Source organism: Mycobacterium sp. 4D054 (assembly GCF_052245755.1).
Lineage (GTDB): Bacteria > Actinomycetota > Actinomycetes > Mycobacteriales > Mycobacteriaceae > Mycobacterium.
The window spans coordinates 113,303-169,769 of record NZ_JBQQCF010000006.1 but is presented as its reverse complement, the minus strand read 5'-3'; the positions used below and the strand labels follow the sequence as shown (position 1 = coordinate 169,769).

Here is a 56,467-nt window from a genome sequence, read left to right as displayed (position 1 = left end):
CACAGGTAGTCATGGATGGTCAGCCGGTCGTGCTTCTCGGCTCCGTCGGCGGCACCGTCATGCTGGATGGAGCGGTAGTAGATGTCCTGGCCGGTGTAGTCGCTGACCGGACCCGGTGTCGCGGAGCGGTGACCGAGGCACAGGTAGCTCTCGTCGGTGCTGAACACCACGCCGTCGAGGTAGTCCACGACTTCGCCGTTCCAGCCGCCGGTCTCGACGATGCGGTCCATCGCCTCGAGCAGGGCCGGCAGTGAATGAAAACGCAGATGGCGCAACGTAACGAACGGCTTCACCGGCTCCAGTTCGATCGTCAATCGCACCGAATAACCCAGTGTCCCATAGGAGTTCGGGAACGCCCGGAACAGCTCGGGGTTCTCGTCGGGCGAGGCGCGCAGGATGTCGCCGGTGCCGGTCAGGACGTCCATCTCGAGCACGGACTCGTGCGGCAGACCGTTGCGGAACGACGCGGATTCGATGCCGAGCCCGGTGACCGCGCCGCCGAGCGTGATGGTCTTGAGCTGAGGCACCACCAGCGGGGAGAGCCCGTAGGGCAGCGTCGCGGCGACCAGGTCCTCATAGGTGCACATTCCGGCGACCTCGGCGGTGCCGGCGTCCGGATCCACCGCGACGACGCCTGTGAGTCCCGAAGTGTCCAGCCCCTTGCCGGTGTTGCGCGCCCGCGCGCGGAACAGGTTGGACGTGGGTTTGGCGAGGCGGACGGTGGCGTCGGCCGGAATGTCCCGGTAACTGGCCAACAACCGCTGCACGCCGTCGGCGTGAGCGGCCCGTGCGTCGGTCGAGGCAACAGGCACAGATATACGCTAGTCCGAGGTCGACACCTGTGCGACCGCACTCGACTTTCGTGACCCGCTCTTGACAAGGAGATTGCTCTGATGGGACAGGTCAGCGCGACCAGCACGGTCCTGATCGACGCCGATCCCGCGACGGTACTGGGAGCCGTCGCCGACTACCAGGCCATGCGGCCGAAGATCCTCTCCGCGCACTACAGCGGTTACCGGGTGCTCGAAGGCGGGCAGGGCGCGGGCACCGTCGCTGAGTGGAAACTGCAGGCCACCAAGTCGCGCTCCCGCGATGTCAAGGCCAGCGTTGACGTCGCGGGGCGCACCGTGATCGAAAAAGACGCGAACTCGTCGATGGTGACCAACTGGACCGTCGCCCCCGCGGGCCCGGGATCATCGGTGACCGTGAAGACGTCGTGGCAGGGCGCCGGTGGAGTCGGCGGTTTCTTCGAGAAGACGTTCGCCCCGATCGGGCTCCGCAAGATCCAGGCCGAGGTGCTCGGCAACCTCAAGCGCGAGGTGGAGGGGACCGTCGGTGTCGAAGGGGTCCAGGGCTAGGACTGGCCCAGGAACGCCACGACGCCGCGCACGACGGCGTCGGCGTAGCGCTGCCGTCCCTCCGGGGATTTCATCAGCCCGGAGTCGACCGGATTCTTCATGTTGCCCAGCTCGACCAGGATGGACGGGTACTGCGCAAGGTTGAGTCCGGCGATGTCGGACCGCGGGTTCAGGCCTTGCTGGCCGATGTAGGTGGCCGGCGGGATCCCGGACCCGGCCAGCTGATCACGCATCGCCCTGGCGAACTGCACCGACGGGCCGGCCTGCGCGGCATTGAGCGGCGGTGACGAATACAGCACGTGGAACCCGCGGCCGGTGGGCGGGCCGCCGTCGGCGTGGATCGACACCACCGCGTCGGGCGTCAGCGAGTTCGCCATCGCGGCGCGCTCGTCGACGCACGGGCCCAGCCCGGTGTCGTCGCCGCGGGACATCGCGGTGCGCACCCCGAGCGCGTGCAGGGCCTGGCGGACGCGCAGCGTGGTGTCCCAGGCGAAGGTGTGCTCGGGGAAGCCGTCCTCGGTGGAGGTGCCGCTGGCCTGGCAGTCCTTGGTGCCGCCGCGACCGGTCGGCACCTGCCTGCTGATCGAGGCGTCGTTGGAGCCGTTGTGGCCTGGGTCGAGGAAGACGATCTTGCCCGCAAGGTTGGTCGGCGCAGCTTGGGCGGGACCGGCGGGCAGGGCGGCGACGAGCATCGCGGCCACCGCGGCGGCCCCGACACGCAGGATTGCTGGCACGGGCACGGCGACACGGTAGCGCCCGTGCCGACTACGCTGGAAGCCCGAAGTGCCGCTTGTGGACGAGCGCAACCAAGTCGAGACCGATACTTGATCAATCTGCTTACCGAACACGTACGAAGAGGACCAGTCATGCAGCCCGGTGGCCAACCCGATATGTCAGCCCTTCTCGCTCAGGCTCAGCAGGTCCAGCAGCAGCTGATGGAGGCGCAGGCGGCGCTGGCCGCCGCCGAGGTGCAGGGACAGGCCGGCGGTGGGCTGGTACAGGTCACCATGCGCGGCAGCGGCGAGGTGGTGGCCGTGCGGATCGACCCCAAGGTCGTCGATCCGTCCGATGTGGAGACGTTGCAGGACCTTGTCCTCGGCGCCATCGCCGATGCCGCCAAGCAGGTGACCATGCTGGCCCATGACCGGCTGGGTCCGCTGGCAGGCGGCATGGGCGGTCTCGGTTTGCCGGGTATGTGACTTGTTCGAAGGACCTGTCCAGGATCTGATCGACGAGCTCGGCAAGCTGCCCGGGATCGGACCGAAGAGCGCCCAGCGGATCGCGTTCCATCTGCTCTCGGTCGAGCCGCCCGACATCGACCGGTTGACTGCTGTCCTGAACCGAGTCCGCGACGGCGTGACGTTCTGCGCGGTGTGCGGCAACGTCAGCGACGACGAGCGCTGCCGCATCTGCTCCGACCCGCGCCGGGACGCGTCGCTGGTGTGTGTCGTCGAAGAGCCCAAAGACGTCCAGGCCGTCGAGCGGACCCGGGAATTCCGTGGCCGCTACCACGTGCTCGGCGGAGCGCTGGACCCGTTGTCCGGTGTCGGACCCGACCAGCTGCGAATCCGCGAACTACTCAACCGGATCGGTGAGCGCGTCGACGGGGTGGAGGTCGCAGAGGTCATCATCGCGACCGACCCCAACACCGAGGGCGAGGCGACGGCGACGTACCTGGTGCGGATGCTGCGGGACATCCCCGGGCTGACGGTCACGCGGATCGCGTCGGGCCTGCCGATGGGCGGGGATCTGGAGTTCGCCGACGAGTTGACGCTGGGGCGCGCGCTGGCAGGCCGCCGGGCGATGGCGTAGTTCGCGGCTCGCCGTCGCTGCCAACCACTTTCGTCACAGGATTCGACGTTGTGCAGCGGAAGTGCGAGTGGGCGGCTGAGAAACGTGGATAGCTGTGGCTCGCGTGACCGGGGGGAGTGTCGGGGTCGGGTGGCCTAGTCCCATAACCACTTTCGTCACAGGATTCGACGTTGTGCAGCCGAAGTGCGAGTGGACGGCTGAGAAACGTGGATAGCTGTGGCTCGCGTGACCGGGGGGAGTGTCGGGATCGGCGGGACAGCGTGATACGTAAGGTGGTCGCCCGAATCTGTCGGTGGGTATTGGCACCATTCCTGACATGGGTGAAGTCATTCTGGGCGGGGAGGCCGTCCGAGCCGGTGTCGTGACCCGGCACGAGCTCGCACGCTGGTACACGCCGTTGTACCGCGGCGTATTCGTCCCTAAAGGAGTCGACGTCTCGTTGCGCGATCGTGCCATCGGCGCGTGGTTGGCGACTGGACGCAAAGGAGTGATTGCCGGGCTCGCGGCGGCCGCACTGCACGGAGCGCCGTGGATCGATGCCGATATCCCGATCGAAGTGACCGGGGTGAAGCGTCGCACCCAAGACGGACTGATCATCCGGACGGACATGCTCGCCGACGATGAGATCGTCCGGCGCTCCGGTCTTCCGGTCACCTCACGCACCAGGACGGCCTTCGACCTCGGACGTCTGCTCGACCGCAGCGAGGCGTTGGCGCGGCTGGACGCTTTGATGTGGAACCAAGCCTTCTCCATCGACGAGGTCGCCCGGCTCGCCGACCGGCGCCCCCGCGCACACGGCGTAGGCCAGCTGCGTGACCTGTTGCCGCTCGTCGACGGCGGAGCCGCCTCACCCAAGGAGAGCAGAATCCGACTGTGGTTGCTGGACTGCGGTTTTCCGCGCCCGCAGACGCAGATTCCCATCCTGGAGGACAGTCGGCCGGTTGCATTCCTGGACCTGGGTTGGCGACAGTTCAAGGTCGCGGTGGAATACGACGGTGACCACCACCGCAAGAACCGCGAGCAGTACGTCAAGGACATCGCGCGCCTGCGGATGCTCGAGGAGCGAGGCTGGCTCGTCATCCGGGTGATCGCCGAGGACCGGCCGGCGCACTGGCTCGCCAGAACCGAGGCCGCACTGCAGAAGAGGGGATGCCGGTTGGCCGCCACCGAGATGCAGAAGTTCATCAGGACGCTCGCGGCGTAGCCGTGGCCACCTGCCTCACTCGAGCGGGGAGCCGACGGTGGCCCTGCAGGATCACACCCGGCGCGGTGCCGCCAGCCGCTCGCGGCGCAACTGGTGGACCTCCGGCAGATCGAGCGGGGCAAGGGGCCCGACCACCTTGGCGAGAAGATAGTCGGCGAGTTCCGGATTCCGGGCCAGGCAGCACCCGTGCAGGTAGGTCGCGACGATACTGCCCTGTACTGCGCCGTCGATACCGCCCCCGGCCCGGTTGCCCGCCCCCTTCGTCACCTTCGCCAGCGGTCGGGCCTGCGGGCCCAGAACTGTTCCACCCCTGTGGTTCTCGAAACCGGTCAGCGGCTCGGTGAGCCCGTCGATCAGCGGTGTCGCTGCCACCTCGCCGATCGTGCGCTCGGGTTGCGGGGACGTCGTCACGTCCAGCACACCGACCCCGTCGACGCGTTCCCCGGCCGAGGTCTCGTACCAGTGGCCCAGCACCTGGATTGCCGCGCAGATCGCCAGCACGGGAGCGCCCCGTGAAATCGCCTGCTGCAGACCGGGATAACGGGCGAGGTGTTTGGTCGCCAGCCGTTGGGCGTAGTCTTCGGCGCCGCCGAGGGTGTAGAGGTCCAGCTCCGCGGGCACCGGATCGTCGAGCGTGATCTCGATGATCTCGGCGTCGATGCCCCGCAGCCGCAGACGTTGTCGCAGCACCACCGAGTTGCCGCCGTCGCCGTAGGTGCCCATGACGTCAGGCAGCACCAGCCCGATCCGCACCGCAGATTCGGTCATGGCAGACGCCTGTTCAGTTGCAGGAACGCGGTGTAGTTCGCCAGCACTTCCACGTGACCCGGCGGGCACGACGCGATCGCCGCCAGCGTGTCGTGCACCAGGGCGTGTTCGACGCCCGCGTACCCGAGCCGCACCGCGAGGTCGGTGCCGCGCTCGCCGGCGGCCACCACCGGCACCGACTCGAAATGCTCGAAGCGCACGTCCCACAGCCATGACAGGTCCTCGCCGTCGGGGACCTGGCCGTTGACCGCGATCACCACCCCGGCCGCGTCACGGTTCACCATCGCCAGCGCCTCCTGCCAGCCGGCGGGATTCTTGGCGAGCAGGATCCGGGCGGTGTGCGCGCCGACCTGCACGGTGCGGTAGCGACCCGCGACCTCGTCGACCGCGGACACCGCGGACACCGCGGCCACCGGATCCGCACCGAGGGTCACGGCGGCGGCGACGGCCTGGGTTGCGTTGCCGCGGTTCACGGTGCCCGGCAGGGTCAGCGCCATCGGCAGCGACAGCCCGTCGGGCCCGTGGATGTGCGTATCGTCGAACCACCAGTCGGGGTCCGGGCGCGTGAAGTCACATCCGGTCGAATGCCAATGCGCCCCGTCGCGGACGATGACCTCGCCCGAGCGGGGACAGCTGACCGAGTCGCTGGCCCAGCCACCGCCTGCGGCCACCCACACCACGTTCGGGCTGTCGTAGGCAGCCGAGGTCATCAGCACGTCGTCGCAGTTGGCCACGACCACCGTCGACGGATGCCGGGCCAGGCCGGCGCGCAGGGTGCGCTCGATGTGGTTGATCTCACCGACCCGGTCGAGCTGATCACGCGAGAGGTTGAGCAGTATGGTGACCGCGGCCGGCACTGCATCCAAGACGTGCGGGACGTGCATCTCGTCGACCTCGAGGGCGGCCAGCGCTGCGTCGGGCGCGGCGGCCAGTGCGGCGACCAGGCCGGCGTCCATGTTGGCGCCCTCGGCGTTGGTGGCCACCGGCCCGACCGTGCCCAACGCGGCGGCGGTCATCCGCGTGGTCGTCGACTTGCCGTTCGTGCCGGTGACGACGACCGTGCGCCGGCCCCGGCCCAGTTGGCCGAGGATCGACTTGTCCAGCGTCATCGCGACCAGCCCGCCGATCATCGCGCCGGCGCCGCGTCCGGTGACGCGGGACGCCCAGCGCGCGCCTGCTCCGGCGGCCAGCGCGACACGACCGCGTGGGGTGATGACCATTCCCGGCAGTTTAGAAGAGCGGCCGACACGCGGGGTGATGAGCGGGGCTTGTCAGAGCCGCGTGCCATTCTCGAAGGGTGAGTTCAACCGCCGGAAGTCGATGGGGCAGACCCGCCGACGAGGCGGGCGCCGGCTGGGCCGTGGTCGATGTCGAGACCTCGGGTTTCCGGCCGGGCCAGGCGCGGATCGTCAGTGTCGCGGCGCTCGCGCTCAGTGACGACGGCAACGTCGAGAAGAGCCTCTACAGCCTGCTCGATCCGGGGGTGGACCCCGGTCCCACGCATGTGCACGGGCTGACCGCCGAGATGCTGGCCGGGCAACCGACGTTCGGTGACGTCGTCGGTGACCTGTGCGAAGTGCTGCGCGGCCGCACGCTCGTCGCCCACAACGTCGGGTTCGACTACTCGTTTCTGGCCGCCGAAGCCGAGATGGTGCGCGCGGAGCTGCCGGTGGACACGGTCATGTGCACCGTCGAGCTGGCCCGGCGCCTCGACCTCGGCCTGGACAACCTCCGGCTGGAGACGCTGGCCGCGCACTGGGGCGTGACCCAGATGAAGCCGCACGACGCGCTCGACGACGCGATGGTGTTGGCGCAGATCCTCAAACCCGTGCTGGTGCGCGCGCAGGAGCGCCGTAAGTGGCTCCCGGTGCATCCGGTCACGCGCCGCACCTGGCCCAACGGCCGGGTCACCCACGACGAGTTCCGGCCGCTCAAGGCGCTGGCGGCGCGGATGCCGTGCCCGTTCGCCAACCCGGGACGTTTCGTGGCCGGCAGACCCCTGGTGCAGGGCATGCGGGTGGCGCTTGCGGCCGAGGTCGGTCACACCCACGAGGAGCTCGTCGAGCGCATGCTGCACGCCGGGCTCGGGTACACCGAGGCCGTCGACGGGCACACGTCGCTGGTGGTCTGTGACGACCCGGCCCCGGAGCAGGGCAAGGGGTACCAGGCCGGCGAACACGGCGTACCGCTGCTCGGCAGTGCGGAGTTCCTGCACCGCCTCGACTCGGTGATCGGCGGTTCGGCGATCGAGGAGTTCACCGAGCGGTCGCCGGCCGGCGACCAGTTCACCTTGTTCTGACGCAGCGCCTCGGCTTCAGCGATTCGGGGTGAGCCGGCGCAGCTGCGCGGTCGCCACCGACAGGACCGCCAGGTCCGGACTCTCCGTGCTCAGGAACTCGTGCAGGGTGCGGCGTGCGCGCCCGATGCGGGCACGGTTGTGGGACTCGAACTCCTCGATGACGTCCACGTTGTCGGTGTGAGGGCCGACCATACGGTGGACGTCGCGCGCCAGCTCGCGCAGCGCGCGGTACAGGTCCTCGCGTAACGCCAACCGCGCCAAAGCGTTCCACCGGTCGCCGCGCGGCAGCGCCGACACCGCCAGCAGCAGATGGTCGACCCCCAGATGAGCGGACAGCTCGAAGTAGATGTGCGCCAGCCGCGTCGCGTCCTCGTTGTGCATGCAGGCCATCTCGATGATGTCGAGAAGGCTGTAGGCGTAGAGCGACTCGCTGATCCTGCGGGCGATGTCGGTCGGCACCCCCTGCGCGGCGTACCGATCGTGGATCGCGGTGGCGGTCGCGAGCTCACTGCCGCGCAGCATCTCACTCAGCTTGCCGCGCAGCGTCGCCGCGGCCTGGAACCGGGCCACTTCGTCCTCGATCGACAGCGGCTGCGGCCGGTTGAAGAGGAACCATCGGGATGCCCGGTCCAGCAGCCGGCGTCCCTCGACGACGAGTTCGTCGGTCAGCGCCGGCGACAGGCGCGCGGCATGGATGCCGTACCACAGCGCGTCGAGCTCGAACACCTCGGAGGCGATGGCGTGGGCGCGCACGATGTCGGCTGTGGTGGCGCCGGTCTCCTCGGCAAGGCGGAACACGAAGGTCAGCCCCGAGGTCGCCAGCACGTGGTTGCTCACCGACGTCGCGATGATCTCCCGCCGCAGCGGATGCTCGGTGAGCTGCGGGCCCAGCCGCCGCCGCAACATCGCGGGAAAGTACCGGTGCAGCGCGGCGGTGAAGTACGGGTCGTCGAAGCTCTCGGACTCCAGCAGGTCGGCCTTGAGCGCGAGCTTTGTGTGCGCCATCAAGGTCGCCAGCGCAGGCCGGGTCAATCCTTCTCCGGATTTCGCCAGCTCGGCGAACTCGGCTGCGCCGGGCAGATGTTCGCGCTCGCGGTGCAGCCCACGCTCGCGCTCCAGCGCGGTGGTCATGCGCGCGTGCACCGAGACCATCTGGGCCGCGTTGAATCGGGCGTCGCGCAGCAGCCGGTTGTGCGCGCGGTTGTTGGCCAGCACGTGCGCGGCGACCTCGTCGGTCATGTCGGCGAGCAGCGCGTTGCGGGTCGCGTCCGGATACCGGCCGGCCAGCAGGATCTTCAGGTTGACCTCATGGTCGGAGCAGTCCACACCGGCCGCGTTGTCGATGGCGTCGGTGTTGATGGATCCGCCGTGACGGGCGAACTCGATCCGACCGCGCGGGGACACACCGAGATTGCCGCCCTCGACGATGATCCGGGCGCGCACCTCGCGGGCGTCCACGCGAAGGCCGTCGTTGACCTTGTCGCCGACGTCGCCGTGCTGCTCGTCGGAGGCCTTGATGTAGGTGCCGATACCGCCGTTGAACAGCAGGTCGACCGGCGCGCGCAGGATGGCGCCGATCAACTCGTTCGGTGTCAGCCGGGACACGGTGTCCGCGATCCCCAGAGCCAGGCGCATCTGCGCCGAGACCGGGATCGTCTTGGCGGTGCGCGGCCACACGCCCCCGCCGGCACTGATCAACGCACGGTCATAGTCGTCCCAGGACGACCGCGGCAGCGCGAAGAGACGCTGACGCTCGCGATGAGCGGGATCACCGGACGGATCGGGGTCGACGAAGATGTGACGGTGGTCGAATGCGGCGACCAGTCTGGTTCCGCGCCGCAGCAACATGCCGTTGCCGAACACGTCGCCGCTCATGTCTCCGACGCCCACCACACGGAATTCATCTGTGGTGGAATCGATCCCGAGCTCTTCCAGGTGGCTGTCGCCGCTGACCCAGGCGCCCCGGGCGGTGATCGCCATGGCCTTGTGGTCGTACCCTGCCGAGCCTCCCGAGGCGAACGCGTCGCCCAGCCAGTAGCCGCGGGTCAGCGCGACCCCGTTGGCCAGGTCGGAGAAGCTCGCCGTTCCCTTGTCGGCCGCCACGACGAGATACGGGTCCGCACCGTCGTGGCACACGATCCCTTCCGGTGGGGCAGCGCCGTCGGTTGCGGCGTTGTCGACGACGTCGAGCAGGCCCGACACGAATTGCTTGTAGGAGCGCATCCCGTCGGTCGGTGAAGGCGACGGCGACTTCACGACGAAAACGCCTTTGGCGCCGGCCGGCACGATCATCGCGTTCTTGACCGCCTGCGCCTTGACCAGTCCCAGGACCTCGGTGCGGTAGTCGTCGTGCCGGTCAGACCAGCGCAGCCCGCCCCGTGCGACGAGCCCGTAGCGCAGGTGCAGCCCCTCGAACTCCGGTGAGTAGACGAAGATCTCGGACAGCGGCCGCGGATGGGGCAGCTCGAGGATCTGCGGTGCATCGAACTTGTGCACGAGATACGGGGCGGACGGGCCCAGCGTCTCGGGGGCGAACGCGTTGGTCCGCAACGTCGAGTTCACGAGGTTGCGGTACGCGCGCAGGATGCGATCCGCATCGATATGCAGCAGCCGGTCGATCTCGGTGGTGAGCCGCTCATCGGCCGCCGCGATACCGGCAGCCCGTGCGGCGCTGCGGCCGGCGCCCGCGCCGAAGCGGGCCTCGAACAGCGCCACCAGAGCCATGGTGGCGCCGGGATTGTCGAGCAACACCTGCTGAATCCGGCTCTGGCCGTAGGGCAGCGGGAGCTGGCGCAGATAGCGGCTGTAGCTGCGCAGCACTGCGACCTGTTTCCAGTCCAGCCCGGCAGCGGGGATCAGCGCGTTGAACCGGTCGGCCTCGATGCGGCCGGACCAGATGGCGCGGAACGTCTCGCAGATCCGTGCGTCGGCCTGCGCCCAGTTACGCGCAAATCCTTGTGCCCCAGCGGTGTAGGGGTCGAGGAAGAGCTCATAAAGATGGCACGGGGACCCGTCCTCGCGCGACCAGGTGGTGGTGTGTTCGTTGATGACCTCGAGGTCCATGCTCTGCAACGCGGGCAGCATCCGCCGCAGCGGCACCGGCTGAGCCGACGCCAGCACGAACCGCAGTGGACTGTGGGACCCGGGCCGAACGGGATCGTCGCGGTGCACACCCACGACGATCTCGACACCTGCCAACGAGTTCAGCCCTTCGACGCTGAAGAACGAAACTGGGGATGACACCGCTTCCTCCTGACTCAGGCCACACGCCCGGGATCGGGCAGTGTGGCTTATGAGTCTGCAGCGGAAAGCGCTCGGTCAACCTGTGCACACCGTCAACAGACGGTGTGATCACATGACACTGTGTAAACGCGCGTCAGGATCGTGCGGCACGGTTGACCGCGGAGACCACCGCGCGCAGCGACGCGGTGGTGATCGAGGTGGCGATACCGACGCCCCACACGGTCTTGCCGCCGATCGCGGCCTCCACGTAGGCCGCGGCCTGCGCTTCCTCGCCCGCCGACATCGCGTGCTCGGAGTAGTCCAGCACGTTCACGTGAAAACCGATCGCGCCCAACGCATCGACGAATGCGGCGAGTGGGCCGTTGCCTGCGCCGACGATCTCGCGCTCCTCGCCGTCGACCTTGACCACCGCGGTGATGGTGTCGGTGCCGCCGTCGATCTCGGCCGCGTCGACCTTCTGCCGCATCCGCTCCAACGGGCGGATCGGCGCCAGGTACTCCTCGTAGAACGCGTCCCACATCTCCTTGGGCGAGACCTCTCCGCCCTCGCCGCCCGAGCCCTCTGCGATCAATTGGATCACCCTGGAGAACTCGATCTGCAGGCGGCGCGGCAGGACCAGGCCGTGGTCGGCCTTCATGATGTAGGCGACACCGCCCTTGCCGGACTGCGAGTTCACCCGGATGACGGCCTCGTACGTGCGGCCGACGTCCTTCGGGTCGATCGGCAGGTACGGCACCTGCCACAGCAGGTCATCGACGTCGGAGTCCTGTTCGTCGGCCGCGACTTTCATCGCGTCCAGACCCTTGTTGATGGCGTCCTGGTGGCTGCCGGAGAACGCGGTGTAGACCAGGTCGCCGCCGTAGGGGTGCCGCTCGTGGACGGGCAACTGGTTGCAGTACTCGACGGTGCGGCGGATCTCGTCGATGTTGGAGAAGTCGATCTGCGGATCCACGCCGCGGGAGAACAGGTTCATACCCAGCGTCACCAGGCACACGTTGCCGGTGCGCTCACCGTTGCCGAACAGGCAGCCCTCGATGCGGTCGGCGCCGGCCGCATAGCCCAATTCGGCTGCAGCGACCGCGGTTCCGCGGTCATTGTGCGGATGCAGGCTCAGGATGATCGAGTCACGCGGCGTCAGATGCCGGTGCATCCACTCGATCGAGTCGGCGTACACGTTCGGCGTGGCCATCTCGACGGTGGCGGGCAGGTTCACGATCAGCGGCGACTCCGGAGTGGGTGCGATCACCTCGGCGACGGCGTTGCACACCTCGACCGCGTACTCCAGCTCGGTGCCCGTGTAGGACTCGGGGGAGTACTCGAAGCGCCAGAGCGTGTCGGGGTACTTCTTGGCCTCCTCGACGCACATCCGGGCGCCGTCGGTAGCGATCTTGCGCACCGCGTCGCGGTCGGCGCGGAACACCACGCGGCGCTGCAGGATCGACGTCGAGTTGTAGAAGTGCACGATCGCGCGGGGCGCGCCCTGGCAGGCCTGGAAGGTGCGTTCGATCAGTTCGGGCCGGCACTGCGTCAGCACCTGGATGGTCACGTCATCGGGGATGGCGCCCTGCTCGATGATCTCGCGGACGAAGTCGTAGTCGGTCTGGCTCGCCGACGGGAAGCCGACCTCGATCTCCTTGTAACCCATCCGCACCAGCAGGTCGAACATGCGGCGCTTGCGCTGCGGGCTCATCGGGTCGATCAGGGCCTGGTTGCCGTCGCGCAGGTCCACCGCCGCCCACATCGGTGCGGTGTCGATGACCTTGTCGGGCCAGGTGCGGTCGGGCAGCCGGATGGGTTCGACCTCGTCGGCGAAGCTGCGGTAGCGGCTGACGGGCATCTGCGAGCCGCGCTGGGTGTTCCAGGCGGGCTGGCCGGGGTGAGGCGCACCCGACGGGGTGCTGATGGTGCGTACCGAGCTGAAGGCGTCGGCGCTCGGATTGTAGTTCTCAGTCATTTTCGGTGCTCCGGGTTGAGGGGGGACATCAGACCGGCGCATCGCGAAACACCCGCGACGGGAGGCCAGTCTGGATCAGACCCCGTCGCGGCGTCCGAGAAGGAGCACCCGCTGCACGCGAGCCACTGTACTCCGCGACCTCCGCGGGCCAAAACCCGCGCGGCTCACACCTGCGCGTCAGGGAACGCGATCACCGACAGGAAGCGGATCGGCACCTCGACGAGGTCGACGGGGCCGTGCGCACCCTCGCCGTCGATCTGCAGCGAGTCCCCGGGGTGCAGGCGGTACACCGAGCGGCTGTGGCTGTAGTCCATGACACCTTCGAGCATGTAGATGAACTCGGTGCCGGGATGCTGGAACAGCGGGTAGGTCTGGCTCTTCTCCGACAGCGTGACCTCGAGGCACTCCAGCCGTTTGTGCTCGCCGCGCAGCGACCCGAGCAGCTGGTACTCGTGGCCCTCGCGGGTGCCCTCGCGCACGATGCGCGCCCCGGTGCCTGCCTTGACGAACGCGGCCGGCCGCTCCACGTCGGCGCCCCGGAACAGGCTGGTCACCGGCACGTCGAAGCCTTTGGCGAGCAGTGCGAGGGTGGACAGGCTGCAGGAGGTCTGGGCGTTCTCGATCTTGCTCATCATGGCCTTGGAGATGCCCACCCGGGCCGCGGTCTCGGCGACGGTCAGCCCCTGCTGCAGCCGCAGCAGGCGCACGTTGCGCCCGATCGCGGCCTCGATCTCCAGCTCCTCCACCGGCGCGGCGGGATCGCGGTCCCGGGCCGTGCCGGAGGTGTTGCGCAGCAGCGGGCCGGGATCGGCCGGATCTTCGGGGAGGGCCACGATCTCTGTCTAGCGCATCTGCCCGGCGCCGACGTACGGGTAGGGGGTCTTGAGCAGATCGCCCTCGGCGAACCGGGACAGCCGGAAGTCCGACGCGGGGATGCGGGAGTCGCTGCTGTGGCCGTCGACGACGAGATCGGCGACCAGCCGGCCGACCGCAGGCGCGATCTTGAAGCCGTGCCCGCTGAACCCGGCCGCGATGACGAGCCCATCGAGCGGCCCGGTGGAGATGATCGGGTTCCAGTCCGGGGTGACGTCGTAGCAGCCGGCATAGCTACCCGAGATCGCGGCGTCGGGGAAGCCGGGAAAGCGCGTGCCGACCTTGTCGACGGTGATGTCGACGAAGTCGTCGGTAGCCCGGTTGAGGTGGTCGTCGGGGTCTGCCGGCTCGATCGCGTCATAGCCGGGCAGGTCGCTGTTGCCGAACAGGATCTCCCCGCCGACCTCCGGGCGCACGTACTGCAGTGACACCAGATCGGAGAAGACGGGCAGCCGCCTGACCGCCGTTTCCTCGATGCCGGGGTCGATCATCACGATCTGCTCCCGGATCACGCGGATCGGGACGTCGATGCCGTAGGGCGCCAGGAACGGCCGGGTCCACGCACCGGTGGCGACGACGACGGCGCCCGCCGAGATCTGCCTGCCGTCGGCGGTCCGGACACCGGTGACCCGCTCACCCTGGGTGAGCAGTTCGGTCACCGGGGTGTGCTGTCGCACCCGCACCCCGGCCGCGCGCGCCGACGTCGAAAACGCCTGCGCGGTCTGATAGGCGTCGCCGTAGCCGCCGCGGGCCTCCCAGCCAAACGCGGCAAACGGCGTCAGGTCCGCGAACGGCCACAGTTTCGCCACCTCGTCCTTGTCGATCTCCTCGGTCTCGACCCCAACGGCGCGTTGCGCGGCAAGGCTTTTGCGCATCGACTCCACGTTCTGGTCCGCGACCCCGACCACGTAGCCGGTCTGGCGGAAGCCGATGTCGCTGCCGAACATCTCCTCGGCTTTCTCGAACACCTCGAGCCCGTCGGCGGCCATCGCGGCCAGCGAGCTCACGCCGTAGTGGCACCGGATGATGCCGCTGGACTTGCCCGTCATCCCGGACGCGACGGTGTTGCGTTCGGCGACAACGACATCGGTGACACCGCGGCGGCTCAGCGCCCACGCGGCCGCGGTGCCCTCCAGGCCGCCACCGACGATGACGACGTCGGCTGTCTCGCTCACCAGGCTCCTCCGTTGCGACCGGGAATCCAATCGGTGCCGGCCAGCGGGATCCGGGCCATCGCCGCAGCCTCGATGCTGACCGCGACCAGATCGTCGGGCTCAAGGTGGCACACGTGGGACTTGCCGCAGGCCCGGGCGATGGTCTGGGCCTCCATGGTCAGTACCCGCAGATAGTTGGCCAGCCGGCGCCCGCCCTCGATCGGATCGAAGCGGGCCGCGAGCTCGGGGTCCTGGGTGCTGATGCCCGCCGGGTCCCTGCCGTCCTGGAAGTCGTCGAAGAAACCCGCTGCGCTGCCGAGCTTCTCGTACTCGGCGGCGTAGCGCGGATGGTTGTCGCCCAGCGCGATCAGCGCCGCGGTGCCGATCGCCACGGCGTCGGCGCCCAGCGCCAGCGCCTTGGCGACGTCCGCGCCGTTGCGGATGCCGCCGGAGACGATCAGCTGCACACCGTCGGGTCGGCGGTGCACCCCGAGTTCCTGCAGCGCCTGCACGGCCTGCGGGATCGCCGCCAGCGTCGGGATCCCGACGTGCTCGATGAACACCTCCTGGGTGGCGGCGGTGCCACCCTGCATACCGTCGACCACCACCACGTCGGCACCGGCGTGTACCGCGAGCTTGACGTCGTAGTACGTGCGGGTGGCGCCGACCTTGACATAGATCGGCTTCTCCCAGTCGGTGATCTCCCGTAGCTCGTTGACCTTGATGGTCAGGTCGTCGGGACCGGTCCAGTCCGGATGACGGCACGCCGAACGCTGGTCGATGCTCTGAGGCAGCGTGCGCATACCGGCGACGCGCTCGGAGATCTTCTGCCCGAGGAGCATCCCGCCGCCGCCCGGTTTGGCACCCTGGCCCAGCACGATCTCGATGGCGTCGGCCTTCCGCAGGTCGTCGGGGTTCATCCCGTACCGCGACGGCAGGTACTGGTACACGAGGTACTTGCTCTGGCCACGTTCCTCCGGGGTCATCCCGCCGTCACCGGTGGTGGTGGACGTACCGGCCTCGCTGGCGCCGCGACCGAGGGCCTCCTTGGCCGGACCCGACAGCGCGCCGAAGCTCATGCCCGCGATGGTGACCGGGATATCCAGGTGCAGAGGGTGTTTGGCGAACCGGTCGCCCAGCACCACATCGGTGGAGCAGCGTTCCCGGTAACCCTCCAGCGGGTACCGCGACATCGACGCGCCGAGGAACAGCAGGTCGTCGAAGTGAGGAAGCGGGCGCTTGGCGCCCCAGCCGCGGATGTCGTAGATGCCGGTGTCGGCGGCTCGTTGGATGGCCGCGATGGTGGCTCGGTCGAAGGTGGCCGATTCACGCAGGCCGAGCCGCGCGCGGTCGTCAGGACTGTGGCTCATCAGTAGGCACTCGCATTGTCGATATGGAAGTGGTACAGGGATCGGGCGGACCCGTACCGGGTGTAGGTGTGGGTGTCGTCACCCTCGAATCCTGCTGCTTTGAGCAATATTTCGAGCTCCTGATGATGCTCCTCACGCATCGGCTTGGACACGCAGTCGGCGCCGAGTGACGCGACGTCGCCGCGCACATAGATGCGGGCCTCGTAGATCGAATCGCCCAGCGCCTCGCCCGCGTCGCCGCGGACCACCAGCCGCCCGGCCTGGGCCATGAACGCGCTCATGTGCCCGACGCTGCCGCCGACGACGATGTCGATGCCCTTCATCGAGATGCCGCACCGCGCGGCCGCATTGCCCTCGACGACCAGCAGGCCGCCGTGCGCCGTGGCGCCGGCCGATTGCGACGCGTCGCCCTTGACCCACACCGATCCGCTCATCATGTTCTCGGCGACACCGGTTCCGGCGTTGCCGTTGATGATCACGTCGGCGTGCTGGTTCATGCCCGCGGCGTAGTAGCCGACGTGTCCGTCGATCGTGACGGTCACGGGTGCGTCGAGCCCGACCGCGACATTGTGGGCGCCGGCCGGGTTCTCGATGACGAAGTCACCGGCCAGATCCGGTGCGTGCAGCGCGGTGTTGACCTCGCGCAGCGTGGTGGTGCGCAGATCGAAGCGCGTCGTACCTATCTGCTCCACGCGTACACCACCTCGGGCTCGGGCTCCCAGATGCGAGCCTTGTCGACACCGGGAAGCGCTGCCAGCGCCCGGTATTCACTTGCCATCGCCACCCACTCGTCGGTCTCGGCGATCACCGCCGGCTTGCACGCGATCGCGTCGCGCACCACCGCGAACGAGTCCCGGTTGGACACCAGCAGCGTGTAGAAGCCGTCGAACGTCGCACAGAGTTCCTTCAGCGCGCCTTCGACGTCGCGTCCTTGTGCGAGCAGTTTGGCGATGAAGCGGGCACCGACCTCGGTGTCGTTCTCGCTGTCGAAGCAGACACCGGAGGCACGCAACTCCCGGCGGATCGTCGCGTGGTTGGCGAACGAGCCGTTGTGCACCAAGCACTGCGCCGGGCCGACCGCATACGGGTGGCACCCCGCGGGCGTCACCGCCGATTCGGTGGCCATCCGGGTGTGCCCGACACCCTGCCAGCCCTGCGCCGTCGCGAGATCCCATCCGTCGGTCAGGGCGCGCGGATGTCCGACACCCTTGAGCACCGCGACGTCCGGACCGAATCCGGCGACGAGGGCCTCGGGGTAGGCCGACCGCACCGCGGTCAGCAGGACCTCGGAGTCGACGTCAGCCGACAACACATAGCTGACGTCGACGGCGACCCCTGACACCTCGGCACCGAGGGCCACGGCCACTGCGGCAGCGACCTGGTCGGCGTCTTCCGCACCGCCGGTCCCCAGGTCGGCCACCGAGACGCACCCGCGACCGGGCGGGGACCACGCCGGGTCGCCGTAGACGGCGACCCCGGCCGAATCGCTGCCGCGGTCTCCCATCTCACAGAGCATGCCGGTGAGCAACTCACCGAGCCGGGGGTAGAGCTCGGGTGTTCGCAGATGCAACCCGACGATCCCGCACATAGCGCAATCCCTTTCGTGTCGAGACGGATACGGCTCAGAAGGCCGTCAGATAGTGGTCCAGCTCCCACGCACCGACCGTGCTGTGGTAGGAGAAGAACTCCTCACGCTTGACGTTGGCGAAATAGGCCGCGACGCCTTCGCCGGCCGCGTCGAGTACCCCGGTCACGACCGGGTCGGACTCGAAGTCCTCCACCGCGTGCAGCAGAGTGAGTGGCAGGGTCCGGGTGTTGACGCCCTGACCGACGGCGCCGGGATCGGTGCTGCGTTTGATGCCGTCGAGGCCGGCGCCGAGCGCGGCGGCGATGGCCAGGTACGGGTTGGCCGAACCGTCCCCACCGCGCATCTCGATCCGGTCGGCGTCGGGCACCCGGATGTAGTGGGTGCGGTCGTTGCCGCCGTAGGTGGGCAGTCGCGGCGCCCAGGACGCCCCCGAGGCCGTCGCGACGGCACCGGTTCGCTTGTAGGAGTTGACCGTCGGTGCGACCACGGCCTGCAGCGCGCAGGCGTGCTCGAGGATGCCGCCGATGAATCCGTAGGCGGTGTCGGATAGGCCGAGGCCGCGCTGGTCGTGGTCGGCCGGGAAGACCGGGGTGCCGCCGCTGGTCAGCGACAGGTGCAAATGCAGCCCGTTGCCGGTCTTGTCACCGAACGGCTTGGGCATGAAGGTGGCGATCATGCCGCGCTCCGCGGCGATCATGGACAACAGGTAGCGCAGCGTGATCACCCGGTCGGCGGTGGTCAGCGCGTCGGCGAACTTGAAGTTCTGCTCGAACTGCCCGTTGCCGTCCTCGTGGTCGTTGGCGTAGTTGGACCACCCCAGCTGGTTCATCGCGGTCGACACCGCGGTCAGGTGGTCATACATCCGGGTGACGCCGCGGGCGTCGTAGCACGGCTGCGCGGCGGTGTCGGCGGTGTCGGCCACCGAGATGCTGCCATCGTCGTTGCGGGACAACAGGAAGTACTCGACCTCCGCGCCCACCCACGGCTCGAAACCGGCGTCCGAGCAGCGCTCGATGACGGATTTCAGGATGACGCGGGGCGCGTAGGGCCATGGCTCGCCGTTCACGTGGGGGTCGCAGTGCACGATCGCCAGCCCCTCCTTGATGAACGGGATCGGAGTGAACGACGCCGGATCCGGGAGGGCCATCAGGTCCGGATCCTTGGGTTCCTGGCCCATCGCGCCGACGGCGTAGCCGGCGAAGCCCACCCCTTCGGTCGCGAGAAGGTCGACCGCCTCTACGGGCACCAGCTTGGCGCAGGGCTTTCCGCGCAGGTCCACGAACAGCGCGAGGATGAACTTCGTTCCATGTTGCTCGGCCAGGGTGGCGAGATCTTCTGCCATGTGCGTTCCTTGTCTCGTGTTATGAATCAAAGTATCACCGTGGGAAACCTCCCGCACGGCGAAACGGCCGGCGCGGACCGCGGGGGCCCGCACCGGCCGGTTGCTCGGCTCAGGCCGGCTGGATCTCGTAGGACGCTTCCCGGTGGAACGCCGCGTCGATGCCCGTCTCTTCGTCTTCGGGCGAAATCCGAATGCCGACAGTCTTTTTAAGGACGAACGCGATAGCGAAAGCGACGGCGAACGAATACGCCATCACCGCGCCTGCGGCGATCGCCTGCTTCCACAGCTGATCGATGCCTCCGCCGTAGAGCAGCCCGTTGGTGCCGTTGGGCATGCTGTCGCTGGCGAGCAGGCCGATGAGCAGCGTGCCGATGACCCCGCCGACCAGGTGCACGCCGACCACGTCGAGCGAATCGTCGTATCCGAAGCGTTCTTTGAGGCCGACCGCGTACACGCAGACCGCGCCGGCGATGGCGCCCAGGACGATCGCGCCGACCGGGGTGACCGCGCCGCAGGCGGGCGTGATCGCGACCAGTCCGGTGATCGCGCCGGACGCCGCGCCGACACCGGTGACGTGTCCGTCCCTGAACTTCTCGACGGCGATCCACGCCAGCGTCGCCGCGCACGTCGCGACGAACGTCGTCACCATCACGATCGCGGCCGAATTACCCGCGGCCAGGGCCGACCCGCCGTTGAACGCATACCAGCCGGCCCACAGCAGGCCGGCGCCGAGCAGGGTCAGCGGAACGTTGTGTGGTTTACGCAGCTGCCCCCAGTTCCTGGATTTGCCGAGCACGATCGCCACGGCCAGCGCCGCGGCGCCGGCGTTGATGTGCACCGCGGTGCCGCCGGCGAAGTCGATGGCGCCGAGCTTGTTGGCGATCCAGCCGCCGACCGAGTTCTCGGTGACCACCCCGTCGAACGCGAAGACCCAGTGCGCGACCGGAAAGTACACCAGCACGGCCCACAACGTCGCGAAGCCCATCCACGCGCCGAACTTCATCCGGTCGGCGACCGCGCCGGAGATCAGCGCGACGGTGATCGCGGCGAACAGCGCCTGGAACAACGAGAACAAGCTCACCGGCAGGCCGTCGACGGTCGTCATCGGCTCCATCAGGTTCTTCATGCCGGCGAACTCGGTGAAGCTCCCGACGAACCCGCCGTAGCTGGTGCCGAACGTCATCGAGAATCCAAACAGCACCCACAGCACCCCGACGAGCGCCGCGGCGCCGAACGTCATCATCATCATGTTGGTCGAGCTCTTGACGGACACCATGCCGCCGTAGAACAACGCGAGCCCGGGGATCATCAGCGTGAGGCCGATGATGCAACAGAGCATGAACGCGGTCGTCCCTGTATCCATAAGGCCGATCTCCTCGCAACCGCGGCTCCGAGCGGAGCCGTTCAACGTCAGTTACCGACGTTTCTGTTACGTGGACGGTCATGCCGTGTTGCAACGCGGTAAACCTGCGGCCTTAAGGAGTCCAGTTGAGGACGATTTCGCTCAGCGGGAGCCGGTGCCGGGGCAGCCGGTCCCGCTCCGTGATCTCCGGCGCAGCGTCGGCGTAGTCACCGAGCCTGCCCACTGCGATCACCACCAGCGGGCGCAGACCGTCCGGCAGCGCGAAGGCTTCGGCTGCTCCCGCCGCGTCGAACCCGGCCATCGGGTGCGCGATCAGCCTCCGGGAGACGGCCTCGATGGTGATGTTGGCCATAGCGGCGCCCGCGTCCACCGCGGCGTAGCGCTGCGTCTTGTCGTCCTCGCCGTCGTCGGCGCAGAGCAGGATCAGCGCGCTCGCGGCCCGGGCGTAGCTGTTTCCGCGCCTCAGCAGCGCGGCGATCGCGGTGAACGTCGTATCCGCACGCAGCCCGACCACGAACCGCACCGGTTGCCGTCGTCCCCACGTCGGAGCCCATCGCGCGGCCTCCAGCAATGCCGCCAGCTCGTCACGGGTGAGCTGGTCGGTGGGGTCGAAAGCGCGGGGGCTCCAGCGCTCGGCGATAGGGGGATGGATCGGCACCGAGGTGACGGCCGACCGGTCGCTGGGTGCGGCGGGCACGCCCTGCACGCTACCGGCGGGGAAAACCAGGTGCGCGCAGCCCTTATCCTTTATGAGATCTCCCCAGCTTTCGGAAGGTGCAAGCAGTGGCGCTCGTCGTACAGAAATACGGCGGATCCTCGGTGTCCGACGCCGAGCGGATCCGCCGTGTGGCCGAGCGCATCGTCGAGACCAAGAAGGCCGGCAACGACGTCGTGGTGGTCGTCTCGGCGATGGGCGACACCACCGACGAGCTGCTCGACCTGGCCAAGCAGGTGTCCCCGGCCCCGCCCGCGCGCGAGCTGGACATGCTGCTCACCGCGGGTGAGCGCATCTCGAATGCGCTGGTCGCGATGGCGATCGAGTCGCTCGGTGCGGAGGCGCGCTCGTTCACCGGATCGCAGGCGGGCGTCATCACCACCGGCATCCACGGCAACGCCAAGATCATCGACGTCAACCCGGGCCGGCTCCGCGCCGCGCTGGACGAAGGCAAGATCGTGCTGGTCGCAGGTTTCCAGGGCGTCAGCCAGGACACCAAGGATGTCACCACGCTGGGCCGCGGCGGGTCGGACACCACGGCGGTGGCGGTAGCCGCGGCGCTGAACGCCGACGTGTGCGAGATCTACACCGACGTCGACGGCATCTTCACCGCCGATCCGCGCATCGTGTCGAACGCCAAGCGCCTCGACACCGTGTCGTTCGAGGAAATGCTGGAGATGGCCGCCGCCGGAGCCAAGGTGCTGATGCTGCGCTGCGTCGAGTACGCGCGCCGGTACAACCTGCCCATTCACGTCCGGTCGTCGTACACCGACAGGCCGGGCACGCTCGTCAAAGGATCGATGGAGGACATCCCGATGGAAGACGCCATCCTCACCGGAGTTGCACATGACCGCGGCGAGGCGAAGGTGACGGTCGTCGGGCTGCCCGACGTGCCGGGCTACGCCGCCCGGGTGTTCCGCGCACTGGCCGAAGTCGACGTCAACATCGACATGGTGCTGCAGAACATCTCGAAGGTCGAAGACGGCAAGACCGACATCACGTTCACCTGCTCGCGCGAGAGCGGGCCGGGTGCGGTGGAGAAGCTCACCGCGCTGCAGGACGAGATCGGCTTCACCCGCGTGCTCTACGACGACCTCATCGGCAAGGTGTCGCTGATCGGTGCCGGGATGCGGTCGCACCCCGGTGTGACGGCGACATTCTGTGAGGCGCTGGCCAACGCGGGCATCAACATCGACCTGATCTCCACCTCCGAGATCCGGATCTCGGTGCTGATCAAGGACACCGAGCTCGACCGGGCCGTCGCCGCGCTGCACGAGGCGTTCGGTCTCGGCGGTGACGAGGAAGCGGTCGTGTACGCGGGGACGGGGCGCTGAGAATGGTCAACATCGGTGTCGTCGGCGCGACCGGCCAGGTAGGCCAGGTGATGCGAAACCTGCTGGCCGAGCGGGACTTCCCGGCGGACGAGGTCCGTTTCTTCGCCTCGTCGCGGTCGGCGGGCAAGAAGCTGGAGTTCCGCGGCCGCGAAATCGAGGTCGAGGACTCCGAGACGGCCGATCCGTCGGGTCTGGACATCGCGCTGTTCTCCGCCGGCGCCACGATGTCGCGGGTGCAGGCGCCGCGGTTCGCGGCCGCCGGCGCGGTGGTGATCGACAACTCGTCGGCATGGCGCAAGGACCCCGACGTCCCGCTCGTCGTCTCCGAGGTGAACTTCGAGCGTGACGCGAAGAACCGTCCCAAAGGCATCATCGCGAACCCGAACTGCACCACCATGGCCGCGATGCCGGTGCTCAAGCCGCTGCACGACGAGGCAGGTCTGACCCGCTTGATCGTGTCGAGCTACCAGGCGGTGTCCGGTAGCGGGCTGGCCGGTGTCGAGGAACTCGCCGGACAGGCGCGCGCGGTGATCGACGGTGTCGAGCAGCTGGTGCACGACGGGTCGGCGCTGCAGTTCCCGCCGCCGAACAAGTATGTGGCGCCGATCGCGTTCAACGTCGTCCCGCTGGCCGGCTCGCTGGTCGACGACGGCTCCGGTGAGACCGACGAGGATCAGAAGCTGCGCAACGAGAGCCGCAAGATCCTCGGTATCCCGGAGCTGGCCGTCAGCGGCACCTGCGTGCGGGTTCCGGTGTTCACCGGGCACTCGCTGTCGATCAACGCCGAGTTCAGCCAGCCGATTTCGGTGGCGCGTGCCGAGGAACTTCTCGCCGCCGCTGCTGGTGTGACGCTGGTGGATGTCCCGACACCGCTGGCCGCAGCCGGCGCCGACGACTCGCTGGTCGGCCGGATCCGCCAGGACCCAGGCGTGCCGGACGGTCGCGGGCTGGCCCTGTTCGTCTCGGGGGACAACCTACGAAAAGGTGCTGCACTTAACACCATTCAGATCGCTGAGTTGCTGGCTCGATCCTGAATTGCGCCGAAATCGCATTCCACGCGGCGTTCTTGCCGCAATCTGCGCGTGGAATGCGATTTCGGCGGTGCCGGGGGCGTACGCCATGCCGGCTGAGCTTCCGCCGCTGCTGCCCGGCCAGGTGCTGCGTGTCGGCCCGGCCGCGGGAACGGGAACTCCGACAGCCGATTACGGGATCGGTGCGACAGACCTGTGTGAGTTCATGGAGTTCCCGAGCGGGATCCTGCAGGTGTGCGGCGACAGCTTCGCCGGGCAGGGAGTGGGCTTCGGGGGCTGGTACTCGCCGATCGCGCTGCATGTGGTCGGCGAGTCGCTCGACGATCCGGCCGGGGTGCGCTACGACGGGGTGACCGGCGTGTCGGTGCCCTTGCTGGCCGACCCGACGCCGCCTGGGGCCTCGCAGCTGCCCGCCGGTGTCATCGAGATCAACCGCGAGAACTGGATGATGGTGACCACCACCGAGGGGCTGCGCCCGCGGACCTCGCGTCTGGTCAAAGCCATTGCCGGACAGGGGAACTGGAAGACGATTCCCGGGTCTGAACGCGACGCGGCGTACGCGGGCGGACTGCAGTCACAGATCAGCGGCTACTACGACCCGATCCCGACCGAGGAGTCGCCGCGCGGCTGGGTGTACATCGTGGCCAACAACTTCGACCGCACCGGACCGGTGGTGCTGTACCGGGCCGCGCCGCAGTCGTTCACCGATCGCGCCTCCTGGCAGGGATGGACCGGCACCGCGTGGGGCGGTGAGCCGGCGCCGCTGTGGGGGGACCGGGTCGGCGAGATGAGCGTGCGCCTGATCGACGGCAAGACGGTGCTGTCGTACTTCAACGCCACCACCGGCAACATGGAGATGCGGGTGGCCAACGCTGTGACGCAGCTGGGCGACGCGCCGGTGACGACGGTCGTGGTGGCCGCACCATGGCCGGAACCCGTCGAGGATCTGCCGCCGCCGCAGGACAATCGGCTCGCCCAGCCCTACGGCGGCTACATCTCGCCGAGATCCACCCCGGACGCGGTTCGGGTGTTCGTCAGCCAGTGGAACACCACACCCCGCGGAGGCTCGCCCTACCGCGTCATTCAGTACGCGGTGAACCCGATGAAGCCCGACTGACGGTGCGCCGGGTTTGCCGCGGACCGCGCAGGCACGTGGACACCGACTGGTCGGTCACCCCGTCCTCATAGCGGATTCACAGCCGGAACCTAACCGGCGCTGACGGTGGCGGCGCATGATCACCGTCATGAACGAAGTGACACCACCTCGGGGCGAGTCCGAACCCGTGACCGGGCCGGTCTCGACTCCACCTCGGGCTCAGCCGCCCGTTCCACCTGTGCCAGCCCAGCCGGCCTATGTCCAGCCGCCGCCGGGCCGGCTCAACAAGGCGGCGCTGTGGGTCGGCATCGCTGCCGGCGCGGTGTTCATCGTGGCCGTCATCTTCTTTTCCGGAGTATTCGTCGGCAAGAACCTCGACGGCGGGCCGCGCTATCACCACCGCGGATCCGACATGGTGGGCCGCCCCGGCCCGGCGATGTTCCCGATGGGCCCGCACGGCGGGTTCGACCGGGGGCCCGGGAACGGCGGACCGTTCGGATCGGGCGGCCCGGTGATCGACGTGCCCCGTCAGCCCGGCGGGCCGGCGGCTCCGACGACGGCCGCGCCACCGCGACCCTGATCGTTTCTCTCGGGATGTTTTGAGCGGCATTCGGGTACCCTCGGCCACCGAGGACGGCTCAGCCCGATGCCGCACCTCCCGAGGAGACGACATGACTGACAAGTTCGCCACCACCGACTCCGGTGCCCCGATTCCCAGCCTCGAACATTCGCTGACTGTCGGTCCGGACGGCCCCATCGTGCTTCAGGACCACTACCTGATCGAGCAGATGGCCAATTTCAACCGGGAACGCATCCCGGAACGGCAGCCGCATGCCAAGGGTGGCGGCGCGTTCGGACAGTTCGAGGTCACCCACGACGTGTCCGCGTACACCAAGGCGGCGTTTCTGCAGCCCGGTACGAAAACAGAGATGCTCGCCCGCTTCTCGACCGTGGCGGGGGAGCGCGGCAGCCCGGACACCTGGCGTGACCCGCGCGGGTTCGCGCTGAAGTTCTACACCTCTGACGGCAACTTCGACATGGTCGGCAACAACACCCCGGTGTTCTTCGTGCGTGACCCGATGAAGTTTCAGAACTTCATCCGCAGCCAGAAGCGGCTGGCCGCCAACAACCTGCGCGACCACCACATGCAGTGGGACTTCTGGACGCTCTCGCCGGAGTCCGCGCACCAGGTGACCTGGCTGATGGGCGACCGCGGCATCCCGAAGACGTGGCGGCACATGAACGGCTACTCCAGCCACACCTACAGCTGGCTCAACGACTCCGGGGAGCTGTTCTGGGTGAAGTACCACTTCAAGACCGACCAGGGCATCGACTTCCTCACCCAAGAAGACGCGGACCGGCTGGCCGGAGAGGATGCGGACTACCACCAGCGCGACCTGTACACCGCGATCGAGGACGGCAACTTCCCGAGCTGGACGCTGCACGTGCAGATCATGCCGTTCGAGGATGCCAAGACCTATCGCTTCAACCCCTTCGATCTGACCAAGGTGTGGCCGCACGGTGACTACCCGCTGCACGAGGTCGGAAAGATGACGTTGAACCGCAATGTCGTGGACTACCACACCCAGATGGAGCAGGCGGCGTTCGAGCCGAACAACATCGTGCCGGGCACCGGACTGAGTCCCGACAAGATGCTGCTGGCGCGCGGCTTCTCCTACTCGGATGCCCATCGTGCCCGGCTGGGTGTGAACTACAAGCAGATCCCGGTCAACGAACCGCACACCGAGGTCCGCGCCTACAGCAAGGACGGTGCGATGCGGATCCGCAACGCGACCGACCCGGTGTACGCGCCGAACTCGATGGGCGGTCCCGAGGCCGACCCGCGGAGGGCCTCGGAAGTGCACTGGGCCTCCGACGGGGACATGGTGCGCTCGGCGTATGCCCTGCGCGCCGAGGACTCCGACTGGGGTCAGGCCGGCACCCTGGTTCGCGACGTCCTCGACGATGCGGCTCGGGAACGCCTGGCGCACAACATTATCGGCCACGTGTCCGACGGCGTGAAAGAGCCGGTACTGTCACGCGTGTTCGAATATTGGCGCAACGTCGACCCCGATCTGGGCAAGAAGGTCGAGGAGGGTGTGCGCGGCGGCTGATCACTGCCGCGTGCTAGCGACCTGCGGGATTCTGACCCGGGTACGGCAGGAGCGCCATCTCGCGGGCGTTCTTGACCGCGGTGGTGACCTGGCGCTGCTGCTGCACTGTCAGGTCGGTCACCGCCCGTGACCGTATCTTGCCGCGCTCGGAGACGAACTGCCGCAGTGTCGCTGTGTCCTTGTAATCGACGTGTTCGATTCCCAGGCTCGCCAACAGGTTTCGCCGCTTCTTCACGGGCGCGGCCGGTCGCCGCTTCGCCGTCACCAGCTCGACTTCCGGACACCGGGTAGTTGGCCGTCGTGCGCGAGCTCTCTCACCCGCACGCGCGACAGCCCGAACTTGCGCAGATGCCCGCGGGGCCGGCCGTCGATCGAGTCGCGGTTACGGACTCGTACCGGGCTGGCGTCGCGGGGTTGACGGTTCAATTCGGACTGGGCGGCGCGCCGGGCCTCCGGTGACGTGCTGGGGCATTTGATGATCGCCTTCAGCTCGGCTCGACGCCCGGCGTGGCGTGCCACCAGCTCGCGGCGCCGCTCGTTCGCAACGATCTTGGATTTCTTGGCCATCAGCGCTCCTCGCGGAAGTCGACGTGCCGACGCGCCACGGGGTCGTACTTGCGCAAGGTGATCCGGTCGGGGTCGTTGCGGCGGTTCTTGCGGGTGATGTAGGTGTACCCGGTGCCCGCTGTGGAGCGCATTTTGACCAGAGGGCGAATATCGTTGCGTGCCATCAGATTTTCTGCCCTTCGCGGCGTAGGCGCGCCACCACCGATTCGATGCCGTCGCGGTCGATCACCTTGATGCCCTTGGCGCTGACGCGCAGTGTGACCCGACGCCCCTCGGACGGCAGGAAGTAGGTCTTGGTTTGGATGTTGGGGTTCCAGCGACGGCGGGTGCGGCGGTGCGAATGCGACACCGCGTTGCCGAACCCCGGCGCTCGGCCGGTGACCTGGCAATGGGCGGACACGACACTCCCTTCTTAATGGAAATCATTTTCGACAAGCTCGTGCCCAGACTGTACCGTGATCGGGAGCTTATTGAAAATCATTCCCATTAGAGGAGGTCAGATGCGGATGCGCACGCCGGTCGTCGTCGTGACGGGACAGAGCGACACCGACGGGGTCGCCGATGTGCTCCTGGGTGACGCCGGAACGGCGTGGGTGGAGCACCGGTTCGACGGGCACGTGGTGCACCGCAGTACCACCGTCGTCTCCGACGGGGTGCCTGTCGTCGAGGACGCGGTGCTCGAGCTCACCAGGTGCTGCGTGCACTGCACCGTGCGTGAAGACCTGATCGCGCACCTCACCCGGTTGCACCGCACACCTGGCGTGGACCGAATCGCCGTGCGTCTGGCGCCGTGGATGGAGCCGGAGCCGGTGTGCTTCGTCCTCGGCCACTCCCGGGCGGCGCGGGACGTGACGGTGGCGGCCGTCGTGACCACGGTGGACACCGTGACCTGGCTCCCGCAAGCCCTCGGCGACGCCGAACTCGACGACGGCCGCACCGTGGCCCAGGTGGTCGTCGGACAGGTCGAGTTCTCCGACGTGGTCGTCCTGAACCGGCCCGAACCGGAGACCCTCGCCGTCGTCCGGCGGCTGACCCCAGCAGCCCGCGTCGCTGTCGGCACCGAGCGGCTGAACCAGGCGCTGGCGCACCTGGAGCCGCAGGCACGACGCGGCCGTATCGACGATCCTCACGGGTCGCTGCTGTCGGGTCAGCCCCCGCTCGCTCCGACAGGCGGGATCGGCCTCATGGAGTTCGGGTCCCGGCGTCCCTTCCATCCTGCCCGGCTCCATACGGCGGTCGATCTCCTCCTTGAAGGGGTGGTCCGCACCAAGGGGCGGCTGTGGCTGGCCACGCGACCCGAGCAGGTGGTGTGGCTGGAGTCGGCCGGCGGCGGACTGCGTGTCACACCGGCGGGAAAGTGGCTGGCGGCCATGACTTCTCGTGAGGTCGCCTATGTAGCCCCGGAGCGACGCGCGATGGCGGACCTGATCTGGGACTACCGGCACGGGGATCGGCATACCTCGATGACCGTGCTGGTGTGCGGAGCGCAGCCCGCCGAGATCCGCGACGCGCTCGGCGCAGCGCTGCTCACGGACGACGAGATGCAGCAGCCACAGGACTGGCGCCGCTACGAGGATCCGTTCGGCATATTTCTCGACGGGCATGCCGGCGAGGGCCGGCTGGCATGATCGGGTGAATGAGCATCGGAAGGACTGACGTGTCGGCCGCGGCGGTCGCCGCGGCCGTCATGGCGATGTCGGTGGCGTCGGCAGCCCCCGCACAGGCGCGTCCGTCGGATCCCGGCGTCGTGAACTACGCGGTGATGAGCAAGGGCGCGGTCGGCAACATCGTCGGCGCCCGCCTGCGGTTCGAGTCCGTGTTCACCCGCCCCTTCCAGGCGTTCTGGGTGGACAACCCGGTCTGTAACAACTGGGCTGACATCGGACTGCCCGAGGTGTACAACGACCCCGACCTCGCGGCGTTCAACGGCGCCACCACCCACGAGTCGCCCACCGACATGGCACATTTCGTCAAGCAGGCGGTCGGGGTCTTCGCGACCGCCGAGGCCGCCGACCGCGCGTTCTACCGGCTCGTGGACCGCACGGTCGGCTGCGACGGCCAGACCACGGCGATGCACCTGGACAACGTCACCACCCAGGTGTGGACGTTCACCGGCGGCCCGACCACCGCCACCGACGCGAACTGGGTCAAGCAGGAGGCCGGCACCGACCGCCGGTGCTTCGTCACCACCCGGCTGCGGGAGAACGTGCTGCTGCAAGCAAAGGTGTGCCAATCGGGCAACGGCGGCCCGGCGGTCAACGTGCTGGCCGGCGCGATGCAGAACACGCTGGGGCAATAAGTCGCGCAGATGTCATCCAGGCGTCACCGGTTAAATCGCGGGACTTTGTCGGTCCGCTCTGGAAGATAGGAGAGGGCAGCGACCGTTCCACACCCGGAGGGGGTGGCTGATGGCAAGCACCATGGCGTCCGGCGAGGTCGCCGGACCACGCGTGGATTCACTGACCAGCGCGGAAATGGCGGCACACCGCATCGTCGACCGGTGCCTGACGGACAGTCCGGTGGGGCCGGTGGGCCTGGAGATCGAGGCCCACTGCTACGACCTGGCCGATCTCCGACGCAGGCCCGGCTGGGACGAACTCACGGCGATCATCGCCGCGCTGCCCCCACTGCCGGGCGGCAGCCTGGTCACTGTCGAACCCGGCGGGGCGGTGGAGTTGTCGGGTCCCCCCGCCGGCGGCGTGGCCGCCGCGGTGGCGGCGATGGCCGCGGACCGGGCGGTGCTTCGGGACGCGTTCGGCCGGAACGGGCTCGGGCTGGCGCTGCTGGGCGCGGACCCGCTGCGGCCTGCCGAGCGGGTCAACCCCGGCGCCCGGTACGCGGCGATGGAGACGTTCTTCCGGGCCAGCGGCACCCCGGCCGCCGGAGCGGCGATGATGACCTCGACCGCCTCGGTGCAGGTGAACGTCGAGGCGGGCCCGCAGCCGGGCTGGGCCGACCGGGTGCGGCTGGCGCACGCGCTCGGGCCCACGATGATCGCGGTCACCGCGAACTCGCCGATCCTCGGCCACGACTTCACCGGTTGGCAGTCCACTCGGCAACTGGTCTGGAGCCGCCTGGATTCCGCCCGGTGCGGGCCGATCCTCGGGGCCAGCGGTGCCGACCCTGCCAGCGACTGGGCGCGCTACGCGCTGCGCGCGCCGGTGATGCTGGTGCACAACCCGGATCCGGTGCCGGTCACCGACTGGGTGCCGTTCGCCGACTGGGCCGACGGGCGGGTGCTGCTCGGGAACCGCAGGCCGACCGCCGCCGACCTCGACTATCACCTCACCACGCTGTTTCCGCCGGTGCGGCCCCGTGGCTTTCTGGAGGTGCGCTACCTCGACAGCGTCCCGGATCCAGTGTGGCCCGCCGTGGTGTTCACGCTGAACACGCTGCTGGACGATCCGGCGGCGGCCGACATCGCCGCCGAGGCCACCGAGCCGGTGGCCACCGCATGGGACCGTGCCGCCCAACTCGGACTGCAGGACCGCCGGCTGCGACGCGCCGCCGTGCGGTGCGTGCAGGCCGCGGCCGAACGCGCACCCACCCGACTCGAGGAATCGATGGCGATGCTCGTACGTTCGGTGGAACAGGGTCGCTGCCCGGCCGACGATTTCGCCGACCGTGTGGTGGCGTACGGGATCGCGCCCGCGGTCACCGCACTGGCACAAGGGGAGTTGTGACGACACGCGAGGTACTCGCCGGCGAACTGACCAGGGCCAGGGACCGCACGCTGCGGCTGGTCGACTTCGACGATGCCGAATTGCGGCGCCAGTACGACCCGCTGATGAGCCCGCTGGTCTGGGACCTCGCCCACATCGGCCAGCAAGAGGAGCTGTGGCTGCTGCGCGGCGGTGACCCGAACCGACCCGGGCTGCTTTCCCCGCAGGTCAACGATCTCTACGACGCCTTCGTGCACTCCCGCGCCAGCCGCGTCGACCTGCCGCTGCTGCCGCCGACCGACGCACGCAGCTACTGCGCGACGGTGCGCGGCAAGGTGCTCGACGCGCTGGACGCGCTGCCCGAGGACCACCCCGACGCCTTCACGTTCGGGTTGGTGGTCAGCCACGAGAATCAGCACGACGAGACCATGCTGCAGGCCCTGAGCCTGCGGTCCGGTGCGCCGATCCTCGATCGGGGAACCGAGCTGCCGGCCGGCCGGGCCGGGGTGGCCGGCAGCTCGGTCCTGGTTCCGGCCGGTGAGTTCGTGCTGGGCGTCGACGCACTGACCGAACCGTTCTCGCTGGACAACGAGCGGCCCGCACACATCGTCGACGTGCCCGCCTTCCGCATCGGCCGCGTGCCGGTCACCAACGCCGAGTGGCAGCAGTTCGTCGACGACGGCGGCTATCAGCAGCCGCGGTGGTGGTCGGACGCGGGCTGGGCGCACTGCCGGCAGGCCGGCCTGACCGCCCCGCTGTTCTGGAACGCCGGAACCCTGGCGGGTACCCGCACCCGCTTCGGGCACGTCGAGGACATCCCGGGGGATGAGCCCGTCCAGCACGTCACCTACTACGAGGCCGAGGCGTACGCGGCGTGGGCCGGCGCCCGACTGCCCACCGAGATCGAGTGGGAGAAGGCCTGCGCCTGGGACCCGGTGAGCGGGACCAGGCGGCGATATCCCTGGGGGACAACCGAACCCACCACCGACATCGCCAACCTCGGCGGTGCAGCGCTGCGCCCGGCGCCCGTCGGCGCCTACCCGCACGGCGCGTCGGCCTACGGAGCCGAGCAGATGCTCGGCGACGTGTGGGAGTGGACGACGTCGTCGCTGCGGCCGTGGCCCGGCTTCACGCCGATGATCTACGAGCAGTATTCGCAGCCGTTCTTCGACGGCACCGCGTCCGGCGAGTACCGGGTGCTGCGCGGTGGGTCGTGGGCGGTGGCGCCGAACATCCTGCGCCCCAGTTTCCGTAACTGGGATCACCCGATCCGCAGGCAGATCTTCTCCGGCGTGCGGCTGGTGTGGGATGTGTAGGCACCTGGGCTGGCTCGGTGATCCCGTCTCGATCGCGTCGCTGGTGCTCGAGCCACCCTCGGGACTACTGGTGCAATCGTATTCGCCGCGCCGACAGAAGCACGGGTTGATGAACGCCGACGGCTGGGGTGTGGGCTTTTTCGACGGCCCGGTGGCACGACGCTGGCGCAGCGCCGCACCGCTGTGGGGTGACACGTCGTTCGCGTCCGTGGCCCCGGCGCTGCGCAGCGGCTGCGTAGTCGCCGCCGTGCGGTCCGCCAGCGTGGGCATGCCCATCGAGGCCTCGGCGTCGGCACCGTTCACCGACGGCGCCTGGCTGCTGTCCCACAACGGGCTCGTCGACCGGTCGGTGCTGCCGGCCTCGCCGCACGCCGAGTCGGTCAACGACAGCGCGCTGCTCGCGGCACTGATCTTCGACCGCGGCATGGACGCACTCGGCGACACCGTGGCAGAGGTGGCCGCCCACGACCCGAACGCACGCCTGAACATCCTGGCCGGCAATGGTTCCCGGCTGCTGGCCACCACCTGGGGTGACACGTTGTCGGTCCTGCGCCGCGACGACGGCGTGGTGCTCGCCAGTGAACCCTACGACGACAACCCGGCCTGGCAGGAGGTTCCGGATCGTCACCTCGTCGAAGTCGAAGGCACACACGTGCACCTGACCCCGCTGAAAGGATCGTGATGTCGCCTCCGTCTTTGTCCCTGACCAACCATCTCGCCGCCGACGCCGCCGAGGAGGCGTTGCGCCGCGACGTGCGGCACGGCCTGACCCGGTACCCGAAAACGCTTCCGCCGAAATGGTTTTACGACGCCGTGGGCAGCGATCTGTTTGATCAGATCACCCGGCTGCCGGAGTACTACCCGACCCGCGCGGAGGCACAGATCCTGCGGGCCCGCGCCGCCGAGATCGCCGAGGTCTCCGGGGCGGACACCCTGGTGGAGCTCGGCAGCGGAACGTCGGAGAAGACGCGCACCCTGCTCGACGCGCTGCGCGACCGCGGGGCGCTGCACCGCTTCATCCCGTTCGACGTGGACGCCTCCGTGCTTCAGGAGGCGGGCGCGGCGATCCAGCGCGAATATCCCGGCGTCGAGGTCGACGCCGTGTGCGGCGACTTCGAGGAGCACCTGGGTGAGATCCCGGCGGTGGGCCGGCGCCTGGTGGCGTTCCTGGGTTCGACGATCGGCAACCTCACCCCGGAACCGCGCGCGGCGTTCCTCACCGCGGTGGCCGCGTTCATGCGGCCCGGCGACACGCTGCTGCTGGGCACCGACCTGGTCAAGGACACCGGCCGGTTGGTGCGTGCCTACGACGACAGTGCCGGCGTGACAGCACGTTTCAACCGCAATGTGCTCGCTGTGGTGAACCGCGAGCTGGGCGCCGACTTCGACCTCGACGCGTTCGAACACGTCGCGCTCTGGAATGGACAGGAGGAACGCATCGAGATGTGGCTGCGGTCGACGCGCCCACAGAGCGTGCGCATTCCGATGCTGGATCTGGACGTCGAGTTCGCGGCCGGTGAGCAGATGCTGACCGAGGTGTCGTGCAAGTTCCGGCCGTCCGGCGTCGAGCGGGAACTCGCCGCCGCCGGCCTGCGCCGGACCCGGTGGTGGACCGACGAGGCCGGGGACTTCGGCCTGTCGCTGGCGGTCAAGTGAGTCTCGCCGACACCTGGCGCGCGGCACGGCCGCCGATGGCGGGTGTCCACGTCGACAGCGCGGCCTGTTCCCGCCAGAGCACGGCCGCCATCGACGCTGCGGCCCAGCATACCCGCCACGAGGCCGAGGTCGGCGGGTACGTCGCCGCCGAGGCGGCCGCGCCGGTACTGGACGCCGGCCGCACGGCGGTGCGGGCACTGACCGGGATGGCCGACGCCGCAGTCCATTTCACCACCGGGTCCCACCACGCGCTCGATGTCCTGCTCAGGGACTGGCCGGGGGAACGCACGCTGGCCTGCCTGCGCGGTGAGTTCGGTCCGAACCTGGCGATCATGGCGCGCAACGGGTTCCGTGTCGAGGTGCTTCCGGTCGACGAGTTCGGCCGGCTCGATGTCAACGCGGTCGGAGCCGCGTTGTCGTCGCACCTGCCGGCACTGGTGCACTTCACCGTGCTGGGCAGTCACCGCGGCATCGTGCAACCGGTGCACGACATGGCGCTGGCATGCCGGGGGCACGGCATCCCGCTGATTGTCGATGCGGCTCAGGGTTTCGCGCACCTCGACCTCACCGGGATCGGTGCCGACGCGGTGTATTCGTCGTCGCGGAAGTGGACGGCCGGTCCCCGCGGGGTCGGCGTGCTGGCCACCCGTCCGGGCCTGCTGTCGGAGGACACGGTGACCAGGCTGGAGCGTGCCGAGACGAACGTCGGCCTGCACGTGAGCTTTTCGGTTGCGGTGGGCGAGCACGTCGCGGCCGGTCCCGCTGCGGTGCAGGCCCGGCTGCGGGAGGTCGGCGCGCTCACCCGCGCGGCATTGGCCGACGTGCCGGGCTGGCGGGTCGTCGAGCATGTCGATGAGCCCAGTGCGATCACCACCTTGGAGGCGACCGACGGCGCCGACCCGATGACGGTGCGTGCCCAGCTGATCGCCGAGCACCAGATCGTGACGACTTATCTGGGCACCGAACGTGCGCCTCGCGAGATGCGCCACCCGGCGCTGCGGATCTCGCCGCACGTCGACGTCACCGACGCCGACCTGGACGCCGTGGCCAAGGCGCTCACCGCGGTCACACGCTGACGGTGTCCGGCTCGGCCGCGGAAGTACGCAACCGCACCGGCATCTGTCGCACTCCCGGCACCATGGTGGCCTGCATCCGCAGTACCGCGCCGTCCAGTTCGATGTGGTCGAACCGGTCCAGCAGTTCGTCGAACAGCACGCGGGCTTCCAGGCGCGCCAGCTGCGCGCCCAGGCAGGAGTGTTCGCCGCAGCCGAAAGCCAGGTGCGGGTTCGGGTTTCGGGTGATGTCGAGCTGCTCTGCGGTGGGCCCGAACACGTCTTCGTCACGATTCGCCGACCCGTACAGCATGGTCACGTACTGACCCTCGCGGATCAGGCGCCCCCGGATCTCGACGTCACGGGTGGCGCACCGCGTCATGTTCGCCACCGGCGAGGTGTAACGCAGCAGCTCTTCGACCGCCGTCGGCACCAGCTCGCGCCGATCCCGCAGCAGCTGGAACTGGTCGGGGTGCTCGATGAGCGCCAGCGTGCCGAGCGCGATCAGGTTGCGGGTGGTCTCGTTGCCCGCCACCAAAAGCAGCAGGCAGAACTGCAGGAGGTCCTGATCGGTGAGCCGCACCCCGTCGACCTCGGCGGCCACCAGCACCGACAGCAGGTCGTCGGAGTCGCGCAGGGAGCCGTCGCGGCGGCGCGCGATCTGCACTTCGAAATACTGGTACAGCTCGCCCAGCGCGGCGAAGGTGTCCAGCTCGACGTCCGGGTCGTCCATGCCGACCGTCGCGTCCGACCAGGTGCGGAACTGCTCCCAGTCCTCGTCGGGAGCGCCGAGCAGTTCGGCGATCATCCGGGTCGGCAGCGGTGCGGCCACCTGTTCGGCGAACTCGGTGCCCGACGGGTCGATCGCGTCGAGCGCGTGCCGGGCGAACCTGCGCAGCTTGGGTTCCAGGATCGCCACCTGGCGGCGGGTGAAGCCCGAGTTGATCAGCTTGCGCAGCTGGCGGTGCCGCGGCGGATCGGTGAAGATCAGGCTGCCGTCCAGCACCGGATTCTCGATCGCCGGGTCAGGGACGGTGATGCCTCGGGCCGACGAGAACAGCGCCGGATTCGTCGAGACGTAACGGATGTCCTCGTATTTGAGCAGGGCCCAGAATTGGTGTTCGTCGTTCCAGCACACCGGGTCGGTGGCGCGCAGCTCGCGGTAGGCGGGGAACGGGTCACCCGCGTAGAACGCCGGTGAATGCAGCGGGTGGGACGTCTGCGGCATCAGCTCTCCTCGGTCATGGTGCGGCGCGGGATGTCTCGGTGTGACGGCTGCGCAGCCCGGCGAGGATGACCTGCAGCCCGTGCTGGAACACCGACTCCGCACCGTCGGCGGGGGTGACCCCCAACCCGCGGTGGCGCAGGTGATGCTCCAGCTGCACCGATCCGAGCAGGTGGATGTAGAGCACCACGTGGGCGGCTGCGACCTCGTCTGCGGGCCAACCGGATTCGGCCATGATCTGGCGCACGGTGCGGTCCATCGCGTCGGCGGCCCCGGTCAGCGGACGCTGCTGCAGCATGGCGGCCACCCCCGGGATGTCGATCATGACCTTCCACGCGTTGGTGTAGAGCATCCGGGTGCGCTGCTCCCAGTCGCCGTCGACAGGAACGGCGATGCTCTCGATCACCGATTCGGCGAGCAGATCGAGCAGCGCGGCCTTGTCCTTGACGTGGTAGTACACCGACGACGCAGAGGTGCCCGCCTCGGCGGCCAGCGCGCGCATCGTGACGTTCTCGACCCCGACCCGGCGCGCCAGCTCGAGCAGGTGCTTGACCAGGTGGTCGCGGTCGAGCGCGCCGTAGGGCAGCGACGCGCCAGTTCTGCGGGTCCGTGCCACCATGCGCCTTTCGAACACTGTTCTGTTTCGAACGTTGTTCGGATTCAAGCACCGGCGCACCCGGTGGTCAAGGGCGTGTGTGATCCGCCGCGCATCTGGTTATCCCAGCCTCACCACGCGCGGAGGGGATCACGACCATGACTGCCACCAGGGCCGACGAACCGGGATCCGGGAAAACGCCGAAGAAGGCCAAGCGCGACCGCACCCACTGGCTCTACATCCTGGTGATCGTCGCGGTCGTCGCCGGCATCGTCGTCGGGCTGCTCGCCCCCGAGACGGCGGCCTCGCTGGGCGTGCTCGGCGAACTGTTCGTCAAGCTGATCAAGATGATGATCGTCCCGGTCATCTTCTGCACTGTCGTGATCGGTATCGGCAAGGTCCGGGCCGCCGCCTCGGTGGGCAAGGTCGGCGGCCTGGCGATCACCTACTTCCTGATCATGTCGACGGTCGCGCTGGCCATCGGGTTGGTGGTCGGCAACCTGATCAGCCCCGGCACCGGACTCAACGTACCCCACGATCCCGGTAAGGGCGCAGAACTCGCCGGTGAGGCCGAATCATCCGGCGGCACAATGGACTTCATTTCCGACATCATCCCGTCCACGCTGTTCTCCGCCGTCACCGAGGGCAACGTGCTGCAGGCGCTGTTCGTCGCGCTGCTCGTCGGGTTCGCCATCCAGGGCATGGGCGCGGCCGGGGAGGGCCTGCTGCGCGGGGTCGAGGCACTGCAGAAGCTGGTGTTCCGGATTCTGATCGGGGTGCTGTGGCTGGCGCCGATCGGCGCGTTCGGCGCTATCGCCGAAGTCGTGGGCGACACCGGCTTCGACGCCGTGATCCAACTCGGCGTGCTCATGGCGGCGTTCTACCTCACCTGTGTGATCTTCATCTTCGGGGTGCTCGGCGCGCTGCTGTGGACGGTGGCCCGGGTCTCGATCTTCAAGCTGGTCCGCTACCTGGCCCGGGAATACCTGCTGATCGTCGCGACGTCGTCGTCGGAATCGGCGCTGCCGCGGCTGATCGCCAAGATGGAGCACGCCGGGGTGAAGCCCGCTACCGTCGGCATCGTGGTGCCGACGGGGTACTCGTTCAACCTCGACGGCACCGCGATCTACTTGACGATGGCCTCGCTGTTCATCGCCGACGCGCTCGGCGACCCGCTGTCGATTCCCGAACAGGTGGGCCTGCTGGCGTTCATGATCATCGCGTCCAAGGGCGCGGCGGGCGTCAGCGGCGCCGGCCTGGCCACCCTGGCCGCCGGGCTGCAGAGCCACCGGCCCGAACTGCTCGACGGCGTCGGCATCATCGTCGGCATCGACCGCTTCATGTCCGAGGCGCGCGCGCTCACCAACTTCTCCGGCAACGCCGTGGCCACCCTGCTCGTCGGATCGTGGACCGCAACGGTGGACAGCGAGCGACTCAACCAGGTGCTCGACGGTGACCGTCCGTTCGACGAGGCGACGATGCTCGACGACGACGAGTCCGACGAGGACCCGGGCGACGCACGCGACACCGTCCGGAAACCGAAGCGCGCCGGAACCTCTCCGACCGGGTAGGCCGGGCACTGCCCGGTCGTTCGCACTTGGGCTGTCCGAGGATTCGGTCTTGCTCTCGAGCTGTTCCGTGGCTCACAGTTGCGTGCCTACTTTGGTGGCCGACACGTGCTGCATCGCCAGAGAGGACCAGCCATGAAGGTCGAAGACCTCCTCAAGCCCTTCCCCATCAAGGAGTTTCACCCGTTCCCCCGCGCCATGATGGGCCCTGGAGCCCACGAGATGGTCGGACCGGAAGCGCTCAAGATGGGCTTCAAGCGCGTCCTGCTGATGTCGTCGGGTCTGCGCGGCACCGACATCGTGCACAACATGGCGGAGTCGCTGAAGTGGCACGGCCTCGAGGTCGTCGTCTACGACCAGGTCGAGTCCAATCCCAAGGACTACAACGTCATGGACGCGGTGAAGCTCTACCAGGACAACGAATGCGACAGCTTCGTCTCCATCGGCGGCGGGTCCACCCACGACGCGTGTAAGGGCGCCCGGATCTCGATCGCGCACGACGGCCGCAACGTCAACGACTTCGAGGGCTTCAACAAGAGCGAGAACCCGAAGAACCCCCCGCACATCGCGATCTCGACCACCGCGGGCACCGGATCGGAGACGTCCTGGGCCTACGTCATCACCGACACCACCACCGACCCGGACAATCCGCACAAGTACGTCGCGTTCGACGACGCGTCGGTGGCCACCCTGGCCATCGACGACCCGGTGCTGTACTACGAGTGCCCGATGGACTACACCGCTCAGTGCGGATTCGATGTGCTCGCGCACGCCTCGGAGCCCTACGTCTCACGGCTGAACTTCGAACCGTCGCTGGGCAACGCGATCCGCGCGATCAAGCTGACCGCCGAGAACCTGCGCGAAGCCACCTGGAACGGAACCGATCTCAAGGGCCGCGAAGGAATGATGTACGCGCAGTACATCGCCGCGCAGGCGTTCAACTCCGGCGGGCTGGGGATCATCCACTCGATCTCGCACGCGGTCAGCGCGTTCTACGACACCCACCACGGGCTCAACAATGCGATCGCCCTGCCCCGGGTGTGGGCGTTCAACATGCCGGTGGCCTACAAGCGGTTCGCCGACATCGCGGCGGCGATGGGTGTGGACACCTACGGCATGACCGATGTGCAGGCCGCCGACGCGGCGCTGGCCGCGGCGATCCGGTTGCTGCGCGACGTGAACATCATCGAGAAGTTCACCGACGTCAAGCAGGACAGCTACTCGAAGAACCGGCTGGGCCTGGGCCCGACCAAGTACTACGAGAACTCCCCGGTGATCAAAGGCGACAAGGCCGACGTGGACCGCATCACCAACCACGTCCTCGGCGACGCATGCACCCCGGGGAACGCCAAGGAGTGCACGTTCGACACCGTGCGCCCGGTGGTCGAGCACTGCATGAACGGCGATCTCGACGAACTGCTGCCCTGACATGTTTCACTCGGTGGAGCGCGTGCGCGAGGCGCTCGCCGGCGAAGGCTACATCGCCGACGAGCGCCTGGCCACCACGGTGTTTCTGCAGACCCGGCTCGACAAGCCCCTGCTGATCGAGGGCCCGGCCGGGGTCGGCAAGACCGAGCTGGCCAAGGTGCTGGCGGCGGCGACCGGGCGCCGGCTGCTGCGGTTGCAGTGCTACGAGGGCCAGGACGAGACCAAGGCGCTCTATGAGTGGGACTACGGCAAACAGTTGCTCTACACCCAGATTCTGCGCGAGAAAATCGGCCAGATCGTCTCGGATGCAGCCGATCTGGGTGAGGCCGTCGACCGGATCGGCGCTCAGGAGAGCGTGTTCTTCTCCGACCGGTTCCTGGCGCCGCGTCCGCTGCTGGAGGCGGTGCGCTCACCCGAGCCGGTGGTGCTGTTGGTCGATGAGATCGACCGAGCGGACGAGGCGCTGGAAGCGGTACTGCTGGAACTGCTTGGTGAATACCAGGTTTCGGTACCGGAGATCGGCACCTTCCGTGCCGTGCACGCCCCGTACGTGATCCTGACGTCGAACAACACCCGTGATCTGGCGGCGGCGTTGAAGCGCCGGTGCCTGCACCTGTTCCTGGACTACCCGGCCGCCGAACGCGAGCTGGAGATCGTGCGGTCCAAGAACACCGGGCTCACCGATGCGCTGGCCGCGCAGCTCGTCGACATCGTCCGCGGGCTCCGCGAGCTGGAACTGCGGAAGGCGCCCAGTATCTCCGAGACCATCGACTGGGCCCGTACGCTGGCCGTGCTCGGCGTCGACGAACTCGACGCCCGGGTACTGTCGGACACGGTGTCGGTGGTGGTCAAGTACGACAAGGACGTCCGCAAGGCGCTGGACGCGCTGCCCCGGCTGGTGGATCCGAACGCCAAAGTGCCTGCTTCTCTGGGGCATTCACACGATGGCGGCCACCCTCATGGCCACAGCCACGATCACGACCATGCTCACGAGCATCACCATGGCGATGATGGACGTGCGGTGCGCGCCGCGAAGGACAAGCCCGGCCGGTTCACCGACGGGTATTACGGCACGCCGAAGAAGGAGTCGACGACGGCGGCGCTGGGCCGGCGGCGGGCGCTGTAGCCGATGGAGGCGACCCTGCACCGGTTCGTCAGGCTGCTGCGCCTGGGCGGGGTGCGCGTCTCGATACCCGAGGCGCTGGACGCGATGCGGTGCGCGGGGCAGCCCGGGGTGTTGTCGTCCCGGGCCGTGTTGCGCACCGCACTGCGCGTCGCCCTGGTCAAGGACCAGCGCGACGAACCGATCTTCGACGAGATCTTCGACGCGTTCTTCTCCCTGGTCCGCGTCGGCGGCGAGCAGAACGGCCACGGGCACTCCCACGCCCACGACGACCTCGTCGACACCGGTGAGCTGGAGTCCTTCACGCTGTCCGAGGAGCCCAGCCAGACACCCGAACCCGGCCACGAGCACGGCAAGCCGGCCAGCATCCGCGACTACTTCAAACAGGAGGACCTGGCGCAGCGCTACAACCTGCACCAGGAAGCCAACAAGATCGATCTGGCCGCGCTGACCGACGAGATCGCGTTCTCCAAGGACAGCCGCAACGGCACCGACGACTCCTACCGGATCCAGCTCGCCACCGACCGCCTCGGTGGGGCGGGTGCGGCCGGGGATCTGGCGACCGCCGCGGGCACACCCGGCGCCGCCGAGCTGACCATCGCCGAACAGGAGGCGCTGCTGGGCTGGCTGGACGACGAAAGCGGTTACGGCGGTGACGACGATTTGGCGGCCGCGGCCGAGCTGCGCAGGCGGCTGGCGGGGGTGCTGGAAAACCTGCCGCAGGCCCTCAAACGGCATCTGGAGGCGCTGCTGGCGCTGGAGACCAAGATCGTCGAAAGCCGGGAACGACGGGAGACACACGTCGACCGGATCGGGGAGCGGGAGCGGGCCGAGCTCGAAGACTCGCTGCGCCGGCTCGCCCGCACGCTGCACGGGGCGCTGACCCACCGGCGCCGCGCGTCCGCCGCGGGCCGCGTCGATCCCGGGCAGACGATGCGGCGCAACATGCGCTTCGACGGCGTCCCGTTCGTGCCGGTCACCGTGCGGCGGGCCGAGGACCGGCCGCGGCTGGTGGTGCTCGCCGATGTGAGCCTGTCGGTGCGGGCCACCTCGCGGTTCACGCTGAACCTGGTGCATGGGCTGCAGGACCTGTTCACCCAGGTGCGCTCGTTCGTGTTCGTCGCCGACGTCGCCGAGACCACCGAGCTGTTCCGCGACCACCCCGGTGAGAAGGCGTTGGGTCTGATCTTCGGCGGGGACGTCATCGACCTGGCAGCAAACTCCGACTACGGCGCCGTGTTCGGAGAATTCCTCGCCGAACACTCGTCGGCGGTCACCCGGCGCACCACGGTACTGGTGCTCGGCGACGGCCGCACCAACGCCAAGGACCCCAACCTGGCCGCGTTCGAGGAGATCACCCGCCGCGCCCGCGAGACCGTGTGGCTGACCCCCGAGCCGCGGTACTCGTGGGGGTTGGGCAGCTGCGATCTTCCCGCGTACGCGGAGTTCTGCGACCGTGTCCGGGTCGTGCGCGACCTGACGGGGCTGGAAAGCGCGGCGCACGACTTCGCCGCCGAAGCGGTCGGGCGGTAACGCCGTGAACCGCCGGGGTCGTACGCTGGACCGCATGGGAGCGCGGTATCCCACCCTGACCCCGGAACTCGACCGCCGCTGTGCGGCGACGACGCCCCGGCTGCTGAAGTTCCACGCCCCCGAGATCGTGTTCGGGGTCGGCTCGATGGTCGAGGCGGCGCACGCCGCGGTGCGCCTCGGCGCTCAGCGGCCCATGCTCGTCACCGACCCCGGCCTCATCGAGGCCGGCTGGTCCGGCGAGATGGTCACCCACCTCGCCGACATGGGCGTCCACGGTGCGCTCTGGAGCGACCTGACGCCCAACCCGAAGGACCACGAGGTCGCTGCGGGCTACCAGAAGTACGCCGAGCACGGCTGCGACGTCATCGTGGCGGTGGGCGGGGGATCGGTGATCGACGCGGCCAAAGGGGTGGCGATCCTGGCCGCCAACGGCGGCGACATCCTCGACTACGAGGGCGTCGACAAGGCGCAGATGCCGATCCCGCCGATGGTGGTGGTGCCGTCGACGTCGGGTACCGGCGCCGACGTGTCCCAGTTCTGCATCGTCACCGACACCACCCGCAACACCAAGATCACGATTCTGGGCCGCGCGCTGGTACCCGACATCACCGTCATCGACCCGCGGCTGCTGACCACGATGCCCGAATGGCTCAACGCCGCGACCGGTCTGGACGCGCTGACCCACGGCATCGAGGCGTTCGTGTCGCTGGGGCACAACCAGCTCACCGACCACCATGCGCTGCGGGCGGTCCAGATGGTGACCGACAACCTGGTGCACACCATCGAACGGCCCAAGGAGATGCCGGCGCGCGTGCTGATGGCCCAGGCCGCGCTGGAGGCCGGGCTGGCGTTCACCAACGCGATCCTCGGCGCCGCGCACGCGATGAGCCACCAGGTCGGCGGGCTGCTCGACCTGCCGCACGGCGTCATCAACGGTGTGCTGCTGCCGCACGTCATCCGCTTCAACGCCGAAGCCGACCCCGAGCCTTACAAGGTGATCGCCACCTGCCTGGGAGTGTCCGATCCTGGCGCCCCGGCCGCTGAGGCGGCTCTGGAGCTGGCCGACCGGATCGACCGGCTGGCCCGCGACGTCGGGGTGCCGCGCGGCCTGGCCGAACTCGGGGTGGGCGAGCAGGATCTGCCTCGGCTGGCCAAGACCGCGCTGCAGGACGCGTGCATGAGCACGAATCCGCGCCCCGCCGACGAGACGCAGATGCACGCCCTGTTCCGGGCGGCACTGTGAAGCGGACATCGTGACCGCCGCCGACCCCAGACCACCGGACCTGGCCCGGCTCACCGGCCTGCGTTCGGGAAAGGGGCGCTTCTATCCCGAATTCCGGGTCACCGCACAGCGATTGGACCGTGTGCTGGCCGCGCTCGACACGATCTCGCGTGCGCTGGTGCAGACCATCGAAGGGCCGGAGAACCTGGTGCGCGCGGTGGCCGAGGCCGCGCGGGCTCATTTGGACGCGGACTGGGTGCTGCTGGCGTTGGCTGACGGCGCCCTGCCCGAAGCCAGTGTGCGCCACCTGATCCTGGATTCCGGCGCAGCGGCCTACGCGTTCGAGGGACTGTCCGGAGCCAGGGATCCCGGCCCGTCGCTGCCCGACGCGGTGCTCAACCGGCTCAACGACATTCTGCGGGGACAGCTCGCGCAGTTCCGGCTGCCGGTGATCGAGAGCCGGCACGCCCACGTCCCGATCGAACTCGACGGCGAGGTGATCGGTGCGTTCGCCGCGTGGACGCCGCCGCGCCGCACCCTCGACGCCACCGACGGCATGGTGATGCGCATCCTGGCCGGGCAGACCGCGGTGGCGTTGCAGAATTCGGCGCTGTTCTCCAAGTCGGTGACGCTGCTGGCGCAGTCGGAGGCCCGCAACGCCGAGCTGCTGGCCACTCAACGCGAACTCGGTGCGGCCCAACGGCATCAGGTTCTCAACTCCGAGCGGCACCGGATCGCCCGCGAACTGCACGACAGCGTCGCGCAGACGGTGCTGTCGGCCGGAATGCAGATCGAGGTGTGCCGCAGCGAGATCGACGCCTCGGGCCGGGGCCGTGAGCTGGTCGACCGGCTCGATCTGGCCAAGGATCTGACCCGCTCGGCCACCGAGCAGCTGCGGTCGGCGATCTACGCGCTCAACCAGCCCGGGGACGCCTACCGGTCCAGCCTCACCGAGATGCTCGGACAGCTGGCGACCGTGCACATGCCCGAGGATCTGCGGGTGACCTTGCGGGTGGAGGGGGGCGTGGCCGAACTGCCGGGCGACATCGAACACGCGCTGCTGCGCATCGCCGGTGAGGCACTGTTCAACACCGCCATGCACGGCAGTGCGACCCGCGCGATCGTGCGATTGTCCTATCGTGACGACGCGGTCAGCCTGTCCATCGCCGACGACGGGACCGGGGACCCGGCGAAACTGCGGTTGATGCTGCGGATGGCCGAAGCCACCGACGTCGACGGCCGGCACCGCGGACTGGCCAACATGCGGGCCCGGGCCCGCGAACACGGCGGCACCTTCGACGTGTACCGCTCCCGCATCGGCGGGGTCCGGGTGGTGGCCCGTATCCCGCGTGTGTCAGAAAGCGTGACCTCATGAAACCCATCCGGCTCGTTCTCGTCGACGACCACGCGATCCTGCGGCAGGGCCTGCGCTCGGTTCTCGAGCGCGCCGACGACCTCATCGTGGTCGGCGAGGCGGCCTCGGAGAGCGAGGCCGAGGCCGTCGTCGGTGCCACCGCGCCGGATGTGGTGCTGCTGGATCTGAAGCTCTCGGCCGGCTCGGAGTTCGAGGGACTCACATTGTGCGCCAAGCTCTCCGCGGCCTACCCGACGCTGGGGCTGCTGGTCCTGACGACGTTCCTGGACGAGGACCTGGTGGTGCGCGCGGTGCATGCCGGAGCCCGCGGCTACGTGGTCAAGGACGTCGACACCACCGAGCTGGTCCGGGCGATCAGGGCGATCTCGGCCGGCGACAGCGCGTTCGACTCACGCAGCGCGGCTGCGGTGGTGCGGTCGTTGTCAGGCCGCGCGGAGCCGCGCGCACAGCTCACCGATCGCGAGGTCGAGGTGCTGCGGCTGCTTGCAGCGGGCTTGTCGAACAACAAGATCGGCGAGAAGCTGTACATCTCGGCGACCACGGCCAAGTTTCACGTCAGCAACATCATGCGCAAGCTGGAGGTGAGCCGGCGGGCCGAGGCCGTCTACGCCGCCAGCAAGCGGGGGCTGATCTAGCGCCCCGCGGGCGATCACAGGTCGAGAACCAGCCAGCCGCCGTGGAATTCGTGGGCCTCGGCGCGCAGCCCGGGGTGTCGGCGCGCCAGCTCGACGGCCATCCGCCACAGGCGCTCGATGTCGAAGCGCTGCACGTGTCCATAGCATTCGCGTGGCCGGTCCTCGAAGGGCACCGCGATGATCACCCGGCGCCGCGCCAGTCGCACCGCTTCGTCGACGATGGAGGCCACCATGTGGTCCGGCAGGTGTTCGATCAGATGCAGCGCTGTCACGGTGTCGGCGCTGCCGTCGGGCAGCCCTACGTCGGCGGCATCGCAGACCATCGTCGTGAGCGGGCGGTGCAACCGCGAGCTGACCTGCTTCAGCAGGCGCATCGCATTGTCATTGAGATCGGTTGCCAGCACGTCCATTCCGTGCTGCGCCATCCGCAGCGGGAAGAATCCGAAGCACGCCCCGAGGTCGATGAGGCAACCGCCCCGGACGAGGTCCGCGGCGTGGGAGTGGATCGGCGCGAACGCCGTCGAACCGGTCTCCAGTTTGGCCAGCGAGTTGCGGTAGAAGCGCAGCCACGCCGGCAAGCCGCCGTCGACAGTGGAGCGCACCACCCCGGTGAACACCAACTCGAACTCCGACTGTCCCCGCAGCGCACCGCTGTCGACGAGTTGATCGGCCAGCAGCACGGCGAGCTCGTCGGACAGTTCGGCGGGGCAGAGGTCATGGTCGACCGTGAGGAGCCTGCCGTGGCGCGCGGCGCAGAACCGCGGCGTGCAGACTGTGCCGGGGTCGAGGTGCCGACGATGCGGCCCACGCCGCCGACGGACACGGACGCCGTGGCCGCTCCACATCCCGCGTGGTGACGGGGCAAGTGGGTTCATCGTGGTGGAGTCCATGTCCGCCAACGCTATTGACCGACAGGGCGCCGGCGCGCGCCCCGAAAGGGCGCAATGCGGCACCCGCCCGGATGGGTAGGTGCCTACCCATCCGGCGAGTTCCCGTGTGCAGCGAGATGCCTTAGCGTCGACGAAGGAAGAGCAGAGGAGACCGCCCATGGCCGCCACCGGTTGGTTCGAGACCGTCGCCGAGGCGCAGCGACGCGCGCAGAAGCGGTTGCCGGCCAGTGTTTACAGTGCGCTGGTCGCCGGCTCGGAAAAGGGCGTCACCGTCGCAGATAATCTGTCGGCGTTCAGCGAGCTCGGCTTCGCTCCGCATGTCGCAGGGCTGTCGGGCAAGCGTGATCAAGCCACCACCGTGATGGGACAGGACATTTCGCTCCCGGTGCTCATCTCACCGACCGGGGTGCAGGCCGTCCATCCCGACGGTGAGGTCGCGGTGGCGCGCGCCGCCGCGGCCCGCGGCACCGCGATCGGTCTGTCCTCGTTCGCCAGCAAGCCGATCGAAGAGGTCGCTGCGGCCAATCCGCAAACGTTCTTCCAGATGTACTGGACCGGTAGCCGGGACAAGCTGGTCGGCCGGATGGAGCGGGCGCGCCGAGCCGGCGCGGTCGGCCTGATCATCACCACCGACTGGTCCTTCTCCAACGGCCGGGACTGGGGCAGTCCGGCCATACCGGAGAAGATGGACCTCAAGGCCATGCTGCGCTTCGCACCCGAGGCGGTGCGTCGGCCGCGGTGGCTCCTCGACTTCTCCAGGTCCGGACGCGTACCGGACCTCACCGCCCCGAACCTTGCCGACGGCGGCACCGCCCCGACGTTCTTCGGCGCTTACGGCGAATGGATGCAGACGCCGCTGCCCACCTGGGAGGACATCGCCTGGCTGCGGGAGCAGTGGGGCGGCCCGTTCATGCTGAAGGGGATCATGCGCGTCGACGACGCCCGGCGCGCCGTGGACGCCGGCGTCTCCGCGATCTCGGTGTCCAATCACGGCGGCAACAACCTCGACGGCACCCCGGCGCCGGTCCGTGCCCTACCGGCCATCGCCACCGCTGTGGGTGACCAGATCGAGATCGTGCTCGACGGCGGGATCCGGCGCGGCAGTGACGTCGTCAAGGCCGTCGCGCTCGGCGCCCGCGCCGTGATGATCGGCCGCGCATACCTGTGGGGCCTGGCATCGGGAGGGCAGGCCGGCGTCGAGAATGTCCTCGACATCCTGCGTGGCGGAATCGATTCGGCGCTGCTGGGTCTCGGGCTGTCCTCGATCCATGAGCTGACCCCGGCCGATCTTGTGATCCCGGACGGCTTCCGCCGGGACCTGGGCGTCTAGCCGTCTTTGTGGGCCGACAGCACGAACGCCTGCATCCGCAGCCGACCGTGCTCGTCGAGCATATCCAGCGGCGGGGGCGGCATGCCGGGAAGTTTCGGCACGTTCGTGTGGATCAGCGATGGCCGGATGTCGTCGATGACCCAGTACCGGGAAACCGCCTCGCGCAGTTCGAGTTCGGTGACCTCGTTGGGGCCACCTTCCATCTCCGCCGGGAACGCGCCCTTGGCGAAGACCAGCACGAAGAAGCCCGCCCCGGGTGCGGCGGCCCGGTGCACCGACTGCAGGTAGGCGTCGCGGGACTCGACCGGCAGAGAGTGAAACAGTGTGCTGTCCACCACCGTGGCGAACCGGCCGTCGAATCCGCTCAGCGCGGTGATGTCGGCGGCGACGAACGACGCCCGTTTCGACAACCCACGCTCGGCGGCCGCCGCGGTGGCCGCGGCGACCGCCGTCGGGCTGATGTCGATCCCGGTCACCGTGTAGCCGTCGGCGGCCAGTGCCAGGGACAGTTCCGCGTGGCCGCAACCGGCGTCGAGCACCTCGCGGCGAAACTTGCCGTCGCGCCACAGCGCGGCCAGCTCGGGCTGCGGTTCGCCGATGTTCCACGGCGGCTCACCGTCGAAGTCGGCTTCGCCCCGGTATACGCCGTCCCAGTCCATGACGTCGGCCATGTCCGCCAACCTACCCTCGCCGCGTCAGGCCGGCAGATCCCAGGTGTGCACCGGTTCGTTGGTGTGCATGCGCTCGCAGTACAACCGCAGCATCTCGGCCAGCGCGTCCGGGCGGCTCATGCCCCGGTCCTGCAGCGCGGTGACGGTACTGGATTGCCATGCCGCCCCGTTGCGTCCGGTCTTGGCGCGGCCCTCGATCACACCGAGGTAGCGGTCGCGCACGTCGGCGGCGACCTCCCACCGGCGCAGTCCTTCGTCGGCCATCGGCAGCAGCTGCCGCAGGATCAACTCGTCCGGGGTCACCTCTCCGACCCCGGGCCAGTACAGCCGAGCGTCCATCCCCTGGTGGGCGGCGGCGACGAAATTCGCCTCTGCGGCAGCGAAACTCACCTTCGTCCACAGCGGACGGTCCTCCTCGGACAACGTCCGCAGCGCCCCGTAGTAGAAGGCCGCGTTGGCCATCATGTCGAGCACCGTCGGTCCCGCGGGCAGCACCCTGTTCTCCACCCGCAGGTGCGGGCGCCCGTTCACGATGTCGTAGACGGGCCGGTTCCACCGGTAGATCGTGCCGTTGTGCAGGCGCAGCTCCGACAGCTTCGGCGTGCGGCCGGCGGCCAGTTCGGCGACCGGGTCCTCGTCGGAGAGTTCGGGCAGCAGCGACGGGAAGTAGCGCACGTTCTCCTCGAACAGGTCGAAGATCGACGTGATCCAGCGTTCCCCGAACCAGACGCGAGGTCGCACCCCCTGGGTCTTGAGTTCGTCGGGGCGGGTGTCGGTGGCCTGGGTGAACAGCTCGATGCGGGTCTCTGCCCACAGGTGGTGGCCGAAGAAGAACGGCGAGTTCGCGCCCAGCGCGAGCTGGGGGCCGGCCAGCACCTGCGCGGCGTTCCAGTTGGCGGCGAAGTCGGCGGGCGACACCTGCAGGTGCAATTGCATGCTGGTGCAGGCGGATTCCGGGGCGATGGTGGCGGTCTGCAGGCTCAGCCGCTCCGGGCCGGCGATGTCGATCATGATGTCTTCGCCGCGCGCGGTGAAGATCGAGTCGTTGAGCGCCTGGTAGCGGGTGGACTCGCTCATCCAGCTTCCCGACAGATGCTCCGGCATCAGCGTCGGCAGGATGCCGATCATCACGATGTGCGAACCGTCGGTGTTGGCCTTGGATTCCGCGGCGTTCAGGCTGGCGCGCACGTCGGCTTCGAGGTCGAGGGCCGCGCGGCCCGGAAGCCGGCGCGGGGGCACGTTGAACTCGATGTTGTAGGCGCCCAGTTCAGTCTGATACGCGGGATCGGCGATCGCCTCGAGCACTTCGGAGTTGTTCATCGCGGGTTGATATGCGGAGTCGACCAGGTTGCATTCGATCTCCATACCCGTCAGCGGCTTCTCGAAGTCGAAGCTGGACTGAGCCAGCATCGTCTCGAAAACGTCGAGGCACAGCTGCACCTTGCGGCGGTACTCGCGGCGGTGCGCGCGACTGAACTCCGTCTGCTTCAGTTCCTCGCCCACGGACCCAAGACTATCGGCGCCACGCCACCGCGACCTGAGGACTGAGCAACCCGCCACGCAACTCCAGGTGCACCGGCGGGTCGGCGCAGGCGGCCAGCGCGCGCAGCGCCGACGGACTGTAGGCGCGCAACGAGCTGATCACCCCGTCGTGCACGAACGGCACCAGCGGCGCCCACGGCAGCATCGTCGCCAACCGCAGCAGATGCAGCGGCGCCGGCGGGCGAGGCAGATCGATGATGAGCAGCTTGTGCGCCGCGCGGGTGCCCTCGGCGATCACCCGGGCCGCGGCCTTCGGCGGCAGATGGTGGAACGACAACGCGAACACCGCCAGGTCGAACTTGCCGTCGGCCGCGTCCAGCGCCGTCGCGTCCATCTGCCGGACCGTCGCCCGCGGATGGGCCCCGAGGTCCCCGGCCGCGATCGCCGCGACGGACGCCGGCTCGACGTCGGTCACGGTGAGCCGGGCCGTGGGGTGCCACTCCAGCAGCTTGCGGGACAGCCCGCCGTGCCCTGCGCCGAGCTCCAGAATTGCGGGGTCGGCCACGTCGGCGACCTCGTCGAGCGCCAGCTTCGCGAACTTGTCGTGGTTGCCGAACAGCTCCCCGGTCCAGTCCAGGGCCCGGATCACGCTGCGCTTGGTCCGCTCGAGCCCAGCATCTCCGGCTGAGTCCCGGTCCAGGTATTCGCGACGGTCGGTTTCCAGCAGGCGGTCCAGGCAGGACGCATCCGGCCCACCGCGCGGCATGGAGCCGATGTCTGCCGCCGATTGCACGGCCCGTGTGTTCACGTAGTCCATCATGGACGAATGGCCGACTTCGTCGCTGCAATCGACCAGGGCACCACCAGCACCCGCTGCATGATCTTCGACCATGACGGCGCCGAGGTGGGCCGTCACCAGCTCGAACACGAACAGATCCTGCCCAGGGCGGGCTGGGTCGAGCACAATCCCGTCGAGATCTGGGAGCGCACCGGCTCCGTGCTGGCGACGGCGCTGAACAAGACCAAGCTCGCCACCACCGACCTGGTGGCGCTGGGCATCACCAACCAGCGCGAGACGTCGCTGGTGTGGAACCGGCACACCGGCCGGCCGTACTACAACGCGATCGTCTGGCAGGACACCCGCACCGACCGGATCGCGTCCGCACTCGACCGTGACGGTCGCGGTGACGTGATCCGGCAGAAGGCCGGGTTGCCACCGGCCACCTATTTCTCCGGCGGCAAGCTGCAGTGGCTGCTGGAGAACGTCGACGGTCTGCGCGCCGACGCCGAGAAGGGTGACGCGCTCTTCGGCACCACCGACACCTGGGTGCTGTGGAATCTGACCGGCGGGCATCGCGGCGGGGTGCACGTCACCGACGTCACGAACGCCAGCCGCACCATGCTGATGAATCTGGAGACCCTGGACTGGGACGACGAACTGCTCGGGTTCTTCGGGATCCCGCGCCAGATGCTGCCCGAGATCCGGCCGTCGTCGTCTCCGCAGCCATACGGGGTCACCGTCGAGACAGGGCCCGCCGACGGCGAAATCCCGGTCACCGGGATCCTCGGCGATCAGCAGGCCGCCATGGTGGGGCAGGTCTGCCTGTCCGTCGGAGAGGCGAAAAACACTTACGGCACAGGCAATTTCCTGCTGCTCAACACCGGCGAGGACATCGTGCGGTCGAAGAACGGACTGCTGACCACGGTGTGTTACCAGTTCGGTGACGCGAAACCCGTTTACGCCCTTGAGGGTTCGATTGCGGTGACGGGCTCGGCGGTGCAGTGGCTGCGCGACCAGCTGGGCATCATCAGCGGCGCGTCACAGAGCGAGGCGCTGGCCCGTCAGGTCGAGGACAACGGCGGGGTGTACTTCGTGCCGGCGTTCTCCGGCCTGTTCGCCCCGTACTGGCGCTCGGATGCGCGCGGGGCGATCGTCGGACTGTCCCGGTTCAACACCAACGCCCACGTGGCGCGGGCGACGTTGGAGGCGATCTGTTACCAGAGCCGCGACGTCGTCGATGCGATGGCCGCCGATTCCGGTGTGCGCCTTGAGGTGCTGAAGGTCGACGGCGGCATCACCGCCAACGACCTGTGTATGCAGATCCAGGCCGACGTGCTCGGCGTCGACGTCGTCAAGCCCGTCGTCGCCGAGACCACTGCGCTCGGCGCCGCGTACGCTGCGGGACTGGCCACCGGATTCTGGGACGGCCCGGACGATCTGCGCGCCAACTGGCAGGAGGGCAAACGCTGGTCACCCGACTGGTCGGACGAACAGCGCGAAGACGGCTACACGGGTTGGCGCAAAGCCGTGCAGCGCACCCTGGACTGGGTCGACGTCGACTGATCACCGGTGACGTCGGTCAACGTCGGCGTGGCCGCGAATGTGGGTGTTATGTACGAATTTCAGCGATCTGGCGTGCATAAGGCCCACATACGTGGCGGCTTTGGCTGCGACCGTGCCAACCTTGGCGAGCTTGTTCCTACTGGCCCGCCGCGACCAGTTCCCGCAACTGCATGGTGGGGTTCTCCCGCTGCACCGTCTCCAACCGCCACCTCGTGGAGAACACCACGAGCATGACGCCGTCGGTGCGGGTGAAGACCTCCACCGCGGCCATCTTGCCCAGCGCTTCGGCGTCCTCGGGTTCGCAGATGCGGGCCACCGTATAGGGCAGGGCTTCGAGTGCGATCGGGGCGCTGAACTCCGACGCCATCCGGTGGGCGGCCACCTCGAACTGCATCGGCCCGACGGCCGCCAGAACGGGTGCCTGGTCGCCGCGCCGGTCCGAGCGCAGCACCTGGACGACGCCTTCCTGGTCGAGCTGCTCGATGCCTTTGCGGAACTGCTTGTGCTTGCTCGGGTCGGTGCCCCGCGCGACGGAGAAGTGTTCAGGCGAAAAGCTCGGGATCGGAGGGTATTGCACCGCGACGTCCTGGTAGAGCGTGTCACCCGGCCGCAGCGCGGCGGCGTTGGCCAGCCCGATCACGTCACCCGGCCACGCGGTGTCGAGAGTCGACCGCTCCCGGCCGAAGACCGACTGGGCGTACTTGGTCACGAACGGCTTGCCGGTGGACGCGTGGGTCAGGACGTCGCCGCGTTCGAACGTGCCCGAGCACACCCGGGCATAGGCGATGCGGTCGCGGTGCGCGGAATCCATGCCCGCCTGCACCTTGAACACGAACGCGCTGAACGGCGCCGCCGCGTCGCGCCGGTTGCCGTCGACGTCGAGCTGCCCGCTCGGCGGCGGCGCCAGCTGGGCGAGCACGTCGAGAAGCTGGTTCACTCCGAAATTCAGTGCCGCGGAAGTGAACAGCACCGGTGTCGAGGTGCAGTCGAGGAACGTCTCTGGATCGAAGTCGGCGCCGTCGGCGCTCAACAGCTCCGACTCCTCGACCGCGGTGTCCCAGTCCACCCCGGCCGCGTCATGCGCCTTCGACGGGTCGATGTGCTCCTCGGGGGCGGCGGTCGCGCCACCGGCGGTGCGGGTGAAGCGGATGAACTTCCCGGTGCGGCGGTCGAGTACGCCCTTGAAATCGCCGGCGATGCCGACCGGCCACGTCAGTGGTGTCGGCCGCAACCCGATCTCCGACTGGATCTCGTCCATCAGCTCCAGCGCATGGCGGCCCGGACGGTCCCACTTGTTGACCACGGTGATGATCGGGATCCGGCGGTGCCGGCACACCTGGAAGAGCTTGAGCGTCTGCGGTTCCAGGCCCTTGGCCGCGTCGATCAGCATTACCGCCGAGTCGACAGCGGTCAGCACCCGGTAGGTGTCCTCGGAGAAATCCGCGTGGCCGGGGGTGTCGAGCAGGTTGATGACGCAGGTGTCGCCGGCGTGCGTGATGTAGGGGAACTGCAGCGCCGTCGAAGTGATCGAGATGCCGCGCGCCTTCTCCATCTCCATCCAGTCGGACACGGTGGCGCGGCGGCCGGCCTTGCCGTGAATGGCGCCGGCCTCGGTGATGGCCTTGGCGTGCAGCACCAGGGCTTCGGTCAACGTGGACTTGCCGGCGTCCGGGTGGCTGATGACTGCGAAGGTTCGGCGGCGTCGGGCCTCGGTTGAGACGCGGTCGGATCGAGGGCCGGCCGCCGTCGCCGCCTCGGTGGAGTTCGTCATTATGCCGCCGATTTTATGGACCGCGGCCGAGAAACCGTAATCGCGCCCGATCCGCCCGGATCAGTCCTCGCCGAGAATGTGGTAGATCTCGCGGCGCGCGTTGTTCACGATGTCGACGATGCGCTGCTGCTGCTCGGGGGTGGCCGCGTGCGCGGACTGGGCGACCGCGCCCATCAGCTGCCCAACGGCGTTGCGGAGGCTCACCGCTCCGGGGTCGGCCTCACCTGCGATCTCGTCCCACGGCGCGGTCTCGATCTTCTCGGCCGCGGCGCGACCGTCGTCGGTCAGCTCGAAGAGCTTCTTGCTGCCCTCGGTCTCGGTGGCAGTGAGCAGACCTTCGTCGACGAGCAGCTGCAGGGTCGGGTAGATCGAGCCGGGACTGGGCTTCCACAGTTGCTGGCTGCGCTCGTGGATCTCCTGGATCATCTCGTAGCCGTGCATCGGGCGGTCGATCAATAGTTTGAGGATCGCCGCGCGCACGTCACCGCGCCGCCCTCGGCCGCCGCGGGGTCCGCCGCGCCGTGCACCGGGGCCGCCCGGCCCGAAACCGAAGCCGGGGCCGAAACCGGGACCGAAACCGCCGGGGCCGAAACCGCCGGGGCCGAAGCCCGCGTCGCCGCGATGCTCACGGACGTGCTCGCGGAATTCGCGCCGGGACGCGCGACGACGTCCGTGCAGGACGCGGGGATCGACCGGGCCGAATCCGAAACCGCGGCCCTCGAACGGGCTGCCAGGCGGGGTGAAAGGGGTGTTCATGGGGTGCTCATTTCTGTCGAACGAAGCACTGATTGCGCTTCCGATACGTTGACGATATATCGGAAACTATCGCGATGCAACGACGATGTGATCAGTCTGGCAGCCGGTCCTCCACCGACTTGGCCCATGCGGCCTGCATCGCATGCAGCCGCAGGCCGTAGTCCAGCGCCGCCAACCCGAAGAACGCCCCGTCGGTCTGTCCTGCCGTCAGCGAGTCGCGCAGCGCCGTCAGCCGCCGGATCTCGGCCTCGGCGTGCTCGGCCATGGCGTGCAGATGGGCGCGCGCCTGCTCCGGCGGAATCAGGCCGAGCAGGAAGACCCGCAACAGAGCCGCGCTGCGGAACGGCGGATCGTCCTGGGGGCTGGTGACCCAGCGCTGCAGCTCGGCGCGTCCGGCATCGGTGATCTGGTACTCCTTGCGGCCGCGCGGGCCCACGGCGCACACCTCGATCAACCCTGCGGCCGCAAGCTTGTTGAGCTCGGAGTACAGCTGGCTCTGGGTGGCGGGCCACACGTTGGCCATCGAGTTCTCGAACTGCTTGAGCAGGTCGTAACCGCTGGCCGGGCCCTCGGCCAACAGGCCGAGGGCGGCTATCCGAAGGCTCATGGCGGCATAGTACGGCCCCGATATTCCAGAAGTGGACTATCGGGGCCGTGCCGGGCGGGCAGTCAGGCCACGGCTTCGGCCGCGGTGTCGGCGACAGCATCCCGCAGCGGCGACATCCGCCACGGCCCACGGGTGGCCAGCAGGTAGTACAGGGCGAACCCGACGCCACACCCGATGAACCAGCTGTACTGCGCCGCCGCGGACATGCCGGTGACCGATCCCCCGAGCAGCACCGGAATCACCGCGAGCGTCGCACCGACGAGCGTCGCCGCGACCGCGACCGGGTTGTAGCCCTTGGCGTACCAGTAGTTGGCCTTCGGGCTCATCGTGAACATGTCATCGACCACGATCTTCTGCTTGCGCACCAGGTAGTAGTCGGCGATCAGCACACCGAACAGCGGCCCGATGAACGCGCCGAGGGTCTCCAGCGTGTAGTGGATGACCTCCGGGTTGCTGTACAGGTTCCACGGCGTGATCAGCACCGAGCCGACCGCGGCGATCATGCCGCCCATCCGCCAGCTGATCCGCTGCGGGCTGACGTTGGAGAAGTCGAACGCCGGCGAGATGAAGTTCGCGACGATGTTGATGCCGATGGTGGCGATGCTGAATGTCAACGCGCCCAGGATGATCGCCATCGTGTTGTCGATGCGGGCCACCGTTTCGACGGGATCGGTAAGCAGCTCGCCGAACACCGGGACCGTCGCGGCGGCGGTCATCACCACCAGCAGCGAGAAGACCAGGAAGTTGACCGGCAGGCCGAGGAAGTTCCCCTTCTTGACCGCCTCGAACGACTTGCCGTACCGGGAGAAGTCGCCGAAGTTCAGCATCGGGCCCGAGAAGTACGAGACGACCAATGCGATCGCACCCAGCATGACCGCCAGCGTGCTGCCGTTCTTCTCGCCGCCGAGGGTGAGGCTGACATGCCAGCCGGAGCGGTACAGCAGGTAACCGCAGAGGATGAACATCACGACGTAGACGGCCGGTCCGCAGAAGTCGATGAACTTGCGGATCGACTCCATGCCGCGCCAGAACACGCATGCC

The 56,467-nt window shown here is 68.6% G+C and carries 54 protein-coding genes (2 of these 54 cut by a window edge); 26 read left to right on the top strand and 28 right to left on the bottom strand.

Annotated features, from left to right (window positions below):
* Positions 1 to 812: the 5' portion of an FAD-binding oxidoreductase gene (locus ACTWP6_RS07500; protein WP_443187254.1), read on the bottom strand. The gene continues 580 nt to the left of window position 1, outside the view; the window shows 812 of its 1,392 coding nt (coding positions 1-812); its start codon is at positions 810 to 812; its stop codon lies off the left edge, out of view.
* Positions 813 to 893: 81 nt separating this feature from the next.
* On the opposite strand from ACTWP6_RS07500, the gene ACTWP6_RS07495 reads away from it, so the two are divergent.
* The gene (locus ACTWP6_RS07495) at positions 894 to 1,358 is read left to right on the top strand and encodes an SRPBCC family protein (RefSeq protein ID WP_260755715.1); all 465 of its coding nucleotides are present in this window, start codon (positions 894 to 896) and stop codon (positions 1,356 to 1,358) included.
* Here the strand turns inward: ACTWP6_RS07495 and ACTWP6_RS07490 are convergent.
* Positions 1,355 to 2,092, bottom strand: coding sequence for an Rv3717 family N-acetylmuramoyl-L-alanine amidase (locus ACTWP6_RS07490; RefSeq protein WP_260757844.1), 738 nt, complete (start codon positions 2,090 to 2,092; stop codon positions 1,355 to 1,357). The two genes, ACTWP6_RS07495 and ACTWP6_RS07490, sit on opposite strands and share 4 nt — an antisense overlap.
* Positions 2,093 to 2,224: 132 nt before the next feature.
* Between ACTWP6_RS07490 and ACTWP6_RS07485 the strand changes: the two genes are divergently transcribed.
* The 3 genes from ACTWP6_RS07485 (at position 2,225) to ACTWP6_RS07475 (ending at position 4,374) form a co-directional block, all read left to right on the top strand.
* Positions 2,225 to 2,557: a YbaB/EbfC family nucleoid-associated protein gene (locus ACTWP6_RS07485; protein ID WP_260755714.1), complete on the top strand. Its 333-nt coding sequence runs from the start codon at positions 2,225 to 2,227 to the stop codon at positions 2,555 to 2,557.
* A gap of 1 nt (position 2,558) precedes the next feature.
* The gene (recR, locus tag ACTWP6_RS07480) at positions 2,559 to 3,170 is read left to right on the top strand and encodes a recombination mediator RecR (protein WP_443187264.1); all 612 of its coding nucleotides are present in this window, start codon (positions 2,559 to 2,561) and stop codon (positions 3,168 to 3,170) included.
* A gap of 316 nt (positions 3,171 to 3,486) precedes the next feature.
* On the top strand, positions 3,487 to 4,374 hold the full coding sequence (locus ACTWP6_RS07475; RefSeq protein WP_260755713.1) for a DUF559 domain-containing protein: 888 nt from the start codon (positions 3,487 to 3,489) through the stop codon (positions 4,372 to 4,374).
* A 51-nt stretch (positions 4,375 to 4,425) separates the two neighbouring features.
* Here the strand turns inward: ACTWP6_RS07475 and ACTWP6_RS07470 are convergent, their stop codons facing one another.
* Together ACTWP6_RS07470 and ACTWP6_RS07465 are read right to left on the bottom strand one after the other, a co-directional pair.
* Positions 4,426 to 5,142, bottom strand: coding sequence for a type 1 glutamine amidotransferase (locus tag ACTWP6_RS07470; RefSeq protein ID WP_260755712.1), 717 nt, complete (start codon positions 5,140 to 5,142; stop codon positions 4,426 to 4,428).
* Positions 5,139 to 6,362: a Mur ligase family protein gene (locus tag ACTWP6_RS07465; protein ID WP_260755711.1), complete on the bottom strand. Its 1,224-nt coding sequence runs from the start codon at positions 6,360 to 6,362 to the stop codon at positions 5,139 to 5,141. Before ACTWP6_RS07465 ends, ACTWP6_RS07470 begins: the two co-directional genes overlap by 4 nt.
* A 77-nt stretch (positions 6,363 to 6,439) precedes the next feature.
* On the opposite strand from ACTWP6_RS07465, the gene ACTWP6_RS07460 reads away from it, so the two are divergent.
* Positions 6,440 to 7,441 (top strand): DEDDh family exonuclease, encoded by a 1,002-nt coding sequence (locus ACTWP6_RS07460; RefSeq protein WP_260755710.1) that lies wholly within the window; start codon positions 6,440 to 6,442, stop codon positions 7,439 to 7,441.
* 15 nt (positions 7,442 to 7,456) lie between these two features.
* On the opposite strand, the gene ACTWP6_RS07455 is transcribed toward ACTWP6_RS07460, so the two are convergent.
* The 10 genes from ACTWP6_RS07455 to ACTWP6_RS07410 all read right to left on the bottom strand — a co-directional run bounded on the left by ACTWP6_RS07455 (position 7,457) and on the right by ACTWP6_RS07410 (position 21,025).
* Positions 7,457 to 10,684 (bottom strand): NAD-glutamate dehydrogenase domain-containing protein, encoded by a 3,228-nt coding sequence (locus ACTWP6_RS07455; protein WP_443187253.1) that lies wholly within the window; start codon positions 10,682 to 10,684, stop codon positions 7,457 to 7,459.
* A gap of 133 nt (positions 10,685 to 10,817) precedes the next feature.
* Positions 10,818 to 12,638 (bottom strand): 2-isopropylmalate synthase, encoded by a 1,821-nt coding sequence (gene leuA / locus ACTWP6_RS07450; RefSeq protein WP_260755708.1) that lies wholly within the window; start codon positions 12,636 to 12,638, stop codon positions 10,818 to 10,820.
* Between the two features lie 164 nt (positions 12,639 to 12,802).
* The gene (locus ACTWP6_RS07445; protein ID WP_260755707.1) at positions 12,803 to 13,471 is read right to left on the bottom strand and encodes a helix-turn-helix domain-containing protein; all 669 of its coding nucleotides are present in this window, start codon (positions 13,469 to 13,471) and stop codon (positions 12,803 to 12,805) included.
* A gap of 9 nt (positions 13,472 to 13,480) precedes the next feature.
* Positions 13,481 to 14,686 carry an NAD(P)/FAD-dependent oxidoreductase gene (locus tag ACTWP6_RS07440; protein ID WP_260755706.1) on the bottom strand — a complete coding sequence of 402 codons (1,206 nt, stop codon included), beginning with the start codon at positions 14,684 to 14,686 and terminating at the stop codon, positions 13,481 to 13,483.
* The gene (locus tag ACTWP6_RS07435) at positions 14,683 to 16,035 is read right to left on the bottom strand and encodes an FMN-binding glutamate synthase family protein (RefSeq protein WP_260755705.1); all 1,353 of its coding nucleotides are present in this window, start codon (positions 16,033 to 16,035) and stop codon (positions 14,683 to 14,685) included. The genes ACTWP6_RS07440 and ACTWP6_RS07435 overlap by 4 nt, the downstream gene beginning before the upstream one ends.
* Entirely contained in the window at positions 16,035 to 16,727 is a 693-nt protein-coding gene (locus ACTWP6_RS07430; RefSeq protein WP_260755704.1) for a protein glxC, read from the bottom strand. The genes ACTWP6_RS07435 and ACTWP6_RS07430 overlap by 1 nt, the downstream gene beginning before the upstream one ends.
* Positions 16,715 to 17,623, bottom strand: coding sequence for a glutamine amidotransferase (locus ACTWP6_RS07425; protein ID WP_260755703.1), 909 nt, complete (start codon positions 17,621 to 17,623; stop codon positions 16,715 to 16,717). The genes ACTWP6_RS07430 and ACTWP6_RS07425 overlap by 13 nt, the downstream gene beginning before the upstream one ends.
* A gap of 34 nt (positions 17,624 to 17,657) precedes the next feature.
* Positions 17,658 to 18,965, bottom strand: a complete 1,308-nt coding sequence (glnT, locus tag ACTWP6_RS07420) for a type III glutamate--ammonia ligase (protein ID WP_443187252.1) — start codon at positions 18,963 to 18,965, stop codon at positions 17,658 to 17,660.
* A gap of 109 nt (positions 18,966 to 19,074) precedes the next feature.
* Positions 19,075 to 20,328, bottom strand: a complete 1,254-nt coding sequence (locus tag ACTWP6_RS07415) for an ammonium transporter (RefSeq protein ID WP_260755701.1) — start codon at positions 20,326 to 20,328, stop codon at positions 19,075 to 19,077.
* 112 nt (positions 20,329 to 20,440) lie between these two features.
* Positions 20,441 to 21,025, bottom strand: coding sequence for a nitroreductase family protein (locus ACTWP6_RS07410; protein ID WP_443187251.1), 585 nt, complete (start codon positions 21,023 to 21,025; stop codon positions 20,441 to 20,443).
* A gap of 86 nt (positions 21,026 to 21,111) precedes the next feature.
* On the opposite strand from ACTWP6_RS07410, the gene ACTWP6_RS07405 reads away from it, so the two are divergent.
* The 5 genes from ACTWP6_RS07405 to ACTWP6_RS07385 all read left to right on the top strand — a co-directional run bounded on the left by ACTWP6_RS07405 (position 21,112) and on the right by ACTWP6_RS07385 (position 26,618).
* A complete protein-coding gene (locus ACTWP6_RS07405; protein ID WP_443187250.1) occupies positions 21,112 to 22,377 on the top strand; it encodes an aspartate kinase in 1,266 nt (421 codons plus the stop codon).
* Positions 22,378 to 22,379: 2 nt separating this feature from the next.
* Entirely contained in the window at positions 22,380 to 23,411 is a 1,032-nt protein-coding gene (locus ACTWP6_RS07400; protein WP_443187249.1) for an aspartate-semialdehyde dehydrogenase, read from the top strand.
* A gap of 85 nt (positions 23,412 to 23,496) precedes the next feature.
* Positions 23,497 to 24,525, top strand: coding sequence for a DUF4185 domain-containing protein (locus ACTWP6_RS07395; RefSeq protein WP_443187248.1), 1,029 nt, complete (start codon positions 23,497 to 23,499; stop codon positions 24,523 to 24,525).
* Positions 24,526 to 24,742: 217 nt separating this feature from the next.
* On the top strand, positions 24,743 to 25,084 hold the full coding sequence (locus ACTWP6_RS07390; RefSeq protein WP_313901350.1) for a hypothetical protein: 342 nt from the start codon (positions 24,743 to 24,745) through the stop codon (positions 25,082 to 25,084).
* Between the two features lie 91 nt (positions 25,085 to 25,175).
* A complete protein-coding gene (locus ACTWP6_RS07385; protein ID WP_260755695.1) occupies positions 25,176 to 26,618 on the top strand; it encodes a catalase in 1,443 nt (480 codons plus the stop codon).
* Positions 26,619 to 26,631: 13 nt separating this feature from the next.
* Here the strand turns inward: ACTWP6_RS07385 and rpsR are convergent, their stop codons facing one another.
* The 4 genes from rpsR to rpmB are packed head-to-tail and all read right to left on the bottom strand — an operon-like array spanning position 26,632 to position 27,585.
* Positions 26,632 to 26,883 (bottom strand): 30S ribosomal protein S18, encoded by a 252-nt coding sequence (gene rpsR, locus ACTWP6_RS07380; protein WP_443187247.1) that lies wholly within the window; start codon positions 26,881 to 26,883, stop codon positions 26,632 to 26,634.
* Positions 26,880 to 27,185, bottom strand: a complete 306-nt coding sequence (gene rpsN / locus ACTWP6_RS07375) for a 30S ribosomal protein S14 (protein WP_443187246.1) — start codon at positions 27,183 to 27,185, stop codon at positions 26,880 to 26,882. Before rpsN ends, rpsR begins: the two co-directional genes overlap by 4 nt.
* The gene (gene rpmG, locus ACTWP6_RS07370; protein WP_443187245.1) at positions 27,185 to 27,349 is read right to left on the bottom strand and encodes a 50S ribosomal protein L33; all 165 of its coding nucleotides are present in this window, start codon (positions 27,347 to 27,349) and stop codon (positions 27,185 to 27,187) included. The genes rpsN and rpmG overlap by 1 nt, the downstream gene beginning before the upstream one ends.
* Positions 27,349 to 27,585, bottom strand: a complete 237-nt coding sequence (rpmB, locus tag ACTWP6_RS07365; protein ID WP_443187244.1) for a 50S ribosomal protein L28 — start codon at positions 27,583 to 27,585, stop codon at positions 27,349 to 27,351. Before rpmB ends, rpmG begins: the two co-directional genes overlap by 1 nt.
* Positions 27,586 to 27,691: 106 nt before the next feature.
* On the opposite strand from rpmB, the gene mrf reads away from it, so the two are divergent.
* From mrf to egtE, 7 genes are all read left to right on the top strand, one after another.
* Positions 27,692 to 28,813, top strand: coding sequence for a ribosome hibernation factor-recruiting GTPase MRF (gene mrf / locus ACTWP6_RS07360; protein ID WP_443187263.1), 1,122 nt, complete (start codon positions 27,692 to 27,694; stop codon positions 28,811 to 28,813).
* Between the two features lie 59 nt (positions 28,814 to 28,872).
* A complete protein-coding gene (locus ACTWP6_RS07355) occupies positions 28,873 to 29,484 on the top strand; it encodes a sensor domain-containing protein (protein ID WP_396885342.1) in 612 nt (203 codons plus the stop codon).
* 109 nt (positions 29,485 to 29,593) lie between these two features.
* A complete protein-coding gene (egtA, locus tag ACTWP6_RS07350; RefSeq protein ID WP_443187243.1) occupies positions 29,594 to 30,868 on the top strand; it encodes an ergothioneine biosynthesis glutamate--cysteine ligase EgtA in 1,275 nt (424 codons plus the stop codon).
* A complete protein-coding gene (gene egtB, locus ACTWP6_RS07345; RefSeq protein ID WP_443187242.1) occupies positions 30,865 to 32,163 on the top strand; it encodes an ergothioneine biosynthesis protein EgtB in 1,299 nt (432 codons plus the stop codon). The genes egtA and egtB overlap by 4 nt, the downstream gene beginning before the upstream one ends.
* Entirely contained in the window at positions 32,156 to 32,845 is a 690-nt protein-coding gene (gene egtC / locus ACTWP6_RS07340; RefSeq protein WP_260755687.1) for an ergothioneine biosynthesis protein EgtC, read from the top strand. Before egtB ends, egtC begins: the two co-directional genes overlap by 8 nt.
* A complete protein-coding gene (gene egtD, locus ACTWP6_RS07335) occupies positions 32,845 to 33,819 on the top strand; it encodes an L-histidine N(alpha)-methyltransferase (protein ID WP_260755686.1) in 975 nt (324 codons plus the stop codon). Before egtC ends, egtD begins: the two co-directional genes overlap by 1 nt.
* Before the next feature lie 35 nt (positions 33,820 to 33,854).
* Positions 33,855 to 34,895: an ergothioneine biosynthesis PLP-dependent enzyme EgtE gene (egtE, locus tag ACTWP6_RS07330; RefSeq protein WP_443187262.1), complete on the top strand. Its 1,041-nt coding sequence runs from the start codon at positions 33,855 to 33,857 to the stop codon at positions 34,893 to 34,895.
* Here the strand turns inward: egtE and ACTWP6_RS07325 are convergent.
* Together ACTWP6_RS07325 and ACTWP6_RS07320 are read right to left on the bottom strand one after the other, a co-directional pair.
* Positions 34,885 to 36,099, bottom strand: a complete 1,215-nt coding sequence (locus ACTWP6_RS07325) for a cytochrome P450 (RefSeq protein ID WP_443187241.1) — start codon at positions 36,097 to 36,099, stop codon at positions 34,885 to 34,887. The genes egtE and ACTWP6_RS07325 overlap by 11 nt on opposite strands.
* A 13-nt stretch (positions 36,100 to 36,112) precedes the next feature.
* Positions 36,113 to 36,715 (bottom strand): TetR family transcriptional regulator, encoded by a 603-nt coding sequence (locus tag ACTWP6_RS07320; protein ID WP_443187240.1) that lies wholly within the window; start codon positions 36,713 to 36,715, stop codon positions 36,113 to 36,115.
* A 134-nt stretch (positions 36,716 to 36,849) separates the two neighbouring features.
* Between ACTWP6_RS07320 and ACTWP6_RS07315 the strand changes: the two genes are divergently transcribed.
* From ACTWP6_RS07315 to ACTWP6_RS07285, 7 genes are all read left to right on the top strand, one after another.
* The gene (locus ACTWP6_RS07315; protein WP_443187239.1) at positions 36,850 to 38,262 is read left to right on the top strand and encodes a cation:dicarboxylate symporter family transporter; all 1,413 of its coding nucleotides are present in this window, start codon (positions 36,850 to 36,852) and stop codon (positions 38,260 to 38,262) included.
* 132 nt (positions 38,263 to 38,394) lie between these two features.
* Positions 38,395 to 39,687, top strand: a complete 1,293-nt coding sequence (mdo, locus tag ACTWP6_RS07310; protein ID WP_443187238.1) for an NDMA-dependent methanol dehydrogenase — start codon at positions 38,395 to 38,397, stop codon at positions 39,685 to 39,687.
* A 1-nt stretch (position 39,688) separates the two neighbouring features.
* On the top strand, positions 39,689 to 40,813 hold the full coding sequence (locus ACTWP6_RS07305; protein WP_443187237.1) for an AAA family ATPase: 1,125 nt from the start codon (positions 39,689 to 39,691) through the stop codon (positions 40,811 to 40,813).
* Positions 40,814 to 40,816: 3 nt separating this feature from the next.
* Positions 40,817 to 42,343: a VWA domain-containing protein gene (locus ACTWP6_RS07300; protein ID WP_443187236.1), complete on the top strand. Its 1,527-nt coding sequence runs from the start codon at positions 40,817 to 40,819 to the stop codon at positions 42,341 to 42,343.
* Between the two features lie 34 nt (positions 42,344 to 42,377).
* Positions 42,378 to 43,586, top strand: a complete 1,209-nt coding sequence (locus ACTWP6_RS07295) for an iron-containing alcohol dehydrogenase (protein WP_443187235.1) — start codon at positions 42,378 to 42,380, stop codon at positions 43,584 to 43,586.
* Between the two features lie 10 nt (positions 43,587 to 43,596).
* Entirely contained in the window at positions 43,597 to 44,940 is a 1,344-nt protein-coding gene (locus ACTWP6_RS07290) for a MadS family sensor histidine kinase (RefSeq protein ID WP_443187234.1), read from the top strand.
* A complete protein-coding gene (locus ACTWP6_RS07285) occupies positions 44,937 to 45,575 on the top strand; it encodes a MadR family response regulator transcription factor (RefSeq protein ID WP_260755677.1) in 639 nt (212 codons plus the stop codon). The genes ACTWP6_RS07290 and ACTWP6_RS07285 overlap by 4 nt, the downstream gene beginning before the upstream one ends.
* A 14-nt stretch (positions 45,576 to 45,589) precedes the next feature.
* Here ACTWP6_RS07285 and mftM read toward each other — a convergent pair whose 3' ends face one another.
* Positions 45,590 to 46,465: a mycofactocin oligosaccharide methyltransferase MftM gene (gene mftM, locus ACTWP6_RS07280; protein ID WP_443187233.1), complete on the bottom strand. Its 876-nt coding sequence runs from the start codon at positions 46,463 to 46,465 to the stop codon at positions 45,590 to 45,592.
* Positions 46,466 to 46,622: 157 nt separating this feature from the next.
* Between mftM and mftD the strand changes: the two genes are divergently transcribed.
* Positions 46,623 to 47,795 carry a pre-mycofactocin synthase MftD gene (gene mftD, locus ACTWP6_RS07275; RefSeq protein WP_443187232.1) on the top strand — a complete coding sequence of 391 codons (1,173 nt, stop codon included), beginning with the start codon at positions 46,623 to 46,625 and terminating at the stop codon, positions 47,793 to 47,795.
* Here mftD and ACTWP6_RS07270 read toward each other — a convergent pair.
* Genes ACTWP6_RS07270 through ACTWP6_RS07260 form a run of 3 tightly spaced genes read right to left on the bottom strand, consistent with a single transcriptional unit; the run spans position 47,792 to position 50,714 of the window.
* Entirely contained in the window at positions 47,792 to 48,466 is a 675-nt protein-coding gene (locus ACTWP6_RS07270; RefSeq protein ID WP_443187231.1) for a class I SAM-dependent methyltransferase, read from the bottom strand. The two genes, mftD and ACTWP6_RS07270, sit on opposite strands and share 4 nt — an antisense overlap.
* Positions 48,467 to 48,490: 24 nt before the next feature.
* On the bottom strand, positions 48,491 to 49,969 hold the full coding sequence (locus ACTWP6_RS07265) for a glutamate--cysteine ligase (protein WP_260755673.1): 1,479 nt from the start codon (positions 49,967 to 49,969) through the stop codon (positions 48,491 to 48,493).
* Between the two features lie 10 nt (positions 49,970 to 49,979).
* The gene (locus tag ACTWP6_RS07260; protein ID WP_396885340.1) at positions 49,980 to 50,714 is read right to left on the bottom strand and encodes a class I SAM-dependent methyltransferase; all 735 of its coding nucleotides are present in this window, start codon (positions 50,712 to 50,714) and stop codon (positions 49,980 to 49,982) included.
* 60 nt (positions 50,715 to 50,774) lie between these two features.
* Here ACTWP6_RS07260 and glpK point away from each other — a divergent pair, with 60 nt between their 5' ends.
* On the top strand, positions 50,775 to 52,292 hold the full coding sequence (gene glpK / locus ACTWP6_RS07255; RefSeq protein ID WP_443187230.1) for a glycerol kinase GlpK: 1,518 nt from the start codon (positions 50,775 to 50,777) through the stop codon (positions 52,290 to 52,292).
* A 136-nt stretch (positions 52,293 to 52,428) separates the two neighbouring features.
* On the opposite strand, the gene ACTWP6_RS07250 is transcribed toward glpK, so the two are convergent.
* The 4 genes from ACTWP6_RS07250 to ACTWP6_RS07235 form a co-directional block, all read right to left on the bottom strand.
* Positions 52,429 to 54,063, bottom strand: a complete 1,635-nt coding sequence (locus ACTWP6_RS07250; protein ID WP_260755671.1) for a peptide chain release factor 3 — start codon at positions 54,061 to 54,063, stop codon at positions 52,429 to 52,431.
* Positions 54,064 to 54,123: 60 nt separating this feature from the next.
* Entirely contained in the window at positions 54,124 to 54,819 is a 696-nt protein-coding gene (locus ACTWP6_RS07245; protein WP_260755670.1) for a PadR family transcriptional regulator, read from the bottom strand.
* Between the two features lie 91 nt (positions 54,820 to 54,910).
* Positions 54,911 to 55,426, bottom strand: a complete 516-nt coding sequence (locus tag ACTWP6_RS07240) for a PadR family transcriptional regulator (protein WP_260755669.1) — start codon at positions 55,424 to 55,426, stop codon at positions 54,911 to 54,913.
* A gap of 62 nt (positions 55,427 to 55,488) precedes the next feature.
* Positions 55,489 to 56,467, bottom strand: partial view of an NCS1 family nucleobase:cation symporter-1 gene (locus ACTWP6_RS07235; RefSeq protein WP_260755668.1) — the 3' portion only. It continues 584 nt past the right edge of the window; only the last 979 of its 1,563 coding nucleotides appear in the window; its start codon lies beyond the right edge, outside the window — the gene reads right to left on this strand; its stop codon occupies positions 55,489 to 55,491.

Bases quoted from the DNA above. Each gene is read 5' to 3' on its own strand.
- ACTWP6_RS07495 (WP_260755715.1), top strand. From the start codon at position 894: ATGGGACAGGTCAGCGCGACCAGCACGGTCCTGATCGACGCCGATCCC.
- ACTWP6_RS07485 (WP_260755714.1), top strand. From the start codon at position 2,225: ATGCAGCCCGGTGGCCAACCCGATATGTCAGCCCTTCTCGCTCAGGCT.
- ACTWP6_RS07475 (WP_260755713.1), top strand. From the start codon at position 3,487: ATGGGTGAAGTCATTCTGGGCGGGGAGGCCGTCCGAGCCGGTGTCGTG.
- ACTWP6_RS07470 (WP_260755712.1), bottom strand. From the start codon at position 5,142: ATGACCGAATCTGCGGTGCGGATCGGGCTGGTGCTGCCTGACGTCATG.
- ACTWP6_RS07465 (WP_260755711.1), bottom strand. From the start codon at position 6,362: ATGGTCATCACCCCACGCGGTCGTGTCGCGCTGGCCGCCGGAGCAGGC.
- leuA (WP_260755708.1), bottom strand. From the start codon at position 12,638: ATGACTGAGAACTACAATCCGAGCGCCGACGCCTTCAGCTCGGTACGC.
- ACTWP6_RS07435 (WP_260755705.1), bottom strand. From the start codon at position 16,035: ATGAGCCACAGTCCTGACGACCGCGCGCGGCTCGGCCTGCGTGAATCG.
- ACTWP6_RS07425 (WP_260755703.1), bottom strand. From the start codon at position 17,623: ATGTGCGGGATCGTCGGGTTGCATCTGCGAACACCCGAGCTCTACCCC.
- glnT (WP_443187252.1), bottom strand. From the start codon at position 18,965: ATGGCAGAAGATCTCGCCACCCTGGCCGAGCAACATGGAACGAAGTTC.
- ACTWP6_RS07415 (WP_260755701.1), bottom strand. From the start codon at position 20,328: ATGGATACAGGGACGACCGCGTTCATGCTCTGTTGCATCATCGGCCTC.
- ACTWP6_RS07400 (WP_443187249.1), top strand. From the start codon at position 22,380: ATGGTCAACATCGGTGTCGTCGGCGCGACCGGCCAGGTAGGCCAGGTG.
- ACTWP6_RS07395 (WP_443187248.1), top strand. From the start codon at position 23,497: ATGCCGGCTGAGCTTCCGCCGCTGCTGCCCGGCCAGGTGCTGCGTGTC.
- ACTWP6_RS07385 (WP_260755695.1), top strand. From the start codon at position 25,176: ATGACTGACAAGTTCGCCACCACCGACTCCGGTGCCCCGATTCCCAGC.
- rpsN (WP_443187246.1), bottom strand. From the start codon at position 27,185: ATGGCCAAGAAATCCAAGATCGTTGCGAACGAGCGGCGCCGCGAGCTG.
- rpmG (WP_443187245.1), bottom strand. From the start codon at position 27,349: ATGGCACGCAACGATATTCGCCCTCTGGTCAAAATGCGCTCCACAGCG.
- mrf (WP_443187263.1), top strand. From the start codon at position 27,692: ATGCGCACGCCGGTCGTCGTCGTGACGGGACAGAGCGACACCGACGGG.
- ACTWP6_RS07355 (WP_396885342.1), top strand. From the start codon at position 28,873: ATGGCGATGTCGGTGGCGTCGGCAGCCCCCGCACAGGCGCGTCCGTCG.
- egtA (WP_443187243.1), top strand. From the start codon at position 29,594: ATGGCAAGCACCATGGCGTCCGGCGAGGTCGCCGGACCACGCGTGGAT.
- egtC (WP_260755687.1), top strand. From the start codon at position 32,156: ATGTGTAGGCACCTGGGCTGGCTCGGTGATCCCGTCTCGATCGCGTCG.
- egtD (WP_260755686.1), top strand. From the start codon at position 32,845: ATGTCGCCTCCGTCTTTGTCCCTGACCAACCATCTCGCCGCCGACGCC.
- egtE (WP_443187262.1), top strand. From the start codon at position 33,855: ATGGCGGGTGTCCACGTCGACAGCGCGGCCTGTTCCCGCCAGAGCACG.
- ACTWP6_RS07325 (WP_443187241.1), bottom strand. From the start codon at position 36,099: ATGCCGCAGACGTCCCACCCGCTGCATTCACCGGCGTTCTACGCGGGT.
- ACTWP6_RS07320 (WP_443187240.1), bottom strand. From the start codon at position 36,715: ATGGTGGCACGGACCCGCAGAACTGGCGCGTCGCTGCCCTACGGCGCG.
- ACTWP6_RS07315 (WP_443187239.1), top strand. From the start codon at position 36,850: ATGACTGCCACCAGGGCCGACGAACCGGGATCCGGGAAAACGCCGAAG.
- mdo (WP_443187238.1), top strand. From the start codon at position 38,395: ATGAAGGTCGAAGACCTCCTCAAGCCCTTCCCCATCAAGGAGTTTCAC.
- ACTWP6_RS07305 (WP_443187237.1), top strand. From the start codon at position 39,689: ATGTTTCACTCGGTGGAGCGCGTGCGCGAGGCGCTCGCCGGCGAAGGC.
- ACTWP6_RS07300 (WP_443187236.1), top strand. From the start codon at position 40,817: ATGGAGGCGACCCTGCACCGGTTCGTCAGGCTGCTGCGCCTGGGCGGG.
- ACTWP6_RS07295 (WP_443187235.1), top strand. From the start codon at position 42,378: ATGGGAGCGCGGTATCCCACCCTGACCCCGGAACTCGACCGCCGCTGT.
- ACTWP6_RS07285 (WP_260755677.1), top strand. From the start codon at position 44,937: ATGAAACCCATCCGGCTCGTTCTCGTCGACGACCACGCGATCCTGCGG.
- mftM (WP_443187233.1), bottom strand. From the start codon at position 46,465: ATGGACTCCACCACGATGAACCCACTTGCCCCGTCACCACGCGGGATG.
- mftD (WP_443187232.1), top strand. From the start codon at position 46,623: ATGGCCGCCACCGGTTGGTTCGAGACCGTCGCCGAGGCGCAGCGACGC.
- ACTWP6_RS07270 (WP_443187231.1), bottom strand. From the start codon at position 48,466: ATGGCCGACGTCATGGACTGGGACGGCGTATACCGGGGCGAAGCCGAC.
- ACTWP6_RS07260 (WP_396885340.1), bottom strand. From the start codon at position 50,714: ATGCCGCGCGGTGGGCCGGATGCGTCCTGCCTGGACCGCCTGCTGGAA.
- glpK (WP_443187230.1), top strand. From the start codon at position 50,775: ATGGCCGACTTCGTCGCTGCAATCGACCAGGGCACCACCAGCACCCGC.
- ACTWP6_RS07250 (WP_260755671.1), bottom strand. From the start codon at position 54,063: ATGACGAACTCCACCGAGGCGGCGACGGCGGCCGGCCCTCGATCCGAC.
- ACTWP6_RS07245 (WP_260755670.1), bottom strand. From the start codon at position 54,819: ATGAACACCCCTTTCACCCCGCCTGGCAGCCCGTTCGAGGGCCGCGGT.
- ACTWP6_RS07240 (WP_260755669.1), bottom strand. From the start codon at position 55,426: ATGAGCCTTCGGATAGCCGCCCTCGGCCTGTTGGCCGAGGGCCCGGCC.